50 protein-coding genes (2 of these 50 only partly in view) are annotated in these 56,822 nt (G+C 70.7%); 20 read left to right on the top strand and 30 right to left on the bottom strand.

Annotated elements, in window-relative coordinates:
* The 5 genes in view from AB0G17_RS01065 to AB0G17_RS01045 are tightly spaced (at most 7 nt apart) and all read left to right on the top strand, a layout consistent with a single transcriptional unit that may run on beyond the window.
* On the top strand, positions 1 to 1,109 hold the 3' portion of the coding sequence (locus AB0G17_RS01065) for a hypothetical protein (RefSeq protein WP_361374144.1). Its footprint begins 190 nt before the window's first position; the window shows 1,109 of its 1,299 coding nt (coding positions 191–1,299); its start codon lies beyond the left edge, outside the window; its stop codon occupies positions 1,107 to 1,109.
* A complete protein-coding gene (locus AB0G17_RS01060; RefSeq protein WP_361374142.1) occupies positions 1,106 to 2,053 on the top strand; it encodes a glycosyltransferase family 2 protein in 948 nt (315 codons plus the stop codon). Before AB0G17_RS01065 ends, AB0G17_RS01060 begins: the two co-directional genes overlap by 4 nt.
* Positions 2,050 to 3,273 (top strand): polysaccharide pyruvyl transferase family protein, encoded by a 1,224-nt coding sequence (locus AB0G17_RS01055; RefSeq protein WP_361374140.1) that lies wholly within the window; start codon positions 2,050 to 2,052, stop codon positions 3,271 to 3,273. Before AB0G17_RS01060 ends, AB0G17_RS01055 begins: the two co-directional genes overlap by 4 nt.
* Complete coding sequence (gene rfbC, locus AB0G17_RS01050) at positions 3,270 to 3,821, top strand: dTDP-4-dehydrorhamnose 3,5-epimerase (protein WP_361374138.1); 552 nt, start codon at positions 3,270 to 3,272, stop codon at positions 3,819 to 3,821. The genes AB0G17_RS01055 and rfbC overlap by 4 nt, the downstream gene beginning before the upstream one ends.
* Before the next feature lie 7 nt (positions 3,822 to 3,828).
* The gene (locus AB0G17_RS01045) at positions 3,829 to 5,154 is read left to right on the top strand and encodes a glutamate-1-semialdehyde 2,1-aminomutase (protein WP_361374136.1); all 1,326 of its coding nucleotides are present in this window, start codon (positions 3,829 to 3,831) and stop codon (positions 5,152 to 5,154) included.
* Between the two features lie 43 nt (positions 5,155 to 5,197).
* Here AB0G17_RS01045 and AB0G17_RS01040 read toward each other — a convergent pair whose 3' ends face one another.
* Positions 5,198 to 5,884, bottom strand: a complete 687-nt coding sequence (locus tag AB0G17_RS01040; protein WP_361374134.1) for a phosphatase PAP2 family protein — start codon at positions 5,882 to 5,884, stop codon at positions 5,198 to 5,200.
* A 608-nt stretch (positions 5,885 to 6,492) separates the two neighbouring features.
* On the opposite strand from AB0G17_RS01040, the gene AB0G17_RS01035 reads away from it, so the two are divergent.
* A complete protein-coding gene (locus tag AB0G17_RS01035; RefSeq protein WP_361374132.1) occupies positions 6,493 to 7,095 on the top strand; it encodes a restriction endonuclease in 603 nt (200 codons plus the stop codon).
* 138 nt (positions 7,096 to 7,233) lie between these two features.
* On the opposite strand, the gene eno is transcribed toward AB0G17_RS01035, so the two are convergent.
* Positions 7,234 to 8,541 (bottom strand): phosphopyruvate hydratase, encoded by a 1,308-nt coding sequence (eno, locus tag AB0G17_RS01030; protein WP_361374130.1) that lies wholly within the window; start codon positions 8,539 to 8,541, stop codon positions 7,234 to 7,236.
* 162 nt (positions 8,542 to 8,703) lie between these two features.
* On the opposite strand from eno, the gene AB0G17_RS01025 reads away from it, so the two are divergent.
* Positions 8,704 to 9,126 carry a MarR family transcriptional regulator gene (locus AB0G17_RS01025; RefSeq protein ID WP_361374128.1) on the top strand — a complete coding sequence of 141 codons (423 nt, stop codon included), beginning with the start codon at positions 8,704 to 8,706 and terminating at the stop codon, positions 9,124 to 9,126.
* 62 nt (positions 9,127 to 9,188) lie between these two features.
* Here AB0G17_RS01025 and AB0G17_RS01020 read toward each other — a convergent pair whose 3' ends face one another.
* From AB0G17_RS01020 to AB0G17_RS01005, 4 genes are all read right to left on the bottom strand, one after another.
* On the bottom strand, positions 9,189 to 9,788 hold the full coding sequence (locus tag AB0G17_RS01020) for a hypothetical protein (RefSeq protein WP_361374126.1): 600 nt from the start codon (positions 9,786 to 9,788) through the stop codon (positions 9,189 to 9,191).
* Positions 9,785 to 10,159, bottom strand: a complete 375-nt coding sequence (locus AB0G17_RS01015) for a PadR family transcriptional regulator (protein ID WP_361374124.1) — start codon at positions 10,157 to 10,159, stop codon at positions 9,785 to 9,787. Before AB0G17_RS01015 ends, AB0G17_RS01020 begins: the two co-directional genes overlap by 4 nt.
* Positions 10,160 to 10,258: 99 nt before the next feature.
* Complete coding sequence (locus tag AB0G17_RS01010) at positions 10,259 to 11,353, bottom strand: HAMP domain-containing sensor histidine kinase (RefSeq protein WP_361374122.1); 1,095 nt, start codon at positions 11,351 to 11,353, stop codon at positions 10,259 to 10,261.
* Between the two features lie 10 nt (positions 11,354 to 11,363).
* Positions 11,364 to 12,059, bottom strand: coding sequence for a response regulator transcription factor (locus AB0G17_RS01005; protein ID WP_361374120.1), 696 nt, complete (start codon positions 12,057 to 12,059; stop codon positions 11,364 to 11,366).
* A 326-nt stretch (positions 12,060 to 12,385) separates the two neighbouring features.
* Here AB0G17_RS01005 and AB0G17_RS01000 point away from each other — a divergent pair, with 326 nt between their 5' ends.
* The 3 genes from AB0G17_RS01000 (at position 12,386) to AB0G17_RS00990 (ending at position 14,757) form a co-directional block, all read left to right on the top strand.
* Complete coding sequence (locus AB0G17_RS01000; RefSeq protein ID WP_361374118.1) at positions 12,386 to 13,462, top strand: endonuclease/exonuclease/phosphatase family protein; 1,077 nt, start codon at positions 12,386 to 12,388, stop codon at positions 13,460 to 13,462.
* A gap of 131 nt (positions 13,463 to 13,593) precedes the next feature.
* Positions 13,594 to 14,172, top strand: a complete 579-nt coding sequence (locus AB0G17_RS00995) for a dihydrofolate reductase family protein (protein ID WP_361374116.1) — start codon at positions 13,594 to 13,596, stop codon at positions 14,170 to 14,172.
* Positions 14,173 to 14,322: 150 nt separating this feature from the next.
* Positions 14,323 to 14,757: a VOC family protein gene (locus AB0G17_RS00990; RefSeq protein ID WP_361374114.1), complete on the top strand. Its 435-nt coding sequence runs from the start codon at positions 14,323 to 14,325 to the stop codon at positions 14,755 to 14,757.
* 526 nt (positions 14,758 to 15,283) lie between these two features.
* Here the strand turns inward: AB0G17_RS00990 and AB0G17_RS00985 are convergent.
* From AB0G17_RS00985 to AB0G17_RS00970, 4 genes are all read right to left on the bottom strand, one after another.
* Entirely contained in the window at positions 15,284 to 16,156 is an 873-nt protein-coding gene (locus AB0G17_RS00985) for a ribosome-inactivating family protein (RefSeq protein ID WP_361374112.1), read from the bottom strand.
* A gap of 60 nt (positions 16,157 to 16,216) precedes the next feature.
* Positions 16,217 to 17,125, bottom strand: coding sequence for a Crystal protein ET79 (locus tag AB0G17_RS00980; RefSeq protein ID WP_361374110.1), 909 nt, complete (start codon positions 17,123 to 17,125; stop codon positions 16,217 to 16,219).
* A 55-nt stretch (positions 17,126 to 17,180) separates the two neighbouring features.
* Entirely contained in the window at positions 17,181 to 17,405 is a 225-nt protein-coding gene (locus tag AB0G17_RS00975; RefSeq protein ID WP_361374108.1) for a hypothetical protein, read from the bottom strand.
* A 115-nt stretch (positions 17,406 to 17,520) separates the two neighbouring features.
* Positions 17,521 to 20,373 carry a BTAD domain-containing putative transcriptional regulator gene (locus AB0G17_RS00970; RefSeq protein WP_361374106.1) on the bottom strand — a complete coding sequence of 951 codons (2,853 nt, stop codon included), beginning with the start codon at positions 20,371 to 20,373 and terminating at the stop codon, positions 17,521 to 17,523.
* A 340-nt stretch (positions 20,374 to 20,713) separates the two neighbouring features.
* Here AB0G17_RS00970 and AB0G17_RS00965 point away from each other — a divergent pair, with 340 nt between their 5' ends.
* Positions 20,714 to 21,712: a hypothetical protein gene (locus AB0G17_RS00965; protein WP_361374104.1), complete on the top strand. Its 999-nt coding sequence runs from the start codon at positions 20,714 to 20,716 to the stop codon at positions 21,710 to 21,712.
* A gap of 327 nt (positions 21,713 to 22,039) precedes the next feature.
* Here the strand turns inward: AB0G17_RS00965 and AB0G17_RS00960 are convergent, their stop codons facing one another.
* Positions 22,040 to 22,645, bottom strand: coding sequence for a TetR/AcrR family transcriptional regulator (locus AB0G17_RS00960; protein WP_361374102.1), 606 nt, complete (start codon positions 22,643 to 22,645; stop codon positions 22,040 to 22,042).
* An 89-nt stretch (positions 22,646 to 22,734) separates the two neighbouring features.
* On the opposite strand from AB0G17_RS00960, the gene AB0G17_RS00955 reads away from it, so the two are divergent.
* Both AB0G17_RS00955 and AB0G17_RS00950 read left to right on the top strand, forming a co-directional pair.
* A complete protein-coding gene (locus AB0G17_RS00955; protein WP_361374100.1) occupies positions 22,735 to 23,130 on the top strand; it encodes a nuclear transport factor 2 family protein in 396 nt (131 codons plus the stop codon).
* A 1,183-nt stretch (positions 23,131 to 24,313) separates the two neighbouring features.
* Positions 24,314 to 26,383 (top strand): pectinesterase family protein, encoded by a 2,070-nt coding sequence (locus AB0G17_RS00950; RefSeq protein WP_361374098.1) that lies wholly within the window; start codon positions 24,314 to 24,316, stop codon positions 26,381 to 26,383.
* Between the two features lie 126 nt (positions 26,384 to 26,509).
* Here the strand turns inward: AB0G17_RS00950 and AB0G17_RS00945 are convergent, their stop codons facing one another.
* From AB0G17_RS00945 to AB0G17_RS00865, 17 genes are all read right to left on the bottom strand, one after another.
* A complete protein-coding gene (locus AB0G17_RS00945) occupies positions 26,510 to 27,316 on the bottom strand; it encodes a hypothetical protein (RefSeq protein WP_361374096.1) in 807 nt (268 codons plus the stop codon).
* Positions 27,316 to 27,840, bottom strand: coding sequence for a SigE family RNA polymerase sigma factor (locus tag AB0G17_RS00940; protein ID WP_361374094.1), 525 nt, complete (start codon positions 27,838 to 27,840; stop codon positions 27,316 to 27,318). Before AB0G17_RS00940 ends, AB0G17_RS00945 begins: the two co-directional genes overlap by 1 nt.
* A gap of 199 nt (positions 27,841 to 28,039) precedes the next feature.
* Positions 28,040 to 29,380: a polysaccharide lyase family 1 protein gene (locus AB0G17_RS00935; RefSeq protein WP_361374092.1), complete on the bottom strand. Its 1,341-nt coding sequence runs from the start codon at positions 29,378 to 29,380 to the stop codon at positions 28,040 to 28,042.
* Between the two features lie 149 nt (positions 29,381 to 29,529).
* The gene (locus tag AB0G17_RS00930; RefSeq protein WP_361374565.1) at positions 29,530 to 29,994 is read right to left on the bottom strand and encodes a hypothetical protein; all 465 of its coding nucleotides are present in this window, start codon (positions 29,992 to 29,994) and stop codon (positions 29,530 to 29,532) included.
* A gap of 834 nt (positions 29,995 to 30,828) precedes the next feature.
* Positions 30,829 to 31,416, bottom strand: a complete 588-nt coding sequence (locus tag AB0G17_RS00925) for a hypothetical protein (protein ID WP_361374090.1) — start codon at positions 31,414 to 31,416, stop codon at positions 30,829 to 30,831.
* 211 nt (positions 31,417 to 31,627) lie between these two features.
* The gene (locus AB0G17_RS00920) at positions 31,628 to 32,911 is read right to left on the bottom strand and encodes an NAD(P)/FAD-dependent oxidoreductase (protein WP_361374088.1); all 1,284 of its coding nucleotides are present in this window, start codon (positions 32,909 to 32,911) and stop codon (positions 31,628 to 31,630) included.
* A gap of 370 nt (positions 32,912 to 33,281) precedes the next feature.
* Positions 33,282 to 33,599: a hypothetical protein gene (locus AB0G17_RS00915; RefSeq protein ID WP_361374086.1), complete on the bottom strand. Its 318-nt coding sequence runs from the start codon at positions 33,597 to 33,599 to the stop codon at positions 33,282 to 33,284.
* Between the two features lie 284 nt (positions 33,600 to 33,883).
* Positions 33,884 to 34,693: an SDR family oxidoreductase gene (locus AB0G17_RS00910; RefSeq protein WP_361374084.1), complete on the bottom strand. Its 810-nt coding sequence runs from the start codon at positions 34,691 to 34,693 to the stop codon at positions 33,884 to 33,886.
* 143 nt (positions 34,694 to 34,836) lie between these two features.
* Positions 34,837 to 35,259 carry a DUF6003 family protein gene (locus tag AB0G17_RS00905; RefSeq protein ID WP_361374082.1) on the bottom strand — a complete coding sequence of 141 codons (423 nt, stop codon included), beginning with the start codon at positions 35,257 to 35,259 and terminating at the stop codon, positions 34,837 to 34,839.
* Between the two features lie 284 nt (positions 35,260 to 35,543).
* Positions 35,544 to 37,700, bottom strand: coding sequence for a glycoside hydrolase family 9 protein (locus tag AB0G17_RS00900; RefSeq protein WP_361374080.1), 2,157 nt, complete (start codon positions 37,698 to 37,700; stop codon positions 35,544 to 35,546).
* Positions 37,701 to 38,166: 466 nt separating this feature from the next.
* A complete protein-coding gene (locus AB0G17_RS00895; protein WP_361374078.1) occupies positions 38,167 to 41,376 on the bottom strand; it encodes a tetratricopeptide repeat protein in 3,210 nt (1,069 codons plus the stop codon).
* Positions 41,373 to 41,669, bottom strand: coding sequence for a trypco2 family protein (locus AB0G17_RS00890; protein ID WP_361374076.1), 297 nt, complete (start codon positions 41,667 to 41,669; stop codon positions 41,373 to 41,375). Before AB0G17_RS00890 ends, AB0G17_RS00895 begins: the two co-directional genes overlap by 4 nt.
* A 146-nt stretch (positions 41,670 to 41,815) precedes the next feature.
* A complete protein-coding gene (locus tag AB0G17_RS00885) occupies positions 41,816 to 43,639 on the bottom strand; it encodes a hypothetical protein (RefSeq protein ID WP_361374074.1) in 1,824 nt (607 codons plus the stop codon).
* Between the two features lie 25 nt (positions 43,640 to 43,664).
* On the bottom strand, positions 43,665 to 46,166 hold the full coding sequence (locus tag AB0G17_RS00880; protein ID WP_361374072.1) for a hypothetical protein: 2,502 nt from the start codon (positions 46,164 to 46,166) through the stop codon (positions 43,665 to 43,667).
* Between the two features lie 149 nt (positions 46,167 to 46,315).
* The gene (locus AB0G17_RS00875; RefSeq protein ID WP_361374070.1) at positions 46,316 to 46,825 is read right to left on the bottom strand and encodes a hypothetical protein; all 510 of its coding nucleotides are present in this window, start codon (positions 46,823 to 46,825) and stop codon (positions 46,316 to 46,318) included.
* A gap of 137 nt (positions 46,826 to 46,962) precedes the next feature.
* Positions 46,963 to 47,496: an RICIN domain-containing protein gene (locus tag AB0G17_RS00870; protein ID WP_361374068.1), complete on the bottom strand. Its 534-nt coding sequence runs from the start codon at positions 47,494 to 47,496 to the stop codon at positions 46,963 to 46,965.
* Between the two features lie 63 nt (positions 47,497 to 47,559).
* A complete protein-coding gene (locus AB0G17_RS00865) occupies positions 47,560 to 48,525 on the bottom strand; it encodes a helix-turn-helix domain-containing protein (protein ID WP_361374066.1) in 966 nt (321 codons plus the stop codon).
* A gap of 161 nt (positions 48,526 to 48,686) precedes the next feature.
* Between AB0G17_RS00865 and AB0G17_RS00860 the strand changes: the two genes are divergently transcribed.
* The 4 genes from AB0G17_RS00860 to AB0G17_RS00845 all read left to right on the top strand — a co-directional run bounded on the left by AB0G17_RS00860 (position 48,687) and on the right by AB0G17_RS00845 (position 53,061).
* Complete coding sequence (locus AB0G17_RS00860; protein WP_361374064.1) at positions 48,687 to 49,334, top strand: DUF6629 family protein; 648 nt, start codon at positions 48,687 to 48,689, stop codon at positions 49,332 to 49,334.
* Positions 49,335 to 49,551: 217 nt separating this feature from the next.
* The gene (locus AB0G17_RS00855) at positions 49,552 to 50,541 is read left to right on the top strand and encodes a glycerophosphodiester phosphodiesterase family protein (RefSeq protein WP_361374062.1); all 990 of its coding nucleotides are present in this window, start codon (positions 49,552 to 49,554) and stop codon (positions 50,539 to 50,541) included.
* Between the two features lie 207 nt (positions 50,542 to 50,748).
* On the top strand, positions 50,749 to 51,684 hold the full coding sequence (gene bla / locus AB0G17_RS00850; protein WP_361374060.1) for a class A beta-lactamase: 936 nt from the start codon (positions 50,749 to 50,751) through the stop codon (positions 51,682 to 51,684).
* 348 nt (positions 51,685 to 52,032) lie between these two features.
* On the top strand, positions 52,033 to 53,061 hold the full coding sequence (locus tag AB0G17_RS00845; RefSeq protein WP_361374058.1) for an NlpC/P60 family protein: 1,029 nt from the start codon (positions 52,033 to 52,035) through the stop codon (positions 53,059 to 53,061).
* An 82-nt stretch (positions 53,062 to 53,143) separates the two neighbouring features.
* On the opposite strand, the gene AB0G17_RS00840 is transcribed toward AB0G17_RS00845, so the two are convergent.
* Positions 53,144 to 54,280: an alkene reductase gene (locus tag AB0G17_RS00840; RefSeq protein WP_361374056.1), complete on the bottom strand. Its 1,137-nt coding sequence runs from the start codon at positions 54,278 to 54,280 to the stop codon at positions 53,144 to 53,146.
* Between the two features lie 75 nt (positions 54,281 to 54,355).
* Here AB0G17_RS00840 and AB0G17_RS00835 point away from each other — a divergent pair, with 75 nt between their 5' ends.
* On the top strand, positions 54,356 to 54,796 hold the full coding sequence (locus AB0G17_RS00835) for a MerR family transcriptional regulator (RefSeq protein WP_361374054.1): 441 nt from the start codon (positions 54,356 to 54,358) through the stop codon (positions 54,794 to 54,796).
* A 34-nt stretch (positions 54,797 to 54,830) separates the two neighbouring features.
* On the opposite strand, the gene AB0G17_RS00830 is transcribed toward AB0G17_RS00835, so the two are convergent.
* On the bottom strand, positions 54,831 to 55,613 hold the full coding sequence (locus AB0G17_RS00830; protein WP_361374052.1) for an SDR family oxidoreductase: 783 nt from the start codon (positions 55,611 to 55,613) through the stop codon (positions 54,831 to 54,833).
* A 143-nt stretch (positions 55,614 to 55,756) separates the two neighbouring features.
* On the opposite strand from AB0G17_RS00830, the gene AB0G17_RS00825 reads away from it, so the two are divergent.
* The gene (locus tag AB0G17_RS00825) at positions 55,757 to 56,599 is read left to right on the top strand and encodes a helix-turn-helix transcriptional regulator (RefSeq protein WP_361374050.1); all 843 of its coding nucleotides are present in this window, start codon (positions 55,757 to 55,759) and stop codon (positions 56,597 to 56,599) included.
* A 199-nt stretch (positions 56,600 to 56,798) separates the two neighbouring features.
* Positions 56,799 to 56,822, top strand: the beginning of a protein-coding gene (locus AB0G17_RS00820) for a DUF1062 domain-containing protein (RefSeq protein ID WP_361374048.1). 504 nt of this gene lie beyond the right edge of the window; 24 of the gene's 528 nt are visible here — the first part of the coding sequence; the start codon lies at positions 56,799 to 56,801; its stop codon lies off the right edge, out of view.

Genomic DNA, 56,822 nt, shown 5'->3' with positions numbered 1-56,822 from the left:
TGACCTACGGCGTGGTGCTCAACGTCTCCCGCGGGCTGGCCACCGACCCCCTCGTGGTGCGCTTCAGCGGCGTGTCGGATGCGTCCTGGCGCGGGGCGGTGGCCCGGTCGTCGGGTACCGCGCTCGGCGTCGGTGCCGCCCTCGGCGCGGCGTGTCTGGTGGTCGGGCTTGGTCTCGGCGGCCGCGTGGGGCCCGCGTTCGCCTGCCTCGGCGTCATGCTGCCGGGGCTGCTGCTGCAGGACGCCTGGCGGTTCTCGTTCTTCGCCGCCGGCGCCGGGCGGAAGGCGTTCATCAACGACGTCGTGTGGGGCGTCGCGCTCGTTCCGGCCATGGTCGTGGCGGCTCACGCGGGCAACGTGGCCGCTTTCGTGCTCGCCTGGGGCGCGTCCGCCACGGTGGCGGCGGCGTACGGCTACCTCCAGTCCGGCATCCGGCCCCGGGCGACCGAGGCGCGCGGATGGCTCGGCGAGCAGCGCGATCTCGGCTACCGGTACCTGGTCGAGAACGTCAGCCTCAGCGGCGCGAGCCAGCTGCGGGCGTACGGGCTCGGCGCGATCGTCGGGGTCGGCGCGGTGGGTGCGGTGCGCGGCGCCGAACTCCTGCTCGGCCCTTTCCTCGCGGTGCTGATGGGTCTGTCGCTGGTCACCGTTCCTGAGGCGGCACGGGTGCTGCGGCAAGCCCCGCACCGGCTGGGCAGGTTCTGCCTCCTGCTGGGCGGCGGGCAGGCGTCCGCCGCGCTGCTCTGGGGCGGCGCCCTGCTGCTGATGCCGGACCGGCTCGGCGAGTTCGTCCTGGGCGACGTCTGGCACTCCTCCGCACGGCTCATCGTGCCGGTCACGCTCGCCGTCGCGGGCGCGGGCCTCGGCACCGGCGCGGCGGCCGGTCTGCGCGCGCTCGGCGCGGCCCGGCGCAGCCTGCGCTCCCAGCTGTTCGCCTCCGCCTGCTATGTCAGCGGCGGGCTCGGCGGGGCGGCCGTCGCCGGCACGGCCGGCTCGGCCTGGGGCGTCGCCACCGCGACCGTCAGCGGCTCGGCCGTGTGGTGGCTGCACCTGCGTTCCGCCCTGCGCGAGCGCCACCACCACCCCATCCCCGAAGTGAGGACCTCATGACCGACCGACCCAGGCTGAGCATCGGCCTGCCCGTCTACAACGGCGAGGAGTACCTGGCCGAGTCGCTCGACGCCCTGCTCGGCCAGACCTACGAGGACTTCGAGCTGGTCATCTCCGACAACGCCTCGACCGACGGGACCCAGGAGATCTGCCACCAGTACGCGGCCAAGGACTCGCGCATCCGGTACCTCCGGCTGCCCCGGAACATCGGCGCCACGCCGAACCACAACCACGTGTTCACCGAGTCCCGCGGCGAGCTGTTCAAGTGGGCCTCGCACGACGACCTCTACGGCCGCGACCTGCTGCGGCGCTGCGTCGAGGCACTGGACGAGCGGCCCGACGTGATCCTCGCGCACACGGACCAGGCGGTCATCGACCAAGACGGCAAGCTGAAGGTCCCCTACGAGTACGGGCTCGCCACCGACTCGCCGCACGCGCCGGAGCGCTTCCGGAGCCTGCTGTTCGAGCCGGGAGGCGACGACTTCTACGGGGTGATGCGGGCCGACATGCTGCGCCGGGTGAAGCCGCTCGACAGCTACCACCACGCGGACCGCACGTTCGTCGCCGAGATCACTCTGCACGGGCCCTTCCACCAGGTGCCCGAGCTGCTGTACTTCCGCCGCGACCACCCCAACCGCGCCGAGCGGGCGAACCCTTCCAAGCGTTCCCGGTGCGTCAACCTGGACCCGCGCCGGGCCGGCCCACTGCACCCGACTCCCCGGCTGCTCGCCGAGTACGTCTGGGGTTTCGCCTCGGCGGTCCGGCGGGCGCCGTTGTCCGCCGCCGACCGGCGCGCGTGCTACGGCCACCTGGCCGCGTGGATGACCAGCCGGGTGCGGCCGGGCGCGGGCGAGCGGGTCGAGGACCGCGCCCCGGTCGAGCCGGGCGGACTCACCGTATCCGTAGACGCCCTCGTCGCCGGGCGTGAAGGGAGGCAGGCATGAAAACCGCGACACGTGTGGGGGTGTTCGGCCTGCTCGGCTCCGGCAACCTCGGCAACGACGGGTCGCTCCAGGCCGTGCTCGGGTACCTCCGCGCCGAGCACCCGGAGGCGGTCGTGGACGCGCTGTGCGGCGGACCCGAGGCCGTCACGGCCCGCTACGGGATCCCCGCGACGCGGCTGCACTGGTACCGCGGTGAGTACCGGACCGCGTCGCGGGCGGGCGCGATCGCGGCGAAGGGTCTGGGCAAACTCGTCGACGCCTTCCGCACCGCCGCCTGGGTGCGCCGTCACGACGTGGTGATCGTGCCGGGCATGGGCGTCCTGGAGGCCACACTGCCGCTGCGCCCGTGGGGCTTCCCGTACTCGCTGTTCCTTCTCTGCGCGAGCGGCCGGTTGCTGCGCACACGGGTCGCGCTGGTCAGCGTCGGCGCCGCCGAGATCGGCAACCGGCCAACCCGGGCCCTGGTGCGCTGGTCGGCGCGGCTGGCCGCGTACCGGTCGTACCGGGACACCCCGTCCCGCGACGCGATGCGGGCGATGGGCGTGGACACCGCGCGCGACGAGATCTACCCGGACCTCGCGTTCGCCCTGCCGACGCCGGGGGTTGCCGGCGCGCCCTCGGGCTCGCCGGGCCTGGTCTGTGTCGGTGTCATGGACTTCCACGGCGGCAACGACGACCGCCCCCGGGCCGAGGAGATATACCGGCGCTATCTCGACGGGACGATCCGGTTCGTCCGCGCGCTGGTCCAGGAGGGCAGGCAGGTCCGGCTGCTCACCGGTGACGAGTGCGATGCGTCGGTGGTCGCCGCGATCCTCGACGCGGTGGACTCGCCTCTGGTCACCGCTGCCGAGCCGGCCTCGCTTGGCGACCTGATGAAGGAGATGGCGGCCGCCGACACCGTGGTGGCGATCCGGTACCACAACCTGATCTGCGCGCTGAAGACCGGCACGCCGGTGCTCGCGCTCTGCTATGCGGCGAAGAGTGATGCGCTCATGGACCGGATGGGCCTCGGCGCGTACTGCCACCCGGCGCGCGACGTCGACGCCGACCGGCTACTGGAGCAGTTCCGGAAGCTGGAGAAGCACTCGGCCGAGCTACGGCAGACCCTCACCGAGCGGAACCTGGCCACCGCCCGGCACCTGGAGCAGCAGTTCGCGGCCTTGACCACGGCCCTGTTCCCGGCGGCCGACCACACCGACACCCTGCGGAAGGCTCCATGAAAGCGACCGAAGTCCCGGCGATCGCCGGTGCGTTCCTGTTCGAGCCGACGCCGTACGCCGACGAGCGCGGCTTCTTCTGCCGCACCTTCGACGTCGACGTGGTCCGCTCGGTGGGCCTCGACCCGCACGCCTTCGTCCAGGACAGCGTGTCCCGCTCGGCCCGGGGCGTGCTGCGCGGCCTGCACCTGCGCTCCGGCGCCGGAGAGGCCAAGCTGGTGCGGTGCTCGTACGGGAGGATCTTCGACGTCGTCGTGGACCTGCGGACAGACTCGCCGACCTACCTGGGCCGGGCCTTCTTCGAGCTGTCCGACCAGACGCAGGCGACCCTGTACATCCCGGCGGGGTGCGCGCACGGCTTCCAGGCGCTGACCGACACCGCCGACACCTCGTACCGGATCGACCGCCCGCACGATCCGGCCGAGGACGTGACGATCGCGTACGACGACCCGGAGCTCGCCATACCCTGGCCGCTGCCGGTCACATCGATGTCCCAGCGGGACCGGGAGGCGCCGAGCCTCGCCGAGGTCCTGAAACACAAGGAAGGGTGAAGTCGGCTTGGACACAGGAGAGTTCCAGCTCCCCCGGTCGCGGAAGGCGAACGAGCGGTTGCACGCCCTGATCCCCGGGGGCGCGCACACCTACGCCAAGGGCGACGACCAGTACCCCGAGAACCTGGCCCCGGTCATCAGCCACGGCCGCGGTGCCCACGTGTGGGACATCGACGGCAACCGTTACGTCGAGTACGGCTCCGGTCTGCGGTCGGTCAGCCTCGGCCACGCCCACCCGCGCGTGATCGAGGCGGTGCGGCGGGAACTCGACCGCGGCAGCAACTTCGTCCGGCCGTCCATCGTGGAGGTCGAGGCCGCGGAATGCTTCCTGGCCACGGTGCCGACCGCCGAGATGGTGAAGTTCGCGAAGAACGGCTCCGACGCCACCACCGCCGCGGTGCGCCTCGCCCGCGCCGCCACCGGGCGCCCGCGGGTGGCCCTCTGCGCCGACCATCCGTTCTTCTCCGTCGACGACTGGTTCATCGGTACCACACCGATGTCCGCCGGTGTTCCGGCGGCGACCAACGAGCTCACCGTGGCGTTCCCATACGGGGACCTGGCCGCCACGGAGGAGCTGCTCACCCGGTACCAGGACGAGGTCGCCTGCCTGATCCTCGAACCCGCCACCCACACCGAGCCGCCCCCCGGGTACCTCGCCGGCCTGCGCGGGCTGGCCGACCGGCACGGCTGCGTACTGATCTTCGACGAGATGATCACCGGCCTCCGCTGGTCCGAGGCGGGCGCCCAGGGCCTGTACGGCGTCGTCCCCGACCTCTCCACGTTCGGCAAGGCGCTGGGCAACGGATTCGCCGTCTCCGCGCTGGCCGGGCGCCGCGATCTGATGGAGCTGGGCGGGCTGCGCCACTCCGGCGACCGCGTGTTCCTGCTGTCCACCACGCACGGCGCGGAAACACACGCGCTGGCCGCCGCGATGGCCGTACTCACCACGTACGTGGAGGAGGGCATCACCGCGCGGCTGCACGCCCTCGGCGAGCGGCTGGCCGCCGGTGTCCGCGACACCGCGGCCGGCATGGGCGTCGGCGACCACATCGTCGTACGGGGCCGGGCCAGCAACCTGGTCTTCGCCACCCTCGACGAGAACGGGCAGCCGTCACAGCAGTACCGCACCCTGTTCCTGCGCCGGCTCCTCGCGGGCGGGGTGCTGGCCCCGTCGTTCGTGGTGAGCAGCGCGCTCGACGACGCCGACATCGATCACACCGTCGACGTGGTGGCCCAGGCATGTGCGGTGTACCGGAAGGCGCTGGACGCCGGTGACCCCACCTCCTGGCTGGGCGGACGACCGGTGAAGCCCGTGTTCCGCCGCTTGGCGTGAAGTGACGTGACGTAACGTTGGGTTGATATGAAGTGACGTGACGTCAGCAATGCTCCCGGCGACCGGCGCCGACCCCGCGATCGACCAGCCAGTCGGCCATCCGGTCGACCAGCCACGCGGTCGCCGGTATCACCGCCAGCGCGGTGCACCAGCCGCCGAGGACGTCCGTCGCGTAGTGCGCGCCCAGGGCGACCTCCGCCCAGCCCATGGCGGCGCCTGCCACCAGCGCCGCGGCGAGCACGAGCAACGTGCCGGCCGTCCTGCCGAGGCCGAGCCGGCTGGTCGCGAGCAACGCCACCATGAGGCCGAGCGCGGTGGCGAAGGCGGTGTGCCCGCTGGGATAGGACAGGTTGCCGTCGCCGTGGATGGTGCGTCCCACCAGGTGCTTGAGCAGAGTCGCGGTCCCCACGGTCATACCGACGCCGAGGACGACGAGCACCGCTGCACGAGGACGCCGAAGCAGCAGGCAGCCCGTCACGATGGCCCCGACCAGCATCGCCGATCCGGCGGGCTCCCCCAAGAAGTCCATGGCCAGGGCGGCTTGCCGCCACGGCGGCCGCACGCTGTCGGCCGTCGGCGGGACGATCCACCTGTCCACCCTGCCGGGCGCGCTGTGGCCGGCGTACAGGATCCCGAGCACGACGACCACCAGTGCGGCGAGGGCCGCGATCAGCCCGAGCCACGCGCGCGGTGGTGGGGGCAGCACCGCGGGCGTTGGCCGGGCGGTCACACGTCCACCGCGTCCGGTCGACCTGCGGTAGCCTGCCGTGATCGGTAGATGGTGTCTCGGTCAACGACGCCATGGACGCCAGCCGACGTGACCTTCGGCTTCTGCTGGCGCCAACTCCCCACCGACGAGCCCCCGTCGTGTCCGGCCTGGCCCGCACGAGAGCCGTCAGCATGCGCGGCCCCGAACTCGCCAGCCTGTCCGTCCCCCTGGCCAAGGGCATCAGAATCAGTCTCCACTTGCCACCACCCTAGCCAACAATGCGGTCGCGTAAACCGCCATCGGACAGTCCGTGTTGTCAGCACTCCGCGCGTCGTGGTTCTGGAAGCCGATCGGTGGCGGGGCTGGGTCGCCTCGCGCGAGTTGGGAGTCAGGGAACCGGGGCAGACGGGAATCATGAATGATCATGAAGTCGCCGCACACCAGGGAGTCAGGCACATATGACCGCTCCTCTCGGCCGACAGGAAACGACGACGAGCAGACGGACCTTCAGCCTCCGCCAGACCGCGTTGGTCTTCGGGCTGCTGGCCCTACTTCTGTGTGGGGCCGCGCTCACGATGAAGACCCTCTCCAAAGCAGCCGGCGGCGGCCATCCGGGCACAGGTGTGGCCATGGTGGTTTGCGCGTCCGTAGCCCTCTTCGGCCTGCGTCGGGCCCGCCGCCGACACCTGACGGGCCGTCTTGTCGACGCGGCCGAGGCGATCAGCCAGGAGCTTGCCGCACCACCTCGACCGGTAGGCCCGCAGGCCGGCCCCGCGACCGTTGCCCCGTACGCGCCTGAAGAGGGCTCGCTGGACACCGGCGGCGGGACCTTCACGGCAGATGAGTACGGCGCCATGGACGCGGACGCCTTCGAGGAGGCGATAGCCGCCCTGTGCGAGCGGGACGGCTGTGCGGACGTGCAGGTCGTGGGCGGTGCGGGCGACCTGGGAGCGGACGTGCTCGCGACCGCCCCGGACGGCCGCTCGGTGGTCATCCAGTGCAAACGGTACGGGCCCGTGAACAAGGTGGGTTCGCAGGAACTGCAACGCTTCGGAGGCACCTGCTTCGCCGTCCACGAAGCACAGATCGCCGCCGTCGTGACCACAGGCGAGTTCACCCAGCCCGCCCTCGACTACGCCGAGCAGTGCGGAATCCGCTGTGTGGACCACGAGCGCCTCGCCGCCTGGGCCGATGGCACGGGTCCCCCACCGTGGAACGAGGCGGCGGCCTGAAAGCCGTGGGGAAAGCCCTGGTCGAGCCCCCGCTGGCCGTCGGCGACCGCCGCGCCGGCACGCGAGCGGGCCCCCGATCGATCGGGGGCCCGCGCGGCCTCTACCTCGGCCTGCTGTTCACGTACCTCGGTCTGCTGTTCACGCCCGACGCAGCGCGGAGCGGCCCACGAAGCGCGCCGAGTCGCCCAACTCCTCCTCGATCCGTATCAGTTGGTTGTACTTCGCCGTCCGGTCGGAGCGGGAGAGCGAGCCCGTCTTGATCTGACCGCAGCCGGTCGCCACCGCCAGATCCGCGATGGTGGTGTCCTCCGTCTCGCCCGAGCGGTGCGACATGACAGCCGTCCAGCCCGCCTGGTGGGCCGTGGCCACGGCGGCCAGCGCCTCGGTGAGGGTACCGATCTGATTGACCTTGACCAGGACCGAGTTGCCGACTCCGGTGCGGATGCCCTCGCGCAGCAGTGTCTCGTTGGTACAGAACACGTCGTCGCCGGTGAGCTGGCAGCGGTCGCCGACACGGGCGGTCAGCTCGCGCCAGCCGTCCAGGTCGTTCTCCGCCATCGGATCCTCGATCGAGACGACGGGGTAGGCGTCGATGAGCTTGGCCAGGTAGTCGGCGTGCTCGGAGGGAGTGCGGCGCACCCCCTCCCCCGCGTAGTCGTACACCCCGTCGCGGAAGAACTCCGACGATGCCGGGTCCATGACCAGGCCGATGTCCGTGCCGGGGCGGTAGCCGGTGCGCTCGATGGCGGTCATGACGAAGTCGAGCGCCTCCTCAGCGGTACGCAGCGCGGGCGCGAAGCCGCCCTCGTCACCCACGCCCGTGGAGTGCCCGGCGGCGAGCAGATCACGGCGCAGGGTGTGGAAGACCTCGCTGCCCATGCGGACGGCTTCGGCGAAGGTGTCCGCGCCCACGGGAGCGATCATGAACTCCTGGAAGTCCAGCGGATTGTCGGCGTGGGCGCCGCCGTTGACGATGTTCATCATCGGCAGCGGCAGGAGGTGGGCGTCTGCGCCGCCGAGGTAGCGGTAGAGCGGCTGGCGGTGGGCCGCCGCGGCGGCCTTGGCGGCGGCGAGGGAGACGCCGAGGATCGCGTTGGCGCCGAGCCGGGACTTGGTGGCGGTGCCGTCGAGGGCGACCAGCGCGGCGTCGAGGCCCGCCTGGTCCGCCGCGTCCCGGCCGCGCACGGACGCCGCGATCTCCCCGTTGACGTGCCCCACCGCGCGGTCGACGCCTTTGCCGTGCCAGCGCGCGGAGTCCTGGTCGCGCAGTTCCACTGCCTCCCGGGCGCCGGTGGAGGCGCCGGACGGGACGGCCGCGCGCCCCAGGGACCCGTCCGTCAGGACGACGTCGACCTCGACCGTGGGGTTGCCCCGGCTGTCGATGATCCTGCGGGCGGTGACGGTCTCGATGGTGGCGGTGACGGTGCCGACTGCCTTTGCGGACATGGGAGGTCCTTCCCGTTGTCGTGTGCCGTGGCCCCGGCTGCGACAACGCTGGCGCTGAGCCCGACAACGCAAACCATACAGCAATGCTGTTCAGTTTTGCTGTACAGCATTGCTGTGCAGGTCAGCTGCACAGCAATGCCGGCCAACGGGGTAAAGTGCCCTATGCCCACCCCGGAAGCCGCCGCCATCGCCGCCGAACTGCGCACCGCGATGGGCAAGCTCACCCGACGCGTCAAACACGAGGACCGCATCCCGCTGGGCCAGGCCGCCGTGCTCGGCGCACTCGACCGCAACGGCGCCATGACCACCAGCGACCTCGCCGCCGATCAGCGCGTACGCCCCCAGTCGATGGCCCGAGCGGTGGGGCTGCTCATGGAGCAGAACCTGATCACGCGCCGGGCGCACCCCACGGACGGCCGCAAGTCGCTGGTCGAGCTGTCGGACGCGGGCCGGGCCGCGCTCGAAGCGGAGCGTAGCCGCAGGGCCGGTTGGCTGGCGCAGGCCATCGAGGCCGAACTCACCGATGAGGAGCGGGCGTTGCTGGCCCGGAGCGCCGCTCTGCTGGAGCGGCTCGCCACACGCTAGACGAGTCGTTCCGATGTGATCAGCGGCACGCGACGGAGATTCCGCGACGTCGGCGGCCGCGCTCAGGCGCGGCGGACCCGCCAGAGCCATGCTGTCGTACCGGCCAGCAGGGCGAGCGTCGCCAGGTTGGCCAGGAGAGCCGGAGTGTCGCCCGCCGGGGCTGCGCTGGACCACACCCAGATGCTGATGGCCACGGTCGGCAGGACGGCGGTGACCAGAACGCCGATGTTCTTCTGAACAGAGGTCCAGTGCACCGAGGTGAAGAGAAGCACCGCGCCGATGACGCGGAACATGGTGCTGCAGAACTGCACGCCGGGGACGTCCGGGAAGACCGCCGCGAAGAGGAAGGGGACGGTCAGCATCAGGAGCGGGACCAGGGCGTGCACCTTGCCGCGCCGGGCGGGTGCGCCGAGAGGGCTGCGGGCCGAGGCCCCGGCAACCCCGTTGCCCGCCTCGGCCAGTGCCGTCGCCGCGATGGTGCGGGGGTCCCCCAGCTCCGCCAGTATTCCGCCGATCGCGGCATCGGGGCGTTCGGCGCGCGTCACCTCGATGTGTTCGGCGAGGTCGGCGAGGAGTTCCTGGCGACGGTCGACCGGGAGTGTGGAGGCCTCGCGCTCGACGGCGGAGAGGTAGTCGCGTACGGGGTCGGCTGAGGTCTTCATGCGAGGTCTCCGGTGGGGGGGTGTGGGGTGGTCAGGAAGGCGTCGACGGCGTTGCGGAAGCCGGGCCAGACACGGGTGAACTCGTCGAGTGCGGCCCGGCCGCTGTCGGTGAGCGCGTAGTAGCGACGGGGTGGACCGGAGGCGGACTCCTGCCAGGTGGTGGTGACCAGGTCGTCGCGGCGGAGCCGGGAGAGCAGCGGATAGACCGTGCCCTGGCTGGTGGCCAGGGCTCCGGAGGCCTCCAGGGCCTGGAGGAGTTCCACGCCGTAGCGGGGGCGGTCGCGCATCAGGGCGAGTACGCAGTACTCCAGGACACCCTTGCGCAGCTGGGCAGCGGCCCGGGCCTGCTTGGTCGAATCACCTGGTTCCATGCGATGCAAGATACCTGGCGCGGCAAGTGCGACGGAAGGGGGGTGAGTGTAGCTCCCGTCGGTGGACCGGTCGCGTCCGCCGCCTCATTACCTGTCGGCTTACCTGTCGGCGTCAGGCGCTACCGCAGGTAGTTCCACAGTGATGAGGATCCCTCCGGCCGAGCGCGGGGTGAGGGTGAGTGTTCCGTCGTGTGCGCGGGTGATGGTCTTGACGATCGCCAGGCCGAGACCGACACCCGCGTGATCGGTGTGAACGCGTTCGGTGCCGCGCTGGAACGGTTCGGTGAGTGTCGCGGCCAGCTCCGCGGTGACCTGCTCGCCGGTGTTCTCGACGGTGAGCACCACCGTCTTGGGGCGGACGGCGGTCTTGACCCATACGGTGCCCTGTTCAGGCACGTTGTGGACGATCGCGTTGTGGACGAGGTTCGTGGTCAGCTGCAGCAGGAGCGCCGGCGATCCGATCGTCGGGGTGATGTCGCCGCTGGTCTCGATGGTGACACCCCGCCTGTCCGCGAGGGGCAGGAGCGTTTCGGTGGCTTCTTCCGCCAGGAGGGACAAGTCGATGGGTTCCCGGGTGAAGGTCCGCTGGTCGGCGCGGCTGAGCAGGAGCAGTGCCTCGGTGAGGTCGATCGCTCGGGTGTTGACCGCGTGGAGGCGTTCGATGAGTTCACCGGTGTCGCTCTTCGGATCGGTGCGGGCCACGTCGAGCAGTGCCTTCGAGATCGCCAGCGGGGTGCGCAATTCGTGAGAGGCGTTGGCTGCGAATCTCTGCTGTTCGGCGACGTGCGCTTCGAGCCGTACGAGCATGGCGTCGAAGGCGTCGGCCAGTTCGCGGAACTCGTCCTTGCGGCCGGGTAGCCGGATTCGGTGGGAGAGCGATCCGTGCGTGGCCATGCGGGTGGCCTCCGTGATGCGGGTCAGCGGGGCGAGCATGCGGCCGGCGAGGAGCCACCCTCCCAGGAGACCGAAAACCAGCAGGAACACCAGTACCGCGGCTGCCCTCGGAGCGAAGACCTCCAGGAGGGCGGACCGGACAGGAAAGACACCGCTCGTGGGTTTGTCGTCCGGATTGATGAGCATCGCGCGGTTGGGGACGTAACGCAGGAGGAACACCCACACCGCCGCGAGCAGCAGGACGCCGGCCAGCATGAGGAATCCGGCGTAGCTGAGGGTGAGTTTGAGGCGAACGCTCAACCCAGCTGCCCTATCCACGCTCGCCTCCCTCGTGTCCGGCCTCCGGCTGGGTGTCGATGCGGTAGCCGACGCCCGGCACGGTGGCGATGATCCAGGGTTCGCCCAGCCGCTTGCGCAAGACCGATACGGTGATGCGCACGGCGTTGGTTAACGGGTCGGCGTTCTCGTCCCAGGCGCGCTCCAGGAGTTCTTCGGCGCTGACGACACCGCCTTCGGCAGCGACGAGGACTTCGAGCACGGCGAACTGTTTCCTGGTCAGTGCGACAAAGCAGCCGTCCCTGTACACCTCTCGGCGGAACGGATCCACCCGCAGCCCCGCGATCTCTCGAACAGGGGGCCTGTTGTGCGCACGCCTGCGGTCGAGTGCTCTGAGCCTGAGCACGAGTTCCCGGAGTTCGAAAGGCTTCGTGAGGTAGTCGTCGGCGCCGAGTTCGAACCCGGATGCCTTGTCGTCGAGGCGGTCGGCCGCGGTGAGCATGAGGATCGGCATACCGCTGCCGGAAGCGACGACGCGCTTGGCGATCTCGTCACCGGACGGCCCGGGGATGTCGCGGTCGAGGACGACGATGTCGTAGGCGTTGACGCCCAGCAGTTCCAGAGCGGTGCCGCCGTCACCTGCGATGTCGGCCGCGATCGCTTCCAGGCGTAGGCCGTCGCGGATCGCTTCAGCCAGAAAGAGTTCGTCCTCGACGATCAACACGCGCATGGATTGATGCTACGAGTCGGCACGTATCGTCGGCGTATCCAAAATCGCATACGCCCCGGCAACACGGTGCCGCCTTGACTGGCGGCATGAAGCGAAAGCCTCCCTCAGAGCGAGCAAGGAACCGCCGGATTCGCCGGCTCGTGGTGCCGTCGTCCCCCGCGCCGTGACGGTCTCCGACGACGAGGTTCGGTACGGGCTGTGCCAGATCCACACGAACGAAACGAACCGCGCCCCGAAGCGACAGATCGCCGCTGCCCGCGCATGTACGGCGAGCCCACCCAAGACCTGAGGACGCACCAGTGACCGGCAGTGAGCGAGGACAGACGATGACGCAGGTGGATACGGCGGAGACCGGACAGGGCGGCGCCGACCGCCCGGATACCCGTGCCGGTACTTGGCGCACGGGCATCCGCCGGGCGATCCGCATCAGCTCCCGGCCGGGGCCCTGGAAGCGCGGCCCGGTGCTCGCGGCGCTGGCGCTGCTGCTCGGCCTGCTCATACTGCTGCACGCGAAGGTCACGGACCGCGCGGGCCTCGGCAGCCTGGTGGAGACCTTCCTGCCCTGGTTCGGCCTGTTCATCCCCGTGCTCCTGGTCGCGGCGCTCTGGCGCCGCTCCGCCACCGCGGTGGTCACCCTGCTGCTTCCGGCCGTGGTGTGGCTGAACCTCTTCGGCGGGCTGCTCAGCGACAAGTCCCACCCGAACAGCGACCTCACCCTGGTCAGCCACAACGTCGACGCCGACAACCCCGACCCGGCCGGCACCGCCCGGGACCTGGCCGCCTCCGGGGCGGACGTACTGGCACTGGAGGAGGTCACCCCACAGGCGAAGCCGCTGTACGAGAAGGGCCTGGCGAAGGCGTACCCGTACCACACGGTGCAGGGCACGGTCGGGCTGTGGAGCAAGCTGCCGCTGTCCGACACCCGGCCGGTCGACATCAAGCAGGACGTCGGACCGCTGGGGGACAGCAAGCCGGCCGACGTCAAACTGGCCTACAACCGCGCGCTGCGCGCCACGGTGGCCACGGACCGCGGTCCGCTGGCGGTGTACGTGGCCCACCTGGGGTCCGTACGCGTGCTTCCCGGGAAGGGCTTCTGGACGGAAAGCCGCAACCGCGGCGCGAAGGCGCTCGCCGAGGCCGTCGCCGCCGAGCGGAACGAGCGAATGGTGCTGCTCGGCGACCTGAACGGCACCATCGGCGACCGCGCCTTCGACGACATCACCTCGCAGCTGCACTCGGCCCAGGAGGCGGCCGGGGACGGCTTCGGCTTCAGCTGGCCGGCGAATTTCCCGGTGGCGCGGATCGACCAGATCCTGGTCCGCGGAGTGGAGCCGGAGAAGTCGTGGGTACTGCCGGCCACTGGCAGCGACCACCGGCCGGTTGCTGCCGGAATCAGCTGGTGAGGTTCAGCCCCCGGTGCCGCATCCAGGGTGGCCGGACTGCAGGAGTTCAGGGGCGATGAGTTTCGCCGCGGCTTCCAGTCTGTATCCACGGACGCGATCAACCGCACCAACCGCACCCGATGGAGAGCGCCATGACGGCTACCTACACATTCGACGTCTTTTCCAGCCTCGACGGCTTCGGCGCCGCCGGCGGCAACTGGACCGGCTACTGGGGCAGGCAAGGCCCCGAACTCCTCGACCACCGCCTCGCCCTGTACAGCGAGGAGCAGCGGATGGTCTTCGGGGCCCATACGTATCGCGCGTTCGCGCGGATGCTGGCTTCGAGCACCGAGGAGTCCGACGTACGTGACCCATGGGTCACGCGGATGAGGAACCTGCCGGCAACGGTGGTGTCGACCACCCTGGAAGGGCCCCTCGACTGGCCGGACGCGAACGTCGTGAGCGGCGACGCCGTCGACGTTGTCGCCCGGCTCAAGGAGGAGTCCGACGTACCGTTGCGCTCGCACGGCAGCCTGTCGATGAACAGGGCGCTCATGGCCGCCGGTCTGGTCGACCGCGTCCAGGTGACGCTCTTTCCGGTGATCACCGGTCAGACCGGGCTGGAACCGGTCTTCCAGGGTGCGGCCGACTTCGACCTCGAGCTGATCGAGTGTCGGACGCTCGACGGCCACATCCAAGAACTCATCTACCGGCCCACCCTGCACCTCTGAGTCCATCCACGCACCCCACCCACCAAGAAGACATCCTGCTCGTGCTGCACACCGGAACGCCGGTACGCCCGTGCCGCTGCCCAACAGCGTCATCCCCAAGGGGCGCCGCATGGAGACGACGAAAAACACCACCGCCTCTAGGATGGCCCGATGGCATCGATCAAGCAGTTCCAAGTCACCTTCGACTGCGCAGAACCTGAGCGCGTCGCTCGTTTCTGGTGCGAGGTGTTGGGGTACGTCGTACCGCCGCCACCGGAGGGGTTTGCCACTTGGGATGATTTCGATCGCTCTCTGCCACCTGAGCATCAGGGTTCGGCGTTCGCCTGCACTGATCCCTCAGGTGTGGGGCCGCGACTGTTCTTCCAGCGCGTCCCCGAAGGCAAGGTCGTCAAGAACCGGCTGCATCTTGACGTGCGGGTCGGCACCGGGCTGGTAGGTGAAGAGCGCCTGGCGGCACTTGAGGCCGAGTGCGCACGACTCATCGCGCTCGGCGCGGTACGCGTGCGGCTACTGCGCGCCGATGAGTTCAATGAATCGTGCCTCGTGATGCAGGACATCGAGGGCAACGAGTTCTGTCTCGACTGATTGGCCGCGCACGTGGCACCTTCGCGAGTCGACGGGTGCAGACGCCAGTACGCGGCGCGCCGCCACCAGTCGTTCGTACGCCCCCACTGGCGCAGGTTACCCGACCAGGACGACCCGAGCGGTTACTCCCGCAGGTGGGTGGCCATGCACGCGAAGGCATCCGGCCGGTATGCGCACTACGATGGAGATGAGCGCCCGGACCCCCACACATGAACCCGATTGCGCGGGACGCCGCCGCGCACGCGCCGCGGCTCCGCAAGCGGCTTGAGTTGGCCCGCCAATCCGCGGAACCTGATGGATCCGCGGCCGGTTGGTGATCCATAATTCGGACGTGGACCTATCCGGTGACGGCCCGGCCCTGGATGACAGGTGGGTGGAGAGCGACAACAACCTACGCCTTGTCGCCGGGATCAGTCCTACGCGCGAAACACCTCAGGACCCGCGCTGCTCGCACCCGGCAGACGTTCGCCCCGGGTCCACCCACCGCGCGGGTGGACCCGGAGCGGCCTCGCCGAGCCGGATCGGCTCAGTGCTTGGTGGACAGGAGCATGACCAGGACGTTGCGGGCGTCCTGGAGGTTGCGGAACCGGCGGCTGCCCAGGGTCAGCGTGTTGGGGTGCTCGCCTCTGAGGAGCTGGCGGGTGAAGCCCGTCAGCGTGCTCCAGTTGTTCTCCAGCACGATGTTGTCAGTGGACTGGCTGCCCTGGTCGCCGCCGTCCGGGATCGCGTTGAGAATGCTCTGGTACACCGGCTGGAGGCGGGCCGCCTCGGACGTCGCGGCCGCGAGGGTGAGTGCGGCCGTGGCCACTCTCTGGTTGCTGACACCCCCCGAGTCGTTCGCGAAGTTGTACAGGTCTGTCAACTGGTTGACGAGCGTGGAACGTTCGAAGGTGAGCTGGGAACGCGTACGGGACGAGTTGTATTCCAGGTGCCCCCGCTCCATCCCGTACCGGCCGTTGAACGGCAGGACGCGTGAGGAGCGGTCCATCTCGTGGCCCAGGTCGAAGTCGTTGAACTGCACCACCGTCCCCTGGCCGACCGAGAAGCCGCGCAGGTAGATGTTGTCGGCCGTGTAGTGGAGGTTGATCTGACGGCCGCCGGGGAGGATCACGACCAACGTCGCGATGTCGGCGCGGTCGCTGGTCTCCAGCAGCCTCGGCTCCTCCGGGAGGTGGTGGCCGACCGCCGTGCGCAGCCGGGCGACGGCCTGGCCGTAGTTGCTCCGGACCGTGCCGTCGTCGGTCTGGGAGAAGTCCCAGTAGTACGGGGTCAGGACTGCCTGCGGCCGTACCGTCGCGGCCGCCGCCGCGGGTGCGTGCCCGTCCGCGGCCTGGGCGGCGGGTGCCACCCCCGTGAGCAGGGCGGCGGTGAGCAGGAGGGCAGGTATTTCCTTGCGCATGGGTGTTCCTTACGAAGATGGTGTGCGTGCTGGGCCGGACCTACGCGGTGTGAGGGCCGGTCAGGCCTTGCGGACCCGGAAGTCGACGCGCGCGTTGTTGCCGCTGCCGCCCCAGCGGTCGCACACGAACCCGGCGGGGACGGTGCAGTTGTAGCTGTTGCTGCCGGCGAACGGGTTGTTCCAGCTGATCGAGACGGTGCCGCCTTCCGACATCGTGTACGTGGCCCGACCTTCGGTACCGGTCATGAAGCCGTCGGACTCGCTGGCCCAGATGCCGGTGGCGCTGGGGATGATGAGCGAGGGCGGCAGCGAGTTGTCGCTCCAGACGCCGTGCGACAGGCTCGCGCCGGTCCGCGCGAGCGAACGGCCCGAGTCGTTCGTGAGGATGACCTTGGTGCTGCGCACCGCGGCGACGGCGGAGACGCGCGCCTTCAGCGCCGCGGGACCGCCGGTGAGCGTCATGGAGACGCTGGCGTTGTTGCCGCCGCCGCCGTTGATCGTGCAGTTGTAGCCGGCCGGCGCCTCGCACCAGTAACCGTTGCGACCCGAGTACGGGTTGTTCCAGTGGGTCCGCACCTCTTGCTCGGTGCCCGCGATCCGGTAGTTGGTGTATCCCTCGGTGCCCGTGAGCATCCCGCAGGAGTGGCTGCCCCAGGAGGGGCTGGTGTGCTTGGCCACGAAGTCGGGCGGGAGGCTGTCGTTGTCCCAACAGCCGTGCGAGAGGCTGGAGTAGGTGCGGATCAGCTGCTGGTCGGTGCTGTTGCTGAAGGTCACGCCCACGCTGCGGGCGGAGGACGCGGTGACGGCGGAGGACGCGGCGGAGGTGCTGGAGGTGGCGGCGGTCGCGGCCTGCGCGGCCGGGGCGAGGCTCGCGCCGGCACCGGCGAGGGCGGCCACGGCCAGGGCCACGGCTCGCCAGCGGGCGGGACGGCGTGCGGGACGTGCGGGACGTGCGGGACGTGCGGACATGGTGGAAGTGCCTTCCGGGAAGGAGGGGAACGGGGTGTGTGACCGAGCCTGCCGATCAGCCCACGTAGTACAGGTCGAACTGGTCGCGCCCGTCGTCCACACACTCGTAGCGGCTGAACAGCCCCATGCCGACGCTGAGCGAACCGGCCGTGTTGCACGAGGTGTACGTGCTGTAGTGGCCGCCGAAAATGCGGTAGCCGGCCGCCTGCGCCGACTGGGCGGTGGCGCCGCCGAGCAGGAGTGCTGCCAGGAGGAGGGATCCGGTCGCGGTCTTTCGCATGCGCATGAGCCAAGCCCACCGTTCGGTGTGTGCCGCGTGCGGCTGTGTCTGTCAGGGACGTGACGAGCCTTCCGGCACCCGCCGACGTTTCACCGACGTACCGCTGACGCCCCGCTTACGGGCGCCGCGTCCCCTCCCCGGCCCGCGCGGCCACCGCGGCGCGGCGCTCGGCGTACTCCCGGGCGCCGGTGATCTGCGAGAGCAGTTCCAGCGCGTGCCCGGCCGTCTCGTCGAGGCCGTGCGCCTCCGCCTGCCCGGCCGACTCCTCCAGCTCCACCAGCGCCTCGGCGGTACGGCCGAGCTCCCACAGGGCCTGCCCGCTCTGGAGGCGCAGCCACACCCGTCCGGCGACCTCCTCCTCACAGGTCAGGGTGAGCGCGTGCCGGACGTGGGCCAGCGCCTGTTCGGGGCGACCGCCGTCGAGGGCGATCCGGGCGAGGTGCTGCAAGGCCAGGCGCTGGGTGGGCAGATGGCCGCAGCGGACCGCCAGCGCCAGCCCGCGCAGACACTCGGTGCGGGCCGGCCGGACCGCACCGGCCCGGGCGTACGCCATGCCGAGGTTGATCCGGGCCGTGGCCTCGGTGACCGCGTCGGCCGCCATCGCGGGAGCCGGCTCCAGCTGCCGCAGGGCCTCGGACAGCCGGTCCTGCTCGATCAGCAGCCAGCCGAGCAGCGCGCGGACCCGCGACTCGCCGTCGCCCCCGGCCGCGTGTGGATCACGCTGTACGGAGTCGAGTACGTCGGTGAGCAAGGGGCACCATTCATCGCGCGGGCGCAGGACCATCAGCGGCCACTGCAGGATGCCCAGCCGCCATGCCTGGGCGTGCAGGCCCTCGGCACGGGCTGCGGTGACCGTCCGGGCGAGCAGTTCGCGTTGCTCGGCGTACCACTCCAGGGCCTGGGGACGGGAGGTGAACTCCGCGCGGGAGTACGGCAGCCAGGTCCCCGGCGGCAGGGCGCAGCACACCTGGGACGTTGCTTCGGCTGCCTCGGCAGCGGCCAGGCAGGTGTGCAGCAGCAGGTCCACCAGCCGCCGCAGCGCGCCGTTTGCGCCCGGCCCCGCCGGGTCGTCCTGCGACCGCGGCCGGGCGGTGCGGGCGTAGAGGCGGATCAGGTCGTGCAGGGACCAGTCGCCGTCGCGCTCCTCCACCACGAGGTGGGCGCCGGCCAGGGTGTCGAGCGCGCGCAGGGCTGCTTCCTCGGTGGTTCCGGCCAGAGCCGCCGCCGCGTGGAGGTCGATCCGTCCACCCGGGTGCGCCGCCAGCGCGTACAGCATCCGGCGGTCCGGGGGCGCGATGTGCCGCAGCGAGGCGCTGAGGGCTGAGCGCGGTCCCCGGTCGTCGACGGACAGCAGGGCCAGTCGCCGGTTGCCGTCCAGGAGTTGTGCGGCCAGCCGCTCAAGGGAGGCGTCCGGCTGGTAGGCCAGGCGGGCCGCCACCACGCGCAGGGCAAGCGGCAGTCCGCCGCACAGGCCGGCCAGGCGGCGTGCGGCGTACGGCTCGGCGGTGACGCGCCGCGCTCCGAGTACGGAGACCAGCAGGGCCGTGGAGTCGCCGTCGTCCAGGACGTCGACCGGTACGGGCCGGGCCGCTTCGGAGACGACCAGTCCCCCCAGCCGGTCCCGTGAGGTGACCAGGGTGACGCAGCGGGCTCCGGCGGGCAGCAGCGGGCGTACGTGTGCCGAGGAGCCCGCGTCGTCGAGCACCACCAGGACGCGGCGGTCCGCGGTCAGCTCCCGGTAGAGCGCACCGGCGCCCTCGGCCGAGTCCGGGATGTGCTGGGGGGCCACGCCCAGGCGCCGCAGGAATCTCTGGAGCACGAGTTCCCCGTCCGCCGGGCCGCCGGCCCCGAAGCCGCCCAGGTCGGCGAAGAGCAGGCCGTCGGGGAAGCGGTCGGCGTTGTGGTGGGCCCAGTGCACGGCGAGCGCGGTCTTACCGACGCCCGCCGGGCCGGTGACCAGGCAGACCGGGGCGTCCTCGGCGGTCAGGGCGTCCAGCCGGGCGAGTTGGGTGAGGCGGCCGGTGAAGCCGCCCGGGGCGCGCGGCAGGGAGCCTCGGCTGCCGCCGGGGAGGGGTGCCACGGGCGCGGGCGACGGTGGGTCGGCCGGGGTCGGGGTCTCGCGGGGCGAGGGCGGGGTCGCGGTCTCGCCGGGCGCGGACGGGGTCGGGGTTTCGCGGGGCGCGGGCGAGGGCGGGGTCGAGGACGATTTCTCGCTGCGCGGGGACGGCGGCCCGTCGCGGAGCACCTCTTCGAACGCCTGGGTGAGCCGCGGGCCGGGGCACACGCCCAGCTCCTCGGCGAGCAGCCGCCGCGTGTGGTGGTAGCGCTCCACGGCCTGCGCCCGGTGGCCCGACCGGTGCAGGGCCAGGACCAGGGCCGCCGCGAGCGATTCCCGCAACGGGTAGGCGGCTGCCTCGGCGCCCAGCTCGGCGGCCGCCCGCTCGTGCTGCCCCAACGTGCCGTACGCGTCGGCCAGTTGCTCCACGGCGCCGACCCGCTCCTCCTCCAGGGCGCGGGCCGCGTCAAGCAGCAGAGGGCCGGCGGTGGTCCCGGTGAGGGCGGGGCCCTGCCACAGCGCCAGTGCCTGGTGCAGCAGCCGCACCGCCTCGGTGGCGTCCGACTGCGTACGGGCCCGCCGCACCAGTTCCTTGAACCGCGCGCTGTCCACCCTGGCCGCCGGGGTGCGCAGTTCATAGGCACCGGTATGGGTGACCAGGTCCACGCCGTGCGCGGCGCCGCCCGCACGCTCGATGAGGGTACGCAGGTGGGAGACGTGGCCCTGGACGACCGAGCGCGCCCGTACCGGCGGCTCCCCCTCCCAGAGCGCCTTGCCCAGGGCCGGAACGGGGACGGGCCGATTGGGCAGCAACAGCAAGGCGGCCAGCAGACTGCACCGCTTGGGCGGGCCGAGCGTCAGCCCGCCCGACTCCGTGTCGATCCCCACCGTCCCCAACAGCCTGAACTCCATCGCGCCTCCTCCGGGCTTCCTTGCAACCCGAAGAGGACGCGGAGTGACAGTCGGTTGTCACAGAGCGAGAACGCGCCGCTCCACGACCGAAAATGGCCAGATGACGGGCCAATATGTCAGCGCGCCCGCCCCGTGATGACGCTTTCGCCGGGGCGGGGTAGCCGCCGCGTGGCCGGTCTCGCGGCCCGCCGCGCGTGCGCGCGTACATCGCCTGTGACAGCGGTGTACGGAACACGTCACAGCGCTCGGATTGTCAGGTGCCGTCGCTTCCCCCAGTGACCCGTCGGTGGGATGTTTACGGGCCACAGCGGCCGACAGCAGGCCGCAGGGAGGGATCGGGGTGGACGCATTGAGACACCAACAACACCGCACCGGCAACGACAGATCCGCCGGAAAGGATCGAAGACTCGGCAGGACCGGCGCGAACGGCACTGCGCGGCGCCGCGCGGCGGTGGCCGCCACGGCCATCGCCATGGCCGCACCACTGACCCTCGGCGCCGCGGCAGACGCGGGGGCGGCGGGGGGCCACCCGATCGTCTTCGCCCGCTACACCGCGGCAGCGCCCACGGAAGACCTCTACGCGGTCTCCCCCAGCGGCGGCAAGCCCGTCAAGCTCACCCACACCCCCACCGTCAGCGACGTGATGCCCAGCTGGTCGCCGGACGGCAAGCGGGTGGCTTTCGTCCGCTATGGCTCCGGTGGCGCCATCGACGGAATCTGGACGATGAAGACCACGGGCGGCGACCTGAAGGCCGTCCCCGGCACCGAGGGCGCCTCCGACCCGGCGTGGTCCCCGGACGGCAAGCGGATCGCCTACGCCAAGCCGGTCGGCACCCAGCGCGAGATCTACGTGGCCGGCATCGACGGCACTCCCGCGACCCGGCTCACCCACACCACGGGGGACGACCTCCATCCGACATGGTCCCCCGACGGCAAGTCCCTGGCGTTCAACCGCGCGGACGCGGCCGGACACAGCAGGGTGATGCGGATCCGGCTGTCGACCCTGGCTCAGACGGCGGTCACCGGGCCCGGCTCCCACGACTGGACGCCCGACTGGTCGCACGGCGACCGGATCGCCTTCAGCCGCGTGGACTCCCCCGGGTTCGCCCACCTCTACTTCGTCCGCCCCGACGGCACCGGACTCCACCGCATCACCGCGGCTCGTTTCAACGACAAGAACCCTTCCTGGTCCCCGGACGGCAGCCGCCTGGTCTTCACCAGGGGCGGCGCCGACGACGCGGACCCCGAACACCTCTACTTGGTACGGGCCGACGGCACCGCACTGACCCAACTCACCAAGACCGACTCCCATGACCTGGAGGCTGACTGGCGCCCGTGAGGCGCCAGTCACCGGCGAGTGACTGCCCGGGTTGGCGAACCGAGTGCCGACCCGGGCGCGCCCACGCCACGTAGGCGTGGTCCGAGCGATCAGCGTTCCAGGGGAACGGAGTAGCCGGGATCAGCAAGTCCGCGTACCGCGCAGGCAGGAGCGGCGCACGGGCACGTACCTGCGCGTCCCTCTCGCCGACTGCGTACCGCGCAGGCAAGAGCGGCGAGAACCCCTACCGCCACCCGCCCACCGCCCACCGCCCCGTGCGACTGGATGAGATTCCGGCTGCCACCGCACCTCTTGAGCCTGTTCAACGGCACCGCCCAGCCTGCGGCGTCACAGCGCACCAGCGTCGACCTTCGCGCCGCCAGAAGGGAGTCCGGAGTCGATGACGTGCTCGGCGAGCGCTCGGGCCGCGACGGCGGGTCGGCTGGCGGGACGCGTTGCGCCGGCGGCGAGAAGACCGTCGACGAGGATGAGCAACTGGTCGGCGGCGAACCCGGGTCGCGTGTGCCCGAGGGCGAGGAGTTCGTCGGCGAACAGGCCGTGGACGGTACGCCGGTAGGCCCGGGTGACCTCGTGGCCGGGGTGGGTCGGGTCCGTGAGGGCGAGGTCGGCGGCAAGGTACCGGCAGCCGTGGAAGTCGGTCTCGGACGCGATGCGGCCGAGTCGGTCGATGACCGCGAGGAGCCGGGCGCGGGGGTCGTCGCCTGCGGCTGCCATCGTCGCGCGGTACTGGGTCTCGTCCTCGGCGGTGCTGCGGCGCAGCACCTCGGCGATCAGCCCGTCCTTGCCCCCGAAGTGCTCGTACAGCGAACGGCGGGCGACGCCGGCCGCCTTGAGCAAGGCGTCGACGCCGACGCCTACGCCCTGCTCGTAGGTCAGCGTCTGGGCGGCGAGCAGGAGCCGTTCGCGGGGACCTGGCTTGGCGGAGGTGGTCATGGCGCGATTCTGCCAGCACTTGACGCGGTAGATCAACCGGTCTATCTATATGGGTAGACCGAATGGTCTATCTCTCCTGAGGAGGCTTCATGTCCGTACGCAGCACCGCCGAAGTGATGGACCGTTTCAACCGCGCGTTCACCGCTCACGACGCCAGCCTCCTGGGCGACTTGATCGCCGAGGACTGTGTCATGGAGAGCGTCCAGCCCGCGCCGGGCGGGGAGCGGGTGCTCGGGCGCGAAGCGTGTACGGAGTGGTGGACGGCGCTCGCCGAAGACCGCAGCACGCAGTTCACGCCGCAGGAGGTGATCGTGGCGGGCGATCGCGCGACGATCGTGTGGACCTACCGCTTCGGAGACGGCCCCGACCACTGGGTGCGCGGCGTCAACGTCATGCGCATCATCGACGGCCGCATCGTCGAGGCCCTCGGCTTCAGCAAGACCGCGGGAGAGGTCCCGCTCGCCTCCGAGGCCGACGCCGCCTGACCCCGGAGGCCTGAGGCCGGAGCCCGGAGGCCTGAGGCCGGAGCCCGGAGGCCTGAGCCTGGAGGCCGGAGGCCGGCGCGCACGGCTGTGCGCCGCCCTCCCCCGGCAACCGGAGACAGCTTGGGGCAGTGCGGCCACACCCCTTCGCGGCCTCATCGGCTCGCACCAAACCGACCAGACCACCGGCCAGTCGGCTCTGAGTGCACGACTAGATGGCTCGCCGGAGTTGGTTAGGCTGGCGCCGAGGAGGCGATCACGGGGATCAAGCTCGAACTGCATCGCACCCGGCCGGCGCGGAACAACTGGGAGATGTCCAGAGACACGCTCCTGCAGGGTTCGTACGAGCACGGAGAGCGTTGGCGCAGGTGCTCGCCACACTGAAGGCCAACGGCGTCGCCAAGCTGTCTTGGGTGGACCCGTACGACAAAACACACTCTTCAACGAGCAGGAGGCGAAAGCCGCACTCTCAGAGATCGCCGGACTGCTGAAGCAGTGCGCCGACGAGTCACAAACCACCGCCGTGGCCGACCTCGCGGCGCTCCTGAAGTCCTGCGCCGCGACGCCCGGGAGCTATTTGTGGTTCATCGGGGACTGACATGCCCCACCGGCGATCACGCGCTGAGTTGGACCGAGCGACTGCGGCCGGCCGTGTACGAGCCGACCGTCGGGTTAGCGAAGTCCCCTCTCGGACCCGGATGGTTCCCCGGCAGGTCAGCAAGGCAATGGCCGCGCGTCCGAGCCCGTATCGCTGTTGGGAGCCAGTGCGTTGTCGGGAGCCAGGGAGTGGATGCGTGGTATCGGCGAGGGCAGCAACCAGAGCAGGGACAGCGCTCCGCCGACCGCCCCGATGAGAAGGGTCGCCCGGAGGCCGATGAGGGTAGCGAGGAGGCCGCCGAGGACGGCGCCCACAGGGCGTATGCGTAATCGATGGGGGCGCTGCACGGCCGTCTTGGTCCGGTGCACGGCGACGAACGCACGCCGAATCCCGCTGACACCGCGCTACGTGTGCGTCGTGTACACGCTAAGCACCTCCTCCCAAGCGCCTCCTCGCGACGCCGATCACGGCGATGCGAACCCCGGACGCCACCAAGAGCGCGGGCCTTTTCGACGAGCACGGCAACCCTTTCGAGCCCGGCGGCAACCTCTCACCGATGGTCCCCTCTTCACGGAACGGAAACTGCATATGAGTTCGACCCGCCGCACCGCCCGCCATCGCAGACGGCAACGGGCCCTGGTCGTCGGCGTGCCGCTGGCGCTGGTCGCTTCCGGAGTTCTGGCGTACGGGTCCGTGTTCGGACTGGGCGTGGGGAAACAGGAGAAGGCAGCGGCGGCGGAGGCTCCGGCCTGGGCGACAGTCGCCGCCGACGGGTTCGCTTCCGTCAACGCTCTCGGGCAGAACGGTACGTACGGCGGTCGGGGTGGCAGGACGGTCACCGTCAAGTCGCTCGCCGACCTGGAGAAGTACGCCACCGCCCCGGAACCGTACGTCATCGTCGTCTCAGGCACGATCAACATGGCCCCCGTCGGCAAGGAGATCAAGGTCGCTTCGAACAAGACGATCATTGGCTCCGGAACCCTGGGGCACATCGTCGGCGGCGGCTTCTTCCTCGGCCAGGGCGTTCACAACGTGATCATTCGAAACCTGACGATCAGGGATTCGTACCAGGGCGTGTGGAACGACAAGAAGCACGACTTCGACGCCATCCAGATGGACGGCGCCCACCATGTGTGGATCGACCACAACGACCTGCGGCACACCGCCGACGGGCTGATCGACGTCCGCAAGGACAGCACGTACGTGACGGTGTCCTGGAACAAGCTCAGCAACGCCAACAAGGCCTTCGGTATCGGATGGACCCAGAATCTCGTCACCGACATCACGATCCACCACAACTGGATCCGTGAGACCGAGCAGCGCAACCCGTCCACGGACAACGCCGCGCACGCGCATCTCTACAACAACTTCCTGGAAGACGTCCCGGGCACACCCATCAAGTCCTCCTACGGAAACTACGCACGCGGCAAGACGCGGATGCTGCTGGAGAACTCCTACTTCCAGGGCATGAACAACCCAGTGATCAGGGACGCCACCGCCGTTCTCGCGCAGCGCGGCAACATCTTCTCCGGTACGAGCGGGCGCAACGAGAGCGGCGGCGGTGCGTCCTTCGACCCGAAGAAGTACTACGGCTACACCCCGGACGCCACCGGCAACGTGCCCGCGCTGGTGAAGTCCGGAGCCGGCCCGAGGGGTTCCCTGGGCCAGTCGGCCGCGGCCAACGCCGCCACCAGGACCCCCGCCGCCACCAGGGCCCTCACCGTCGCCAAGGACGGCACCGGCCAGTACAAGACGGTCCAGGCCGCGGTGGACGCCGTGCCCGTCAACAATCCCTCCCGTGTGGTCATCTCGGTCAAGCCGGGCACGTACCGCGAGACGGTGAACGTTCCGGCGAACAAGCCGCACCTCACCATCCAGGGCTCGGGCACCAGCCGTAAGGACACGGTGATCGTGTACGGCAACGCGGCCGGCATGCGGAAGCCGGACGGTTCGGGCACGTACGGCACTCCGGGCAGTGCCACGGTCTCCATCCGGTCGGACGACTCCCAGCTGCGCAACCTCACGGTCTCCAACGACTTCGACGAGGCGTCGCATCAGTCCCTGAAGGACCATCAGGCTGTCGCCCTGCTCACGATCGCGGACAAGATCGTGCTGGACGGCCTCATCGTCAGCGGCGACCAGGACACCCTGGAGCTGGAAACCGCGGCGGCGGGCACACCCGGCCGCGTATACGTCACCCACTCTTACATCGTCGGCAACGTCGACTTCATCTTCGGCCGTGCCACGGCTGTGATCGACCAGTCGGTCATCACCCTCAAGAAGCGCTGGAACGGTACCTCGGCCGGTTACATCACCGCCCCGAGCACCCAGGCGGGCCGCAACGGCATCCTCATCAACCGCTCCACGGTCAACGGTGACGTGAGCGCATCCTCCTTCTACCTCGGCAGGAACTGGCATCCCGGCGGCGACAAGACCGCCGACCCTCAGACCACCGTCCGCAACTCCACCCTCAGCGCCGCGATCAAGCGCACGCCCTGGAGCGACATGGGCGGCTTCTCCTGGAAGGACGACCGCTTCGCCGAGTACATGAACACCGGTCCGGGCGCCGGTCCGAAGAGCACCGACCGGCCCCACCTGACCGACTCCCAGGCCGCCTCCCAGAAGGTCTCCGACTGGCTGGGCGGCTGGACTCCGTAAACCGATGGGAGAAGGGAGCCCGGGAGACGCGCCGTCGCGCAGCTCCCGGGCTCCCTCGTCCCGGAAGGGTGGGCACGCCGTGCCCGCCCTTCCGGATGGGCGGGCACGCCGTGGCCCGCGACTGCGTCAGCCCGATGCGTTCGGCGCCGCGCAGCACCTTCCCGTGACGGTGTACCGCTGCCCCTTCGCCGTGGTGGCCGTGGCGGTGTAGGTATCGGCGGTCGCGGCGCGCGGGCCGCGGGCGTGGTTGTACTGCACGGCGAAGACATGCTTTCCGGGGAGGACGGTCCGGCCCGGTCTGAGGGTCCACCGGTACCTGAGGGCGTCACCCTCGTCGGTGGTGGTGAGTGTGAAGTCACCCGCCGGCAGGGTTCGCCAGGCGCCGGTGGAGGCCACGCCGCCCGTCTGGACGATGCGGACCTCCAGCGTGAGCGTACTCAGTGGCACACCGGTCTGGAGCGTGATGTCGCTCTGGGCCCAGTAGGCATTGGTGTGGGAGTCGATGGAGATGTCGGACCGCAGCGGTCCGTCCTGTCGGTGGGGCGGCGTGGAAGGCGGGGAGGCGTGGCCCGACGCGGGCGGGGTGGAAGGCGTGGGGGCGTGGCCCGACGTGGGCGGGGTGGAGGGCGGGGTGGAGGGCGGGGAGGCGTGACCCGACGTGGGCGGGGGTGACGGCGCTGCCGGGACCGCGGCGACCTCCCTTCCGGGACCGCCTGTGTGGACGGTGGTGGCGATCGCGTATCCACCCGCCACGAGCGCCGCCGCCGAGGCAAGGGTGGCGACGGTGACGCGGGGCCAGGAAAGGGGCCCGGTCGCACGGCGGTTGGGGCGGGGACTGCGGGACATACCGTGCCGGACGCGCGCCAGCATGGCGTCCCGGTCGGGCTCGTGAGCCGCCGCCGCGTCCCGGAGCCGGCGCTTCAGGTCCTCCATCAGTTCCTCGTTCCGCTCAGTTCCTCGGCGGCCTGCGCCCCGAGGAGGCGCTGCAGCTCGGCCATGCCCTTGGAGGTCTGGCTCTTCACAGTACCGACGGATGTCCCCAGAGCGAGAGCGGTGTCCTTCTCCGAGAGGTCCAGTGCGTGGCGAAGCACGACACACGCACGTTTACGGAACGGCAGTCGCGCCAGCGCGCGGCGCACGTCCATGACGGCGTCCACGTCGGGGTGGTGCGCGTGTGCCGGGAGGCTGGCCCAGAAGAGGTGGATGCGGCGCCGTTCTCGGGTGAGAGCGCGGATGCGGGCCCGGGCCATGTTGGCGACCACACCGCGGGCGTAGGCCACCGGGTGGTCTGCGCCCCGGACACGGTCCCAGCGGTGCCAGAGCGCGACGAAGGCGTCGGCGGCCAGGTCGTCGGCGGTGTGCGCCTCGCCGGTCAGCAGGTGAGCGAGGCGCGCCAGTTCGGCGTGGTGGCGCTCGAAGAAGTCGTGGAACTCCGCGGACGCGTCGTCAAGGGCCATGCCGGAGCCTCCGTGGGGTCTGCCCGTGCTCAGCCCGAGCCGGCGCCGGTGTTCGGGCCCGCCGTCAGGGACGGGGCTGATGAGCATACTAAGCATTCGGTCAGCTCTCTCCATGTCGTGCAGGGTCGCTTCCTCTGCGGTGGCCCGCCCCGGTGTCCGGGCGGGACCGGCGCGCCCGCCCGACCACCGGGGCGGCGGATCACTTCAGGACGCCCGAGCCCGCGCGGCGGGCGAGGGACGCGGGCAGGCCCGCCGCAGAGGACTCCAGTCCCCCGGAGAGGACGGGCTTCCACTTCGTCTCGGACTTGATCTTCTTGCTGTTCGCCGCGTTGTGGGCGGCTACGAGGTCGGTGACCGAGCCGTTGACCATGTTCCCGCTGCCGGCGAAAGCGCCCGTACCGTCGCCCGACAGGAGCTGGGAGGCCTTCCGGTCGGCGGAGAGCGTCCAGTAGTTGTTCTGCGCCACGATCTGGACACCTGCACGCGCGTTCACGCTGTAGCTGTGGACGTAGCCGTCGCGCGGCGTGGTGTCGAAGAGGTTGTTGTAGAGGTGGACCTGTCCGACCCGGGCCAGCGGCGCGCGCTGCACGATGCCCTGGAAGACGTTGTGGTGCAGCGTGACACGGAGTTTGGAGTCCTTGTCACTGCTGCCGATGAGCATGGTCTTGTCGTGGTCGGTGAAGCGGTTGTACGAGACGGTGACCAGGTCCGAGGCGTTGGTGATGTCGAGGGCTCCGTCGTGGACCTGGTACTCGCGGCCGAAGTACCGCGGGTTCGAAGCGTCGAGGTGCGGGCTGTCGGTGAACGCGTTGTGGTCGGCCCACACGTGCGTCGCCCCGCGCAGGGTGACGGCGTCGTACGCGGAGTTCCAGTTGCCCGTGGAGCCGTCCTTGGGGTCCCACTGAGGGAAGCAGTCGCGGGTGTCGGCGAAGGTCAGGTTGCGGATGATGACGTTGTCCGCCTTCTGAACCAGCAGGCTGCCTCCGTTGATGCCCGCGTCGGTGCCGGGCACGCCGATGACCGTGGTGTTCGACGGCACGGTGATGCCCACCCGCTCGGCCTGCCTCGCCTGCGCTGCCGCCCGAGCGGACTCCTGCGCGCCGGACGGCAGTTTGGACCGTCCCCATACGGAGGGGTCGTAGGCCTTGAGGTAGGCGGCGAGCGCGTAGCCCGTGCCCTTGGCGTAGTCGGCGCAGGTCAACGAGCGGCCCTGGTCGTCGGTGTTGGCGTCGATGCGGCCCTTCACCCGGATGATCCGCGGAGCGCCGGAGGGGCCCGCGCGGAGCGCCTTGACCAGTTCGGCCCGTGTGGTGACGGTGACATCGTGCGCCGCGTCGGCGGCCTGTCCGCCGGTCGTTCCGGAGCCGCTCGACGCCCAGCCGTCCTGCGCGGCCAGGACGGCGTGGGCGAGATCGACGGCACCCGCGTCAGCGCGCATGGCGAACGGCAGGACGCCGAGACCGGCCGCGGTGACAAGTCCCGTGGTGGCCAGGGCGATACGACGGCGGGCGGGGAGGCGGCGGTGAGAGGAAGGGGGCATTGGGTGGCGTTCCTTGTGCGGAGATGGAGCGGAGTACTGCTCTGTCGGCCTTCAGTTGCCGCCGCGCACAGGGAAGTTGCCGCCCAGAGGAAGAAAGTCGTGCGATGTACGTCACACCCCATCGCCCGGAGCCGGGGCGGCCGCGGGCCTCAGAGTGCGAACGGCCGGTACCGCAGGGCTTCCTCGACGATCTGCTCCGCCGTCCCACCCTCCAGCTCGGCTGAGGGGTAATGGATCAAGTCACTGACCCCAGGGTGCGGCACGTTCGCTCCCAGGAGCAGCAGGTAGTAGCCAGTCTCCGGGGACCCCGTCAAAACTCTGCGGACGATTTCGACGAGCTCGTCCCGGGTGATGTCCGGCACCCGGGGATGAGCCGGCCTGGCGGCCTCCCTCGCGAACTCCTCCAGGCTTCTGCTTCCGTGGTACTCCACGAAGGCGAGAGCCTCATAGGTATGCCCAGTCGCAGAGTTGAAGGCACAGATCGCTTCGCTCGCGCCCTCGGAGCCGCTCAGCAGCAGGTCAGCGATCCGTTCAATCTCGCGACTCAATTCCTCCAGCCGCTCTCGGCTCACAGGCGGGGGCAGGAGCTCCGGTCTCAGGTCCACGGTCCGCATTATCTCTGCCGGATCCGACACGGCAGCCGCTCAGTGCGCTTTGTGCGCTGCCAGTCACATCGACATGTCCAGGCATCTGGATCAGCCACGCCACCGGCTGTGGTCGATCTGTGGGCGGCCAGTCGGAATTTTTCGGTCCTGGCTAGTTGACGGGCGGTCAACTAGCCGCCGACATGGACCCGCAGCGCTTGGCCAAGGGGGGCGGCGCGGCTGTTGGGGACGTATGACGGCGACCTCCGGCCGAGCCTGGCGGAACAGACCCGGAGCGATCGGCTCGCGCAGAGGACGGCGGCTACCTGTTCGAAGTCAACGGTGGCCGGGTACGCCCGCAGACGGCCGCAGCGCCTCTCCTGGCGTACGGCGCACATCCCGCGCGGACAACGCTACGGATGCCACGTCCGGCTCCAGCCGCTCGCGCGCAGCTGGATCGGTCAGCTCCTGGCTCGAAGTCGCCTGAGCATTCCACGGGCCTGCTCCCGCTTGCGCGGGTCGGAAGCCGCGCGCCGCACCGAAGCGATCGTCCGCTGCCCCTGGGGACTGCGGCTGAACTGCTTGATCTTCGCGATCAGCCCGGACATAAACCCTCCCGCTGTAGCTCGTCGTGACGCTACGTCGTGTGCCCTGGCACCGTCTGTCGAAACAGCGGCGTACCCGCTCCCAGGGCAGCGGGGCACCGCGTGAACCACGGTGACGCGCCGACAGGGCAAGGAGGCCGGGAGCGATCCGTCCCCACACTCGACGATGCCCAAGAAGTGCAGCCCCGCCTGCTCGGCGACTTCCTCGCCGAGACGGGGCTCGTCGCGATGCCGCCACGACCTCACCCGCACCGAAACCTCACTGGTCCACGGGGGCCCGGCGGGCCCGGGCCCGGTCACGGAACCACGTGGCCCCACCTACCAGCACGGCCACCCCCACCCCGTACACCGGGAGCCACAGAGTCGTCGTGGCCGCCAGGCACTCGGCAACAGCCTTGCGGGCCTGGACGTCCTGCGCGTACGCCAGAGCGGTACCGTCGCCGCCGGCCAGGTTCCCCAGCGAGGCCTTCACCTGGAGGGCCTCGTATCTGCCCATCAGGCCGCACTCGCTGCGCGTGGCCGGCATCGGAAACAGCCACCCCTCGCGCTGCAGCAGGGGTGCGAGCGCGACGGCCACACAGAGGCCGACGACCAGCGCGTACGCGACCAGGCCGCGCACATAGGCCGAGCGAACGCCCGGCGTCCACTGCGCCCGCCGCTGGAAGGCGAGCATCACCGCAAGGAGCGTCACCCCGACGAACGTGGCGAACGACTGCCAGGAACCCTGGGCGAGAGCGAACGTCAGCACCGCGGCGAGTCCGATACCGATGACCCCCGGGCCGGGAATCTCACCGCTTGCTGCGACCGGTGCCGGCCTCGGGGTCACGCGGGGGCTGGGATCACTCACGGGCCTCTCCTGCAAGGGGAGGCATCAACATCCTTCGCGGGAGGCCGCGGCCCTGGGCACCATGCCGTACGAGCCCGGCGCCTCGCCCGGATGGCCCGCACCTGGTCGGCCACGCCACTGGCCGGAGGCGAACCCAGCGCGTCTCTTCCGCCACGCCCGGCATCTTCCCGGCATGCCCGTCAGGGCGAGTGGAGTGGGAGGGGAAGCCCGGTCATGTCTCGGTGTGTGACAGGGGCTCGGGTGGCACAGCCGCCCTGCGGTGCTTGATGTTGACGGCCGAGGCTTTGGCCAGTGCCACGGGACTCAGGAATCGCAGCGGACCGATCAGGCGGGACGCGAACAGATGCATGTGCCGCGCCAGCGATTCGTCGCGCGCTGCCGCCGAAAACATCAGCCGTTCCATGGGGTTGAACGGTCGGGCCTTGGCGAAGTCGGCGGCCAGGAACTGGTGGCCTCGCAGCTGGCGCCGGTGTTTGCGTGCGTACGTCAGCAGCGACCTGTCGAGGTCGCCTCGGCCGGTCGCCACCGGGGCGACCGCGTCTGCCAACCATTGCGCGGACTGCAGAGCCCACCCGCATCCCACTCCCCACAGGGGATCGCCGGTCAGGGCGGCGTCGCCGATGAGCGCTACGCCCGGTGCGGTCGGTTCGCGACTGAGAAGGGGGTAGTTGACAGTGCCGGTGATCTTCGAGGTGCGCTCGGCGGAGTCGATGGGCGGTGCCTCGGGCAGGGCACGCACGTATGCGTAGAAGCTGCCCTCCAGGTCTTCCCGGAAGGCCGGCAGCCGCTTCTTGTCCGGGAGTACGGCGATGACCGTCACCCCGTCGTCGTTCGGAAACGCGTACGCCATGTCGGGCTCCAGGAACCAGGCCTGACCGATTCCGCCGTGCAGCGGAAGGTTGCGGAAGTGCGCGAGATAGCCGAACCGCGTGTTCTCGTACTGCCGAGCAGGCACCTCGGCGAACTTCGCCACGGCCGAGTCCTTGCCATCGGCGCCGACCACCAGGCGGGCCCGGATCTCACGCTCGCCCTGGGGTGTCGAGGCCCGCACCCCCACGGTTCGCCCGGCTTCCTGCACCAGCCCGGCCACCTGGTGGCCGAGGAGCAGATCGACGCCCGGGGTCTGCGACGCATGGGCTCTGATAAGCGGATCGAGCGTGCTGCGTCGAATGTTGTACGCGTGCGGCAGCGCGGGGCCTGCCGGCGCGGCCTTCGGCTCGATCCATCCCCAGCGGGTGTACCAGCGGGCATCGTTGCGGACGGCTCCCGCTTTCTTGAGCGCGGGGATGAGGCCGAGTTCGTCCAGCACCGGGTAGGCGTTGGCCGTGAGGGAGTGGGTGCACAGCACCTTGTACGCGTCGGGGTCCGAGCGGCGCTCCAGCAGGGCGACCCGGACACCGCGCCGAGCGAGCAAGATCGCGGCAGCGCTGCCGGCGAGGCTGGCTCCGCTGATGACGACGTCGTAGTCGTATCCCGCGCTCTCAGGCTTGGTCATGCGCTGATCGCCCCCTTCGGGTGTGGTGCCGATCCTGGGAGTGGTGCAGTGCCACTCCTGTCAGGCGCATGATCAATTGTCAAGAGCTGTGGATCAGGTGAGGTGCGGTCAGGCGGTGAACCGGTCGCTGTGCCGGCGGTCCCGTCGGCGGCCGTCCCGTCGGCGGCCGTCCCGTCGGCGGCCGTCCCGTCGGCGGCAGGTCCCGATCCGGCCGGGGTAGGAATCCACGGCCACGGCGGCCCGTGGCTATGGCACCGGCGGAGAAGTTGCGGAACTCCTGGGTGATCGTCCCACCGCGCCCGCAACGCGGAACCGGCCCGCCCCCACCGCCGCACGCGGGGGAACGGGCCGGTCCGCCGGGCCGTACGGCTCAGCCGTACGTCTCGACCCACATGTTGACGGCGCCGCCGCCCATCCCGCAGTCGAGGATGGACGCCCACTCCCGACCCATCGAACGGCCGCCCTCGGACCCGGTGTACGGGCCGCGCACGCCGCCGACGTTGGCACAGTAGCCGTGGACACGCCAGCGGCCGTTGCCACTGTCGCACCAGCCCACACCGGCTCCGTCGTTGCGGTTGTAGGCGTGGCAGCTGCTGGACGCACTCGCGGACGGCGCGGCGAACAGCATCGCCCCGGCCGCCAGGGCCAGCGCGGTGGACACGGTCCCTGCCATGCGCAGTCGCTTCATGACATTCCCCCTTCTGGAACGGACTCCACGCCACCCGCCGGTCAACCGGGGCACGCGGAGCCAATGGAATCGGTGCGGCTGCACGAGCCGGCCGCACCGCTGCACAACGTCGGGAAACCCAACGGGAAGAGCATGGCAACACCCCCTAACAACCCGCTAACCACTTTGCGGAGGTGCCCCTTCCACCGGCCGGACGCCGCCGCCCGCGCGCCCGTCCAGGCTGGGCGCGGTCCGCCCCCCGCGACCGCAGCGGTGATCGCTTCCGGCACGCCCGGTCGTACCGCTCAGGGGCGGCGCCAGTCGTCGCTGGTGAGGTGGGAGCCGGCCATCGGGCCCATCCTGAGCATGCCGCCGTCCACGCTCCAGGACGCGCCGGTGACGTAGGAGGCGTCGGGGCCGGCCAGGAAGGCGATGACGGCGGCGACCTCCCGGGCGTCGCCGGGGCGGCCGAGCGGAACGCCCGGGCGGTGCGTGGCGTGCACGTCCGAGTCCTCCTGGCCGGTCATCGGGGTGGCGATCTCGCCCGGAGCGACCGCGTTCACCGTGATGCCGTGCTCGGCCAGTTCGAGCGCCATGGTCTGGGTGAGCAGCCCCAGGCCGCCCTTGGCCGCGCAGTACGGGGCCGCCCCCACCCGTGGCTGGTGTTCGTGCACCGAAGTCACGTTGATGATCCGGCCGCCGTCGCCCTGTTCGATCATCCGTCGGGCCGCTTTCTGCCCGCACAGAAACGGGCCCACCAGGTCCACGTCCAGGACCCGGCGCAGATCGTGCTCGCTCAGGTCGAGGAACGGCGTTGCCGTACCCGTACCGGCGTTGTTCACGAGGACGTCCAGACGGCCGAGTTGGGCGCACAGGTCGTCCATGGTGTCGATGGCGGCCGGGAGCCGGGTGAGGTCCATCCGGCCCACGACGGCTCGGCGCCCCTTCCCGCGGACCTCGTCGGCGGTCTCCCGGGCGCCCTTCTCGTCACTGTGCCAGGTGATGGCGACGTCCATTCCCGCCTCGGCCAGGCGGACGGCGGTGGCGCGGCCGATCCCGGAGTCGGAGCCGGTGATCAGAGCGGTCTTGGGCGCGGGCGAGGTGGGGGCGGACATGCGGATCTCCTCGTGGTCGTACTTCGGCCTCGGCCTCACTTCTCAGGTGATGCATCGCTGTACCCGGCAGGCATACCGGGCAAACGCGGCACAGGGCCGGCTGGCGAGGTCGACATACGTCACGGAGCGCCGCCGCGCGGATGTCACAGGGTCAGACGCGCGATGTCCTGCGGATCGAGGCCGGTCAGCTGCGCGATGCGCGGGGCCGGTACGCCCGCGGTCAGGGCCCGCTGTACGAGCGCCTGCCAGTCCTCGGTCGTCTCCCGGAACTCCAGCAGCTCAGCCTCCACGTCCGTGACCGACTGGGGCGCGCACTCCTGCTGAACCCGGACGGTCTCCTCCTCGCTCAGCGGAACCGGCAGTCGTTCGGCTCCCTCCGGAATGAACGCCTCCGCCCCGGCCGGCAGGATCCGGACGTGTTCGGAGGAGGCGGAGACCCCGTGGGCCTGCAGCCATCCATGCACGGCCGGCGTCTGCGAGCACTCGAGGGTTCCGACGGCGGTCAGGGCCGCCCCCAGCCGGGGGTGCCGCTCGGGAAGGAGGAACAGGTAGGCGTCGTCGGCCATCGCGGACAATCGCTTTCTCTCACGGACACGCGGACACACGGGCACACGAACAGCAGCGTCACACGATGCTAACGCCCCACCGCGTCCCGTCCGTGGCGCCGTGGTCCTCACCGCGTGGGCGCGGCGCAGTGCGAGAGGGATTGCCCGTAGTTCGGCAGGCGCGCGGTCTACGGGCGGCGTGCGTGTCCGATGGCCTGGCCGCCTGGTGCTGGGTGATCTCCTCTGATCCTGAGCAGCGACCAGGCCCGGGCAGGGCGTACGAGCTGGGCCTGGTCGGCTGTGGATCAGGCGCAGGCACCCCCGTTGAGCGCGAAGGCCGTGGGGGCGGGATTGGTCCCGCTGTACGTCCCCTGGACTCCGAAGCTCGCTGTCGCACCGGGTGCGATCGTTCGGTTCCAGTCGGCGTTGCGGGCGCTGACGGCGGTGCCGTTCTGGGTGAGGGTCGCGTTCCAGGCGCTCGTGACGCGCTGGCCACCGGCGTAGGCCCAGGTCAGCTGCCATCCGTCCACGGAGTTCGGGCTCGTGTTCTTGACGGTGACGGTCGCCGTGAAGCCGTTGTTCCAGACGCTGTCGACCTTGTACGTCACCGCGCAGGCCGCGGTGGGCGGTTCGCCGGTGGAGGTTCCCTCGGCGGCGTAGGCGGCGAGCCAGGCCAGCGGGGCGTTCCAATTGACCGCCACCTCGTTGGTGGAGTACGAGCCGATGTCGTCGATGTAGCAGGCGGCGGGCGCGCAACCGGCCAACTTCTCCTGTGCCACCGGGTCCTGGAGCGCGCTGTCGGGCCCGCCCGCGAGCGACCCCGCCGGAGGGTGGGGCAGTGAGGCGTCCAACTGGTGTGCCCAGAAGCGGTGGTGCTGGTTCTGCGAGGACGTCTTGCCGTAGCCGGATACGTAGGACTGGCCGAGGGCGTTGCGGCCCAGCAGGTAGTCCATGGTCTCCAGCGCGCCGGTGCGGTAGCGCCCGTCGCCGGTCAGTTCCCCGGCGACGGCCAGGACGATCGCGTCGTTGGCGACCTCGCCGTTCGAGCCCCAGAAGTAGCCGTCCGCCGGGACGGGCACCGCGTAGCCCTGAGCCGCCATCCGGGACAGGTAGCCGTCGGCGGCTGCCGTCACCGAGGCCCGGACCCGGTCCCGGTCGGCTGCGGGGAGCCCGTTGGGGGCGGTGGCCAGGGTGAGCCGGCCGAGCGCGGCCGTGTCCGCCCAGCCGAAGCCGTAGGCGGAGAAGGCGTTGGCCGAGGTGTGCCAGGACGAGGAGGTGACCGCGTCCCGGTAGCCGCTCTCGCCGGTCGTCGCGTACAGCTCGGCGGCCGCCCAGTAGAACTCGTCGCTGACCTGGGTGTCGCCGTAGGCGCCCCCGCCCGTGCTGTCCGAATCCGGCGCGTACAGCGCCGGGTTGGCCTGGGCCGCGGTCCAGGCCCGGCGGGCGGCCGACAGACAGCGGTCCGCGAACGCCGCGTCGTACGGCCGGAAGACCCGGGCGCACTGCGCGGCGGCCGCCGCCAGGTTGAGGGTCGCCGCCGTGGACGGGCGGTGCAGCTCGCGAGGCTGGGCGTCCTGGTCGGGGCGGATCGGCATGCCGGTCCAGGCCGCGTCGTGGATCTTGTGGAACGCCATGCCCGCGTACGGCTTGCCCTGGGGCACCTGCATCCGCATCAGGAAGTCGAGCTCCCAGCGCGCCTCGTCCAGGACGTCCGGGACGCCGTTGCCGCGCTCGGGGACGCGCAGCGTCGAGTCGCCCAGCGCCGCGTCCTTGCCCGCCCGCTTGGCCCGCTCGAAGGAATTGACCATCAGCCAGGTGGAAATGCCGCCGTTCACCACGTACTTGCCCTGGTCGCCCGCGTCGTACCAGCCGCCCCTGACGTCCTGGGTGTAGTCGCACACGGTGGCCTGGCACGGGACGGCGGTGTCGCCCTTGTTGGGGGCGACTCCGAAGTGTCCGGCCGGGCGTGCGTAGGCGGAGCCCACCAGGGAGGCTTCGATGGGGATGCCGCTGCGCTGGTGGTAGAAGAACGCCATCGCGTCGGAGCGCAGACCGTCGTACAGGTTCGCGCGGATGTCGAAGGGCACACTGCCGCTGCCGTCCACCGCCAGGACGTATCCCGAGCCCGACCCTCGGTACGAGGAGAAGTCGGCCACCTGGACGGACTGCCCGGAGGGGGTGTCCGCGCCGCGCGGGACGGTCGCACCGGAGGCGACCACCGTCCCGGAGGCGTTGCGCAGCTGCCAGGTGAGCGACTGCGTCGCCGTGGTGACGACGGTGGCGCGCTTGGGACCGTCCGGCAGGTAGCCGACCTGGTTGACGCGTACGGCCGTGGTCGCCGCCGCCGCGGAGGGGACGGCCGCCGTGGCGGGGGTGATCAGGAGGCCGCCGCCGAGGAGCGAACCCGTCAGCAGGGTGGCGGCGAGGCGTCTGCGGTGGCGTGACGAAGGGGTGGGGGGCATGAGCGGCTCCTGTGTCGATGGGTCAGCGGGTGGAGTTGGCTTGGGCGAGCAGTCCTATCCGCCGGGGCGGGCGGAGGGAGTCGCTCCGGGCGCTGGGCCGGCGTCGGCGGCCGCCCTGGGCGGAATCGGACTGGGAGCGCTCCCAACTGTCGGAATACCGAACACCGGTCGGCGGATCGAAGATTCGAGGCGGACAGTAGTGACGCCCGGGACAGCCGTCAACAGGTGCGGGAAGATGCGGAGTTGAGGGTGTTGCCGGGTGAGGTTCCATGGCTGCGGCCGCGCTTGTACCCGCATGGGGTCGGCGTCGCCGCTCGACGAGGCCAACGGCCGCCGACGCGTGGCGTGTCCGTGGCGCTTCCCCCCGGCCATCGAACTGTTCCTCGACCTGCTGCGCTGCCCGGCGTGCCGGCAGGTGCGCGCCCATCCGCCGGGCGGCGGCCCGCCCGGCGGCCGACGCTGTGCCTCACTGTTCCGTCCGCGGCTCCCCGTCCAACGCCGCCAGCCGCTCGCGGCACCCGGCCGCCGCGGTGTCCGCGCCGAGTTCTTCGTAGATGCCGAGCGCCTCGGTGTACGCGTCCCGCGCCTCGGCCGGGCGCGGCAGTACGCCACCCAGGGCGCACAGGATGTCGGCGAGGCCCCGGCGGGAGCCGACCCGTTCGAAGGCGGCGCGGGCCTCGTCGTAGGCGGCGCGCGCCCGGTCCGGCCGGCCGTCGGCGCGTTCGGTGTCGCCGAGCGCGCGCAGCGTGAAGCCCAGGCCGCCCGTGTTGCCCAGCTCTCGGTGGACGGCGGCGGAGCGGGCCAGCGTTTCGCGGGCCTGGGCGTACTGACCTCGCAGCCGCTGTACGTCGCCGAGCCCGCGCAGCATGTTCGCCTCTCCGCGCCGGTCGCCGATGCGACGGGACAGGTCACGGGCCCGGACGAAGAGGTCGGCGGCCTCGTCGTGGCGGCCGCCCACCCGGGCCACATGGCCGAGGCCCCGCAGCGCCTGCGCCTGTCCGCGTACGTCGCCGATCTCCTCGTACGTCGCCAGGGCGGCCCGGTAGCCCTCGTGCGCCTCGACGCCCCGGCCCCGGTTGCGCGCGATGTCGGCCAGGCCCCGCAGCGCCTGCGCCTCGCCCCGGCGGTCGGTGAGCCCGGCATAAAGCTCGCGGGCCTGCCGGAACTCTCCGGCGCCCGTCTCGTAGCGGCCCTGCGAGACGCTGACGTTCGCCAGGCCCCAGAGGGCGTCGGCACGGCCCGCCCGGTCGTTCAGCTCCTCGTAGACGCGCAGCGCGCCGGTGAAGAGCTCACGCGCGTCGTCGTAGCGGCTGCGGGCGCGTTCGGTCTCGGCGAGCCCCCACAGGGCGTCCGCCTGGCCACGCCGGTCGCCGAGAGCCTCGTACAACTCGTGCGCGGCCCGGTAGTTGTCCCGCGCGGCCGCCAGATCGCCGCGTGTGCGCTCCGTGTCGGCCAGGCCCCGCAAGGCGTCGGCCCGGCTGGGCAGGTCGTGGTCAGCCACGGCGGCATCCCTCATCGTGACCCAGATCCTGGCGAGTTCGGTGGTGGCACCGAGCCCGCCCAGGACGGCGTGCGCCAGTGCGGCGAGGCGCCTGGCGTGCGGGGAGCGGCGTTGGACGGCGGCCACCGTCACGGCGATCAGATTGGTGCGCTCCGCCTCCAGCCAAGCCCGCGCGGCACCCGGTTCGCCCGCTCCGGTGGCCAGCGCCTCCCGCGCCGCCTCGCCCCGGCTCAGCTGGTGAACGAAGAGCCGGTCGAGGGCCTCGTCCCAGCGCTCCTGCGGCTCCTGCGCCACCGCCAGGCTCCGGGCGTACGCGAGGAACAGGTCGTGGAAGCCGAAGCGTCCCCGGCCGTGGCGTTGCAACAGGTGCCGCTCGGCCAGGTCGGCCATACGACGGCGGCACTCGCGCACCGTCGTCCCGGTCATCGCCGCGCACGCCTCCACCTCCAGTTCGGGTCCCGGATGCATGGCCAGTACCCGCAACAGGCCCGCCTGCACCGGGTCCGCCGCCTCCAGTGCCTGCCAGGACACCGCGAACGCCGCGCCGACCCGCCGGTCGGCGTCGGGTACCTCCAGCAGCGGCGAGTCCGTCTCCCGCATGGCGATCAGCAGCTCCACCGGTTCCTCGAAGCGCAGCCGGGCGGCGACCGCCTGCACGGCCAGCGGCAGGAACCCGCAGGCCCTGCAGATCTCCTCCAGGGCGGGATCGGCCGCCTCCTGCGCGGACAGCCCGGCGCCCGCCACCAGGAGCCGTACCGCCTCGTCGGCGGGCAGCACGTCCAGTGCGGTGAGCGTGATGCGGTCGGGGTCGTGCAGCGCGATACGGCTGGTGATCAGGACCAGGCTACTGTCGTCCCCGGGGAGCAGACAGGACACCTGGTCGAGCGATGCCGCGTTGTCGAGCAGCAGCAGGCCGCGTCTGCCGTGCAGCCAGTTCCGCCAGAGCGCGGCCTTCGCGTCCAGGGTCGGCGCGTCGTCACCGCGGATGCCCGCCCAGGTGAGCAGCGCCTCCATCGCGGCGTGCGCGTCCAGCGGCGCCCGGTCGGGGGTGTGGCCGTACAGGTCGAGTTCGTACTGCGCGTCGGGGAAGTCGGCGGCGAGCTGGTGGGCCAGGTGCCGGGCCAGGGCGGACTTGCCGACGCCCGGCATTCCGACGATGGCGTGCACCAACTCGGGCCGCCCCGTGAGGTTCCCGGCGACCAGCTGGGGAAGCCGACGGCGCTCCGCGACCCGGTCCACGATCTGGCGGGGCGCCGCCTTGAGGGTGGTGCGGACCGCCTCGGCCGGACCCGGCGCGGACGGCAACCGGGCGGAGTCGGCCGGGCGTTCGGGATCGAGCGCGCGCAACAGCGGCTCCTGGCCCGTCAGTTCCCGCAGTGCGTCGCGGAATCCGGTATCCGCGAGCAGGGCCCGTACCGGTACGGCCGTCAGCCGCCGTCCTTCGTAGGGCCGGTCGCTCCAGGCGACGACGCCCAGCAGGGCACCGCTCTTGTGGACGACCGCGCTGCCTGACATCCCCGACCACTGGTCCCAGCCGGCCGGCCAGGCGGTCGACACGTCGATGGCGTATCGGTCGCTGCGCGTGTACGTCAGCGGGTCCAGGACACCGCGCACCGTCTCGGTCTCCGTGCCGTCGCCCGTGCTGCGCGCCGCGGCGGCCGACATGCCGGTCACGGCCACGGCGACCGGCTCGGTCCCCGACACCTCGGCCCAGCGCGGCTCGGGAACGCCGAGCGGCTCGGGAAGACTCTGCGCGTCAGGGGTTCCGTGTGTGCCGGGGGCGCCGGGTGTGCCGAGGGCGCCGTGTGTGCCGGGCGTGCCGGGGGCGCCCTCTCCGCCGTCGACGCCGAGCCGCAGCAGCGCCGCGTCGAGTCCGGCGTCCCCCTGCCAGACGACCGTGCACGGCACGGGGTCGGTGAGGCGCACCGCACCCCGCCCGCCGACGACGGCCCTGACCGTGATGTCCGGCCGGTGCCGGCCGTCGGCGAACGCGACGCCGTGGCGGGAGGTGAGCACCAGCGAGGGCGCCAGCAGCCGCCCGGACGAGAACTCCCTGTGTCCCTCGGCGTCGACCGGGCCCGCGGTGACCGCCACGAGCCCCGGGTGCAACGGTGCGGCCGGGTCGTGCGCGCCTGCGGCCCCGTCGTACGCGCCTTCGGCCCGCGAGCCCGTCACCGTCGGTCGGAGACCGCGGCGGGATCCCCGGTCAGGGTGTCGCGTACATCCAGCTTGAGGCGCAGCCGGTGCGTCGTCCCCTGCGACACCTTCGCGTCGGCGCCGAGCTTGACCACGCCGAGGCGGACGCCACCCGATCCCCCGGCGTCCTTGCGCACCTCGACGAGGAACTCCATCTCCACCTCGGTGATGCGGAATTGAAGCCGCGCGTCCTTGCCGTACTCCTGCGCCTGCGCCAGCTGCGTACGCAACTGCTCGATCGCCTCGGTGATCTCGTTGCCGTCCGTCGTCATCCCGCGCCCCCGTCGCTCACGATCACTGCCGCCGCATCCTGCCGCACGGGCCCGCAGACACGCCAGTCCCGCACCCATGCGCCGGAGCCGCCCGAACGCCGAACCGGCCGGGCCCGCGGTTGGCGGCCCCGGCCGGGGCGTGCACATCAGCCGGCGGAGTGGCTTCCGTCATCGCAGAACATCGGGATGCCGGGGGTGCCTCCGGGGAACCCGGTAGGCACTGCCTTCAGGCTCCAGGGGTTTCCTCCGTTGCCCTTGATCTCGGTGCCGCAGGATCCGTAGCCGGTGTGGTGGTCGTCGCCGAGCGGCAGGTTGGAGAACGACCTGAAGTCTCCGCGCTGCACGGGACCGTTGGCCGGCTGTCCGGTCTCGTCGACCATGTGACCGTCGAGGTAGAGGTACAGGTTGGGCATGTAGCTCTGGTACACGAGCCCCGTCGTCGGGTTGTCGTCGATGTTCGCCGCGGCCGTGGACTTGACGGTCCCGCCCGCGCAGAAAGCCATGCTGACGTTCTGCCAGATCGGGGGCGCCATGTTGAACAGCGAGCCCTGCGGGTTGCCGCCGCCGTCCAGCGCGGGCTTGCGGAAGAACAGGCTGTAGAGGTCGCCCGCCGTGTCCGCGACCTCGGCCGGGATCTGGCGCTGGTCGGCGAGGCTCTTCAGCTTGTTCACCCAGGCGCTCATGTTGGCGTCGGTGTTGGGCGCCTCGTCGAGCGGGCGGTAACCGATGCTGCCGCCGCTGACGAACTTCGTCGTCACGCACGCGCCGGTGGAGTCGATGGTGGTCGGCTGCTGGCCCGAACGGTAGGCCTGCCCGGGGGTGATGCCGGTCTCCAGCGGGTTGGCCACGTGGGTGGTGCGGCCGGTGACGTTGCCGTCCTTGGCGTCGAAGGACAGGTCGGGCAGGGTGACGCCGAGCGAGCCGTAGTCCTTGACCGTGGCCTGGATGAAGTTGCGGGCGAACGGGGCGATCTCGGTGTTGCCGGTGCGGCCCGAGTCCACCATTTCCTCGCTCCCCGGGATGATCTTCCCGTCCGGGCCGACGACGTACGAGGTGTCGATGTGCGTCCGGATCTTGTACGAGCGGTCGTCGTCGAAGGTGTGCTCGTTGATCGTCGCCGGAGGCGCGGGAATCGCGAATCCCAGCCAGTCGGCCTGGGAGGGGTGCGCGTTCGGGTCGGTTCCGGCCGCGTCGACGTCGGCCTGCCAGGACTTCACCGCCGCGGAGACGTTGCCGCCGAGGCAGAGGTCGTTGTACGCGCCGCTGTTGCAGACCTGGAAGTTCGACAGGCCGACCAGCCGTCCGCGGTCGTCGAAGGTCGTTCCGCCGGCCGTGCGCGAGTGCGCCCAGTCATAGATGGTCTGACGTGTCCGCATGGGCGTCTTCATCAGCCAGGGGGTGTCGGTGTCCAGGTTCTGGTTGCTCTCGAAGATGGCCGCCGCGTCGAAGGTGTGGTGCTCGTACGTCCCGTCCACCGGGACGAACGCGAGCGCGTCGTAGGCCACGTCCAGGTCGCCGGAGGTGGAGTCGCTGGTGACGTTGGACAGGGAGACCTTGGCGTTGGCGCCCAGCTGGAAGTAGCCGACGGTCACCCAGGCGTTGTTGGCCTTGGACTGGTCGACGATCCGCTCGCGCGTCTTGCCGTCCCTGGTCGTGATCTCGTAGTGGGCGGACTTGGTGGTGTGGGAGGGGTAGGGGACGAACGCCTGTACCTTGTAGACGCGATCGGCCAGGTTGGGCTTCCAGGTACCGTTGGTGGTCAGGTAGTTGTCCCAGTTGTTGGGCTGACGTGCGTGGGAGAACCAGTAGTGGCCGCCGAAGCCGCCGCCGATCTGGTGCAGATCCTCCTTGGCTTCGTACTTGCCCTCGTCGTCGGTGCGGAACTCCCAGGAGAAGGAGCCGTTGTTGGACCAGCCGCGAGACGCGCAGCGGTTCTGCGGCGCGCCGTCCGGCAGGTCGTCGACGAGCACCGTGCCGCTGGGCAGGGCTGTCGTGTCACAGGGGCCGAGCGTGGGATGGGGCGTCGCCGGGCTCGCCGCGCACCGTCTTGTAGGTGAGGTACTCGTTGCCGCACTCGTTGATCAGCCCGTTGGGGGTCGTCGGCTTGCTGCCGCAGTTCTTCCAGGTGACGTCGTGGCGGAACCAGTGCTGGTTGTAGCACGCGACGGTGTGGCAGACCGGCGGGTTGAGCGGGTCGCACCCGTTGGTGGTGTCACAGAACGTCGACGGCGGCGGCTTGATGGCGTACGTGCGCTCCGAGGCGTTGGACCACCAGGCCGGGGAGAAACCGTGGGTGTTGCCCTTGTTCATGGTGCCGTTGTCGTCGTAGGAGCGCCCGGTGTCGATGGGGTAGGCGCCCCACCCCATCACCTTCTCCTCGTACGCCCAGTTCTGCGGCTTCGCGGCATCCGCGTAGTGGTTGTTGTCCAGGAACGCGCCGCGGTCCAGTGGGTACTTGGGGTTGGAGGGGTTGTTCGCCCAGCCCAGTCCCCACGCCGATGGATCGTCCGGGTTGCTGCCCGGCACGTTGAGGCCCGCGTTGTAGTTCCACACGGCGGCGAACCAGTTCTCCGGACGCGTCGGGTCGTCGTCGTTCAGCTTGATCTGCGTGCCGGCGGTGTGCAGCTCGTTCCACTTGTCCTGCAGGATGCGCACCGAGTAGGCGATGCCGGTGGCGTAGTCCACGGCGACGGCCCGCTGCTGGTCCGGCGGCAGGAGCACCTCCCCTTCCTTGGGGTGTCCGGCGATGCGCATGCCGTCGGTGGCCTGGCCGATGCCGTAACCGCAGTCGGCCTTGTCCCAGTTGATCTTCCAGATGCGCTTCGGGTCGTAGCCGGTCGTGCCGGCGTAGATGTTGGTGCCGTAGAAGTTGCCGATCAGCGGGTTGCCGTACTCGCCCGGAACGGCGTGCGTTGTCGCCTGCCAGAGGTTGGACTCCTGGGTCAGGATGCCCAGCATGACCTGCGCCGGGATCCGGCCGCCGGTGACGAGGGTGCGCGGCGGGAACATGCCCTGCGGCGACAAGGCGGGCAGCCCCGAGTTGTGCCAGTTCGCGGGCCGGTTGACGTGGTCGGCGGTCAGCAGGCCCCGGATGGCCATGTCGGCCGCCCACTCCACCTGGTTGGGGGTCGGCTGGTAGACCTGGGTGTTCACGTCGTTACGGGGCACCGAGCAGTAACGGTCGTTGTCCACCGGGTCGCCGGCGGCGTCGCCCGAGGCCGCGGCCTTGGCACCGGAGGCCGTGAGCGCCTTCTTCACGGAGGTGCGGCCGCCCGCGATGAACGGCAGCAGCGGCGAGGGCCGCGCACCGGTCTCGGCCTGCGCCGAGGTCTGCTGGGTGGCCACGGTGAAGTCCAGCGGCTTGCTGGTGCCGGTGACCGTCGCCTTGATCTCGACGGCCTCGGCCGCGGGTGTCGCCCGCCGCAGCGGTGCGGCCACCTTGTCCGCGAGGTGCTGGGGAACGGCCTGGACGACGGCCAGTTGGCCCTCGGTCGACAGTTCCGCCCGGGCGGGTGCCTCGGCGACGCGGCGCACCGTCGAGGGCAGGTCGTTCGCCGCCGTGGACCTGCCGGTCAGGAAGACCCTGCCGGCCGTGCCCTGGGCCAGGCCGACCTGTCCGAGGTCGCCGACAGCCAGGGTCTTGACCGTACGGCCGCGCAGGTGCTTGACGTCGACCTTCCCGCCCTTGGCCGGCTCCAGGAAGGCGACGTTGCCGTCGGCGTCCGGGCGCAGTCGCGTTGCGGTGCCGTGCGTGGTGGCCACCACGTCGGCCTTGCCCGCCGGGTTCACCTTGATGAGGTGCGGCCCCGCCGCGGCTATGACGTCCTTGCCGACCGGGACCGCGGAGGTCGCCTGGCCGTCGACCGTCCCCGTGGAGACGATCTTCGCGGTGACGGCGTCGACGGTCTGGAACTGGGTCTGTTCACTCTTGGCGTCGGCGCTCGCCTGCGTGACGACGGCGGTCTCACCCGCCCCGCAACCGGGGTCGAAGTAGGCCAGACTGGCGTTGAGCGCCAGCTTGGTCACCTTGCCCGACCGCAGGTCCACGACCGCGGTGAAGGCACCCCGGTCGAAGAGGTCGTCGCGGTTGGTGAACGCCCGTGGTGCGTAGACCACCACGGCGCGGTTGCCGGAGCCGGTCACACAGGCGTTGCCGATCCACTGATCGGTCTCCAGGCCCGGCTCCGACAGTGTCGCCACGGTGCGCCAGGTGTATCCCGCGTTGGCGTCGGCGACCAGCACATGGAACCCGGTGGCGTCCCCGGCCGTCGTCCATGCGCGGTCACCCGACTTCTTCCAGTCCTTGCCGAGGGCGTCGCCGCGCTGGTCGGGCGCCACGGTGTTGGGCGCGGTGGCACCGGGCGCCGGGGGCTGGGGCTCGGCGTCCGGCTGCCCGGCCCAGGCCATATTGCCCTGCAGCAGCCCGGCGAGCATGGCCAGGCCTGCCGACGCGAGCACGGGCACCCGTGCTCTGCGGGCGATTGTGCGAGGTCTCAAGGAGAACTCCGGTTTCGTATGCCGTGGGTCAACTCGGTTGCCACGGTGGTGGGGTGCGGCGTTCCTGGTCCGATGCCAGGGCGGCGGAAGAGGAAACGACAGCGGGAAGGGAGCGGCAGAGGGCTGCCGCTCCCTTCGCGTGTCGTCTTCTAGGCCCAGCCCGTGCACACCTCACGGCCTGCGCCTCGCATGCATGCGCGGGCCGTACGGGCCGCCGGGTCGTAGAAGATTCCGGTGTGCCTGATCACCGTGTTGCCGTCCATGCCCTCGTACCTGAGCTCGTCCACGCGTGACTCCCCGAGGTTTTCGCACATGCTGTAGTCCAGCCGGCAGCGCTGGATGAACACGGTGTAGTCGTACGGGTTGCTGCCGGTGGGATACGAGGCCTTGGCCCAGGCGTAGAAGTCGCCGTCCGTCGTGCCGGTCCACAACTCGACGCCGAACCCGCTCGAGTGATCCCGGCCGTCGCGGTGAGTGGGGCCGCGCTGCCAGCTCTGGATGGCGGGGTCGTGTCCGTCACAGCCGAATCCGGAGCAGGAGGTGACGGTGGCCGAAGCGGAGCCGGGAGCGACCATCAGCGTGGCGAAGGCGGCGAGGACGGCCGCGAAAACCAGCCCCGCACGGGACAGAAGACTGCTTCTTCTCATCGTGAAACGCATGCGCGTCTCCCTTCAGTTGTGGCCTGACGACCAAAAAGTTGGCCCCCCGGGGTGACGCGGTGATGTCGGTCGGGTCAGCAACCGAGGGGGCGATGGAGGGTTGGGTGAGGCGGGCGGGGGATGGACCGGTGCCGGCTTCAGCGCCCCGTGTACCACTCCTGGTTGCCCGCCGCCTCGTTGCGGCTCTTGGACCACCACTGGACGGCGTCGGTGTCGTTGGCCGTAGTGAACCCCGGCATGTCCAGCGCCATGCCGCTGTTGACGTTGCGAACGGACACGCCGACCTGGCCGACCGCCTCGACCCACTGCTGGTTGGCCCCGCCGGTGCACTGCCACACCCGCACCGGAGCGCCCGCGTCCTTGCGCCAGTCGGCGACTTCAAGGCACTTGCCGCTCTCGGCGTTCCGGTACGTCCACGCCAGGCGTCCATCGGCCGTCTGCGTCGCGTCCACGATCCAGGTCTGGTTGGCGCCGCCGTTGCAGTCCCACTGCTGAGCCGGGGCGCCGTCGTAGTCGTGGCCCATCGGGATCTCAAGGCACTTGTCGCTCGCGACGTTCACGATCCGGTGGGTGTTCGGCCCTCCGCCGGCGCTCGCCGGAGACGCTGTGATCACTCCGAAGACGGCCACCGCCGCCGTCGCCATGGCCGCATGGACGCTTGTCTTCCTCATGACGGTCTTCTCCCCCTGTACCGGTGCTTGATCAGTCGCCACCGAGCCTAGAAAAGGGCAACGTCACCGCGGTTTGCCCTCAGCGCCGAGTTCCTTGATCTTCAGCGCACGGAACTCGGAGGGGCTGAGTCCATACGCCTCGCGGAAGGTACGGCTGAACACGGCCGGCCTGCTGAAACCCCAGCGGGCGGCGATGACCTGGACCGGTACGCGCAGGTCGGGGCGGGCCAGGTCGGCACGGCACCGCTCAAGGCGACGCCGGCGGATCCTGGCGTGGACGCTCTCGCCCGTACCGTGGAAGAGCTGGTGGAGTGCGCGAACGGACATGTTGTGGTGGGCCGCGATGACGGGCGGGGTCAGTTCCGGGTCGCCGAGGCGGTGTTCGATGAACATGTGGATCCGCCGCAGCAACGCCTGAGATCGGACTTCGGGAGGCAGGTCCTCCTCGACAGCGAGGTGCTGGGCCAGGCAGGCTGCCGCAAGCTCGGCCGTGACCGTGCCGAGGCGGTTCAACTCCGCCGCCGTGCACCCGTCGCCGTGCTCCACGAGAGCCTTCATGAAGGAGGCCAGCATCGCCGCAATGCCCTGACCTCCAGGTATACGGCGGGCCAGAAGGCGCTCGAGGTCAGGGGTGCGCAGCGGGAGGGCTGACCGGGGCAGTTGCAGGACGACCAGCTCACCCAGGCCCCCACCGGAGGGTGACTCGGCGACGGAGGGCCGGGAAGTGTCCCACATGACGAGGTCCCCGGTGACGGCGCCGCAGTCGTTGCCGTGCTGGGACAGCGACATGGAGCCCTTGGTCACCAGCGCCAACTGGTACTGCTCCGGATCGCTGCGCCTGATGAGTGCGGGTGTACGCCGCGAGCGCAGAGGCAAGTAGGCGAGCCTCGACATCCGAAGGCCCCCCAGGTCCAGTACGGCGGCCTCGGCCTGGAAGCCGGCCGGACACTCGCTGCGGATCGCCGTGGGCACCACCTCACGCGACACCATGTCCGCGAACCAGTCGAAGCGGTCCGCTGCGGGAACCACACTCGACGAGACCACTGACCACACTCCGCTGCCCCCCACTTTTTGATCTTCTTCAGGGACAGGATGCGGCGACAGACACCGACGGACGAAGACATTGCCGGGTAGCGGCGTGTCCCCCTCCGCCCCGCCCGCCACCGGGCCGTGGCCGTACTGTTGCTGCCATGTGCTGGAGTGCGACGGCCGACCTCGTTGCGGGAGCGGCCATTGCGGCCGTGGGGGCCGCCTCGGTGAGCCTGGCGGCCCGCCGCCCCCACGACCTGCCCCTGGCCGCGCTGCCCCTCCTCCTGGGGATCCACCAGATCATCGAGGCCGCGGTGTGGCACAACGACGGCGGCACCGGGCCCGCCACCCTCGCCTGGTCCGTCATCGCGCTGCCGCTGCTGGCGCTGTGGGTACCGGTGGCCGTGCTGTGCGCCGCGTCACCGAGCGCCCGCCGCCGCCTGCTCGTCCCGCTGGCGGCAGGAGTCGCCACGGCGACGGCGCTCACCCACGCGCTGGCGACCCGTACCGTGACAGCCGAGATCCGTGGACACACCGTCGGATACTCCCTGGGTCTACCGCAGGCGGAACTGGTCGTCATCGGCTACCTCATGGCCACCATCGGCTCCCTGCTCCTGTCCGGCGACCGGGGTCTCGTCCTGTTCGGTGTCCTGGTGGCCATCGGGGCCGCGGTGTCCTTCGTCCTGTGGCGGCAGGAGTACATCTCGACGTGGTGCGCGTTCGCCGCGCTCTTCTCGGTGCTCCTGGCGCTCTGGGTCGGACGGCGTCGTCCGCCGGTTCCAGGGCCGTCAGGCCGTCCCGGACCTTGAACACGCGGGAATCGGAAGGCTCTCCGCCCGCGATCAGACCATCAGGGCACAGCCAACTGCCCGAACACGCCGACTTCCGTGTTCCCACGTCCCCAAATGCATGGATCTCCTGGCGGCCGGGCCGAGCATCCCGCAGGCTCGGAGGGTCCAGGTACCGCACCGGCCGGTCTTGACCACATCGGCGGGCGGCCCGACACGACATGAGGGGGAACCTTTCTTGACCACTCACCTTCGACAGGGCGCCGGCCCGCGGATGGTGCTGGCGCTGGTGGCGGCGCTCTGCGGGCTCATCGGTGCCACCGCGCTCAGTACGAGCCCGGCGGCGGCAGCCGACCAGCGTCACGCGATCTACGCCATCGCGCACCGGGTCGACACCTTGGACGGCGTGGACGCCGCGCTCAAGCACGGCGCCAACGGCATCGAGATCGACGTCTGTGCATGGTGGAATCCGAACGAATGGCGTGCCTATCACGACTGCTCCTCGGCCGGTGACAACCGGCGGGGCCCCAGCTTCGACAGCATGATCGACCGCATCGTCTCCAACGCCAACGCGGGGCGCCGACTGGCGCTGGTCTGGCTGGACATCAAGGACCCGAACTACTGCGGAGAGCAGCCGAACCGCGGATGCAGCGTCGCCGGACTGCGCGACAAGGCGCAGCGGCTGACGGCTGCCGGCATCCAGGTCCTCTACGGTTTCTACGAGTACCACGGCGGCAGCACCCCGGACGTCGGCGGCCGTGGCTGGCAGAGCCTGGAAGGCAGGCTCGGCAGCCTGGAGGGCATCACGACGACCGGGACCCGCGACCAGGTCATGGGCGCCTTCAACCGATCCGGTTCCGGGTTCCCGGCCGGTCACCGGGTGATGGACTACGGCGACTCCGACATCACCAAGGGGTTCGGCAACTGCACGGAACCCAGCTACAACACGTGCGCGGAACTGAAGAAGGGCGCCGGGGACCGTGCGTCGGGAAAACTCGCGGCCACGCTGTCCTGGACGACCACCTACAACGATCCGTGGTACGTCGACAAACTGCTCGGGGACGCGCGTGTGGACGGCATCATCGCGGGCTACGGCGCCTTCACGGGAGTGCGCGAGTACGACGACAGCTGGCAGTGTGCCAACGCCATCAACCTCGTCCGCGACTGGGTGAACCGCCACAGCACCACCCATCGGATGGCCACCAGCAGCGACCGCCTCTTCAAGTAGCAGACCGCCCCAGGCGGGGCCCTGCCCTCCCACGCCCGTAGGTCTCTCCAGGCCGTCGGCCAGACCCTGGCCGACGGCCTGGACCTGTGCGTTAGCGGGGTTGACCTGCGAGTTTTGGGAGACGCCGGGTTCCCCGGGCATGATCGGGACACGCGCCTTTCATTCCTGATACGTGCCGGTTTCCCCGGTGCCCTTGGAGGTCGGACCATGCAGTTCTTACGCGCCCGTCGTGCCGCGCTGGGCGGGTTCGCCCTGCTCGCCACTCTTCCTCTGGTGGCCTGCGCGCAGGGCGACGGCCAAACGTCGTCACCGGCGCCGCCCACCGCCGCCACCACGGCACGGCCGCAGACGAACGCGAAGCCGCCCGTGGCCGATTTCAAGGAGCTGGAGCGCAAGTACGGGGCGCGGCTCGGGGTGTACGCGGTGAACACCGGCGACGGGCGTGAGGTGGCCTACCGGGACGGTGAACGGTTCGCCTACGCCTCCACGTTCAAGGCGCTCGCCGCCGGGGCCGTCCTATGGAAGTACTCCCTGAACGGCATGACCAAGGTGGTCAAGTACTCCAAGGACGACCTGGTGGCCAACTCGCCGGTCACCGAAAAGCACGTCGAGACCGGGATGACGCTGGGCGAGCTGTGCGACGCCGCCGTGCGCTACAGCGACAACACGGCCGGGAACCTGCTGTTCGACGCGCTCGGCGGACCGAAGGGCCTGCAGAGCGCCCTCCGGCAGACGGGCGACGCGGTGACCCATGTCGATCGCCGCGAGCCGGACCTCAACCAGTGGGCGCCCGGCACCGTACGGGACACCACCACGCCCCGCGCGCTGGCCCAGGACCTGCGGGCGTTCGCCCTCGGCGACCGCCTCGGCCCGGCCGAACGCGCCCAGCTGACACGGTGGCTGCGGACCAACACCACCGGAGACGAACTCATCCGGGCCGGAGTCCCCAAGGGCTGGACGGTCGGCGACAAGACCGGCGCGGGCGGCGTCTACGGCATTCGCAACGACATCGCCGTGGTGTGGCCGCCCGATTCCGCGCCCATCGTCATGGCGATCCTGACGAACCGCGGGACCCGGGACGCCGATTACGACAACAAACTGATCGCGGACGCGGCAGCGGTGGTGGCTCGTACGGTGTCGTAGGCGGAAGCAGGCACTGCAGGCGCGTCCGCTGCTCACCACCGGCCGGGGGCGGACGGCGCTCGGTGACGGTTTCCGCGACGGCAGCGCGTTGCCTCCTCTGCCGCCAACGCTGGTGCCCTGGTGCGCCCTTGGGCGAGCGCTGCCGTCGCCACCGCGCCGCAGACGATGTGTGGAGGAAATGTGCTGCGTGAGGCAGATTTTTCTCACGGGGATTTGAATCCATCACAACTTGGTCACTAAGGTCAGGTCTCGAACCTTCGCGCGATCGGTCACTCATTCGGGGTGTCGGCGAAGGGGCCGCCATGTCTGCGTAGTTCGGCGGCTCTGAGGAAGAAGGAGCTGCCGCCCGTGGGGTCCCACCGTCGTCCCAAGCATCCGAACCGCGCCCGGGTCACCGTGTTCACCGCGACCGCGGCCGCGGCCGTCGCGCTCAGCTCCCAGGCCGCCAACGCCGCGCCCGCCAAGCCGAGCAAGGACGAGGTGAAGGCGAAGGTCGACGAGCTCTACCACCAGGCGGAGAAGGCCACCGAGGAGTACAACGGGGCCAACGAGAAGCAGACCGCCCTCCAGAAGGAGGTGACGGCCCTCCAGGACCAGGTGGCCCGCGGCCAGGCCGAGCTCAACGCCCTGCGCAACGGCATCGGTTCGCTCGCCAGCGCCCAGTACCGCTCCGGCGGCCTGGACCCGTCCATCGCCCTCTTCCTCTCCGCCGACCCGGACGACTTCCTCGACAAGGCGTCCACGATCGACCAGTTGGGCGCCAAGCAGACCGAGGCTCTTCAGATCATCCAGTCCAAGCAGCGGGCCCTGGCACAGAAGCGCGCCGAGGCCACCCGCAAGCTGGACGACCTCGCGAAGGTCCGCAAGACGGTCGGCGAGAGGAAGAGCGCGTTCCAGGGCAAGCTCGCCGAAGCGCAGAAGCTCCTGAACACCCTCACCACGGCCGAGCGCGCCAAGCTCCAGCAGGCCGAGAGCCGCGCCAGCCGCGACGCCGGCGAGCGCGTGAACCTGGGCCACGAGAAGCCGGGTTCCGGGCGCGGCTACGCCGCCCTGCAGGCCGCCGCGACGCAGATCGGCAAGCCGTACCAGTCCGGCCACGAAGGCCCCGACTCCTATGACTGCTCAGGGCTGACCCAGTGGGCCTTCGCCCAGGTCAACGTCCACATATCACGCGTCACATACACGCAGATCAACGACGGCAGCCCGGTCGGCTTCAGCGAGCTCGCCCCCGGCGACCTGGTCTTCTTCAACAACCTTCTGCACGTCGGCATCTACGCGGGCAACGGCATGGTGCTGCACGCCCCCAAGCCTGGTGCCTTCGTCCGTTACGAGAAGATGAGCTACCTCGGCAGCTTCTACGGCGCCCGCAGAATCTGACCGCCCGCTCGCCGCTCGACCGTCGCCGGACAGCGGAGGGGCGGCCGCGCTCATCGCCTTCCTCGCGGCCGCCAACCCCCTGTCAAGCCACGCCTCCCGAGGTGAGAACCCGGTCGGCCGGGTCGCTCCACGTGGGGTAGTCGTTGTAACCGGTCGGGCCGCCCACGTACATCGTGTACTTGTCACGCACCTCGTTCAGCGGCGCGCCGACCCGCAGACGCTCGACCAGGTCGGGGTTGGCGAGGAACGCCCGGCCCAGCGCGATCACATCGGCACCCGCCGCCAGCAGGCGCTCCGCCGCCTTCCGCCCCCCGTCCGCGGGCAGGGGGGCGGGCCAGCCGAGGTTCGGGTTGGCGATCAGCGTGCCGGGCCAGCCGTCGCGGATCCGGGTGAAGGACGGCTGCTCCGGATCGGCCAGCTCCAAGTGCAGATAGGCCAGGCCGAGATCGGCCAGAGCCTCGATGAGCTCGGTGTAGATGCGCTCGGTGTCGCCCTCCTCGATCCCGTTGACGGTGTTGGCCGGGGAGATCCGCAGCCCCGTCCGGTCGGCGCCGATCGCGTCGGCCACGGCCCTGGCCACCTCGACCGCGAAGCGGATCCGTCGCGACACCGACCCGCCGTAGGCATCACTGCGAAGGTTGGTGTTCTCGGCCATGAACTGGTGCAGAAGCATCCCGTTGGCGGCGTGCAACTCGACTCCGGCGAAGCCCGCTTCGACCGCGTTGCGGGCCGCCTGGGCGAAGTCGGCGACGGTGGCGTGGATGTCCTCGACGCTCATGGCACGGGGCACCACGGAAGGACGGCGTCCTGCGGGTGTGTGGATGGTCTCCGTGAGCGCTACGGGCGAGGGGGCGACCGGCATGAGCCCGCTGTTGTCCGGGTGGCCCACCCGGCCCCCGTGCTGGAGCTGGAGGAACATCGTGCCCCCTTCGGCGCGTACCGCGTCGGTGACCCGCCGCCATCCCGCTATCTGTGCCGCGCTGTGGATCCCGGGGATGTTGGGGTAGGTCTGCCCCACGGCGTTCGGCGTGGTGCCCTCGGCGATGATCAGCCCGGCCGAGGCGCGCTGGGCGTAGTGCGTGGCCATCAGGTCACCCGGGACACCGTCGGCGTCGGCCCGGTTCCTGGTCAGCGGTGCCATGACCAGGCTGTTGGGCAGGTGCAGCGGGCCGAGACGGGCGGGGGCGAAGAGAGCGGAGTGCGCTGTTGTGTGCGTCATGACCGTACGGTAGAAGTTGCCACCGGTGTCAGGTTCAAGAGGGACGGGGTGATCCCGTCGCGGGCAGGGGGAAAGATGCGGATCGGGGAACTCGCCGAACGGACGGGCGTGAGTGAACGCTCGCTGCGCTACTACGAGAAGCAGGGCCTGCTGACCGCCGAGCGCACTCCCGGCGGCCACCGCCAGTTCGGCGAGTGGGCGGTCGACCGGGTCATCCGCATTCAGGCCCTGTACGCCGCGGGCCTCAACAGCACCAAGATCGCTGCGCTGTTGCCCTGCATGCGGGACGCGGACGGCGGTCCCTCCGCGCAGGCGACGGCACGGCTGGTCACCGAACTCGCCGAGGAGCGCCGACGGATCGACCGGCTCATCGCCGATCTGCTGCGCTCGCGCGATGTCCTGGACGAGGTGATGGAACTGGCCGCGCAGCCGCGCGAGGCCGCGTCCGCGTCGGCATCGGCATCGGCATCGGCATCGGCGCCCGTCTCGGCCTCGGCGTCAGTGTCGGCACGGTAGGACCCGCCGCACGTCCATCTGCCCGCGCCGACGGCTATACGTCGGCCTGGCGCACACCCGCCGCCGGGGTGACAGCCGGGCGGACGACGATCTCGTTCACGTCGACCTGCGGTGGCTGGCCCACGGCGTGGGCCACGGCTGCCGCGACCGCCGCTGCGGGCAGGGCGACGGCGCGGTAGGTCCGCATGGCCTCCCTGGCGAGCGGGTCCGTGAGATGGTCCGCGAGCTCGGACTCGGTGACGCCCGGGGACACGACGGTGACCCGGACACTCCCACCCGACTCCTGCCGCAACCCCTCGGAGATCGCCCGCACCGCGAACTTGGTGGCGCAGTACACAGCCGCGGTGGGCGACACCTCGTACGCTCCGACGGAGGCGATGTTCACGATGTGCCCGCTCCCCTGCTCTCGCATCACGGGCAGGGCCGCGGCGATTCCGTGCAGCACGCCACGGACGTTCACGTCGATCATGCGGTCCCAGTCGTCGGTACGCAGCGCGTCCAGCCGCGACAGGGGCATCACACCCGCGTTGTTGACGAGGACGTCGACGCGGCCGTACGCCGCTCGGGCCGCCTCGACGAAGGCGACCGTGTCCGCCGCGTCGGTCACGTCCAGACGGCGGAAGGCGGCGCTTCCACCGCCGCGGGTGATCTCCTCGACCAGCTCGGCCAGTCTGCTGGTGCGGCGCGCGCCGAGAAACACCGTATGGCCGTCCGCCGCCAGCCGACGAGCGGTCGCCGCACCGATTCCACTGCTCGCTCCCGTGATCAGTACGGTCTTGGCGTCCTGGTCCGCGTACCGCTGGGCGTCCTGCGTCATGGTTCGCCGTCTCTTTTCCACTCGGTTCCCTGTACGGGAGGTCACGGGAACTCTCGACGACGGCGGGGGTCTCGACCAGGACAGCCACTGCCTGGGTACGGCACACCCAGGCAGCGGACCGGCCGTACTCCTAGCCTGTCTCCATGACGAGCAGCGAACTCGGGGACTTCCTGCGGGCCCAGCGCACACGCCTGACACCGGACGAGGTGGGCCTCGCCTCGTACGGGCAGCGCCGGGTGGCCGGCCTGCGCCGGGAGGAGGTCGCCGTCCTCGCCGGAATGAACAGCGACTACTACGCGCGTCTTGAGCAGGGGCGTGAACGCCACCCTTCCGCGCAGCTGCTGGACGCGGTCTGCCGTGCCCTGCGGCTGGACGACGAGGCGCGCGAGCACGCACACCGTCTCGCGGGCACGGCAGCCGACGCGCTCGGGGCGCAACCACGCGAGACGGTCAGCCCCGTGCTGCGACAACTACTGGACGGGTACGCGTACACCCCGGCGTTCGTCCTGGGCCCGGCTCTGGACCTGTTGGCCGCCAACGCGCTGGCCGACGCCCTGTTCTCCCCGTTCGAGAAGGCGGACAACCTGGCCCGGATGACCTTTCTGGATCCGGCCGCGCCCGGCTTCTTCACCCACTGGAGCCAGGCGGCGGAGGCGACGGTCGCCGCCCTCCGCCAGGCCACCGGCCTCGCCCCGCACTACCCGAGGCTGCACGAGCTGGTACGGACCCTGTGCGCGGCGAGTGCGCAGTTCACGGCGCTCTGGCGCTCGCACGGGGTTCGCGGCAAGACCCACGGCGTCAAGGAGCTCGTCCACCCCGAGGTGGGCCCCCTGTCCTTGACGTACCAGACCTTCGACGTGTGCGGCGCTCCCGGCCAGCAGCTGGTGATCTACCACGCGCAACCGGGAAGCCCCAGCGCCCAGGCCCTCACCCTCCTCGGCACGCTCGCCGCCACGGCCCGGCAGCCGTCGGACGGGCTCGGCTAGGAAATCAGTGGCACAGCCCCGCTGTGCTGTCCTACCGTGCTGGCGAGCCAAGTCGTCTAGGCAAGGACGTGCCGTTGTACACCCTGTGAGACCTCCCGAGCGATGAATCGTCGCGCGTCGCACCTGTGCGCCGCGCTCCTTTTTGCTGCGGTCTTCTCACTGAAACCGGTGTACTTCTGTGCTCGAAAACTGGGTGGTCATGCCCACCTGCCTGCCGACCGTT

Source organism: Streptomyces sp. NPDC023838 (assembly GCF_040639555.1).
Lineage (GTDB): Bacteria > Actinomycetota > Actinomycetes > Streptomycetales > Streptomycetaceae > Streptomyces.
The sequence above is the reverse complement of the archived record's forward strand: the minus strand, read 5'-3'. Positions and strand labels throughout refer to the sequence as shown.

Coding starts and splice junctions, on each gene's coding strand:
- AB0G17_RS00950 (WP_361374098.1), top strand. CDS start 24,314: ATGAGTTCGACCCGCCGCACCGCCCGCCATCGCAGACGGCAACGGGCC.
- AB0G17_RS01005 (WP_361374120.1), bottom strand. CDS start 12,059: ATGCGCGTGTTGATCGTCGAGGACGAACTCTTTCTGGCTGAAGCGATC.
- AB0G17_RS00990 (WP_361374114.1), top strand. CDS start 14,323: ATGGCATCGATCAAGCAGTTCCAAGTCACCTTCGACTGCGCAGAACCT.
- AB0G17_RS00940 (WP_361374094.1), bottom strand. CDS start 27,840: ATGGCCCTTGACGACGCGTCCGCGGAGTTCCACGACTTCTTCGAGCGC.
- AB0G17_RS00825 (WP_361374050.1), top strand. CDS start 55,757: ATGACGAGCAGCGAACTCGGGGACTTCCTGCGGGCCCAGCGCACACGC.
- AB0G17_RS00945 (WP_361374096.1), bottom strand. CDS start 27,316: ATGGAGGACCTGAAGCGCCGGCTCCGGGACGCGGCGGCGGCTCACGAG.
- AB0G17_RS00980 (WP_361374110.1), bottom strand. CDS start 17,125: ATGTCCGCACGTCCCGCACGTCCCGCACGTCCCGCACGCCGTCCCGCC.
- AB0G17_RS00970 (WP_361374106.1), bottom strand. CDS start 20,373: ATGGAGTTCAGGCTGTTGGGGACGGTGGGGATCGACACGGAGTCGGGC.
- AB0G17_RS00920 (WP_361374088.1), bottom strand. CDS start 32,911: ATGACCAAGCCTGAGAGCGCGGGATACGACTACGACGTCGTCATCAGC.
- AB0G17_RS01025 (WP_361374128.1), top strand. CDS start 8,704: ATGCCCACCCCGGAAGCCGCCGCCATCGCCGCCGAACTGCGCACCGCG.
- AB0G17_RS00930 (WP_361374565.1), bottom strand. CDS start 29,994: ATGCGGACCGTGGACCTGAGACCGGAGCTCCTGCCCCCGCCTGTGAGC.
- eno (WP_361374130.1), bottom strand. CDS start 8,541: ATGTCCGCAAAGGCAGTCGGCACCGTCACCGCCACCATCGAGACCGTC.
- AB0G17_RS00915 (WP_361374086.1), bottom strand. CDS start 33,599: ATGAAGCGACTGCGCATGGCAGGGACCGTGTCCACCGCGCTGGCCCTG.
- AB0G17_RS01035 (WP_361374132.1), top strand. CDS start 6,493: ATGGTGGTTTGCGCGTCCGTAGCCCTCTTCGGCCTGCGTCGGGCCCGC.
- rfbC (WP_361374138.1), top strand. CDS start 3,270: ATGAAAGCGACCGAAGTCCCGGCGATCGCCGGTGCGTTCCTGTTCGAG.
- AB0G17_RS01000 (WP_361374118.1), top strand. CDS start 12,386: ATGACGCAGGTGGATACGGCGGAGACCGGACAGGGCGGCGCCGACCGC.
- AB0G17_RS00875 (WP_361374070.1), bottom strand. CDS start 46,825: ATGCGTTTCACGATGAGAAGAAGCAGTCTTCTGTCCCGTGCGGGGCTG.
- AB0G17_RS00870 (WP_361374068.1), bottom strand. CDS start 47,496: ATGAGGAAGACAAGCGTCCATGCGGCCATGGCGACGGCGGCGGTGGCC.
- AB0G17_RS00860 (WP_361374064.1), top strand. CDS start 48,687: ATGTGCTGGAGTGCGACGGCCGACCTCGTTGCGGGAGCGGCCATTGCG.
- AB0G17_RS00995 (WP_361374116.1), top strand. CDS start 13,594: ATGACGGCTACCTACACATTCGACGTCTTTTCCAGCCTCGACGGCTTC.
- AB0G17_RS00840 (WP_361374056.1), bottom strand. CDS start 54,280: ATGACGCACACAACAGCGCACTCCGCTCTCTTCGCCCCCGCCCGTCTC.
- AB0G17_RS00910 (WP_361374084.1), bottom strand. CDS start 34,693: ATGTCCGCCCCCACCTCGCCCGCGCCCAAGACCGCTCTGATCACCGGC.
- AB0G17_RS00955 (WP_361374100.1), top strand. CDS start 22,735: ATGTCCGTACGCAGCACCGCCGAAGTGATGGACCGTTTCAACCGCGCG.
- AB0G17_RS01020 (WP_361374126.1), bottom strand. CDS start 9,788: ATGAAGACCTCAGCCGACCCCGTACGCGACTACCTCTCCGCCGTCGAG.
- AB0G17_RS01015 (WP_361374124.1), bottom strand. CDS start 10,159: ATGGAACCAGGTGATTCGACCAAGCAGGCCCGGGCCGCTGCCCAGCTG.
- AB0G17_RS00975 (WP_361374108.1), bottom strand. CDS start 17,405: ATGCGAAAGACCGCGACCGGATCCCTCCTCCTGGCAGCACTCCTGCTC.
- AB0G17_RS00900 (WP_361374080.1), bottom strand. CDS start 37,700: ATGCCCCCCACCCCTTCGTCACGCCACCGCAGACGCCTCGCCGCCACC.
- AB0G17_RS00835 (WP_361374054.1), top strand. CDS start 54,356: ATGCGGATCGGGGAACTCGCCGAACGGACGGGCGTGAGTGAACGCTCG.
- AB0G17_RS00960 (WP_361374102.1), bottom strand. CDS start 22,645: ATGACCACCTCCGCCAAGCCAGGTCCCCGCGAACGGCTCCTGCTCGCC.
- bla (WP_361374060.1), top strand. CDS start 50,749: ATGCAGTTCTTACGCGCCCGTCGTGCCGCGCTGGGCGGGTTCGCCCTG.
- AB0G17_RS01055 (WP_361374140.1), top strand. CDS start 2,050: ATGAAAACCGCGACACGTGTGGGGGTGTTCGGCCTGCTCGGCTCCGGC.
- AB0G17_RS00935 (WP_361374092.1), bottom strand. CDS start 29,380: ATGCCCCCTTCCTCTCACCGCCGCCTCCCCGCCCGCCGTCGTATCGCC.
- AB0G17_RS00985 (WP_361374112.1), bottom strand. CDS start 16,156: ATGCGCAAGGAAATACCTGCCCTCCTGCTCACCGCCGCCCTGCTCACG.
- AB0G17_RS01060 (WP_361374142.1), top strand. CDS start 1,106: ATGACCGACCGACCCAGGCTGAGCATCGGCCTGCCCGTCTACAACGGC.
- AB0G17_RS00830 (WP_361374052.1), bottom strand. CDS start 55,613: ATGACGCAGGACGCCCAGCGGTACGCGGACCAGGACGCCAAGACCGTA.
- AB0G17_RS00905 (WP_361374082.1), bottom strand. CDS start 35,259: ATGGCCGACGACGCCTACCTGTTCCTCCTTCCCGAGCGGCACCCCCGG.
- AB0G17_RS00890 (WP_361374076.1), bottom strand. CDS start 41,669: ATGACGACGGACGGCAACGAGATCACCGAGGCGATCGAGCAGTTGCGT.